The following is a 56,713-nucleotide window of genomic DNA, read 5'->3' as shown; positions in this document are numbered from 1 at the left end:
CATCAAGCCCCTGCGGCGATTGAGCAGCGGGGTCCGGGGCAGAGCCCCGCGTCCGCAACCCCGGTTCCGTCAATGACAGCCCCGCCGGCGATTGAGGCGCGGGGTCCGGGGCAGAGCCCCGCGACGCAGGAGGAAGCGCGGCGCACGCAGACTCCGTCAGCGCGCGGCAGCGAACCGCCAAACCCGCATCCGCCGCCGCCCACGCCGCCTCCACAAACCTCCGCCCCCTCACGACACGGTCACCCGTAAGCTCCGCCGCCCGCGCCAACGCCGCCGACGTACCGGCATACGCCCCCCGCTCCCGCGCCCGGAGGGCAGCCGCCTCCAACGCCCCCGCCACCCCCTCGTCCGGCCCGCTCACCGCCCGCGCCCGATGCCAGGCCCACCGATCCGGATCCGCGACCAACGCGTCCGCCAACTCCCGGTGCACATCGACCAGTTCGGCGTACGACGCGGCATGCAACACCGCACTGCGCATCAGCGGATGCCCGAATTCGAGGCGCCCGGCCGCACCCCGGACACGTATCAGACGGGCCCGCTCGGCCTCCTCCAACGGTTCGCGCCCGGCCACCCGCCCGATCACGTCGAGGTCGCCACCGCCCTCGGCCGCCGCCACCAGCAGCGCCCGCCGCGCCGCCCCCGACAGCCGGGCGGCCCGCACCGCGTACGCCTCCTCAAGGCGGCGCGGCAACGGCAGCGGCTCGTCGGAACCCGACGCCAAGTCATCGGTGTGCAGGGAGAGTTCGCGCAGCGCCAGCGGGTTGCCCGCGCACTCCGCCACCACGCGCGCCCGCAGCGCCCCGGGCAGCGTCGGCGCGTGCTCGGCCAGCAGCCGCCCCGCGCTCGCCTCGTCCAGCCCCGCGAGCCGCAGCGCGGGCAGCGCCGGTGGGTTGAACCCGTGCCCGTCACGCACCCCGAGCAGCAGCAGAATGCCCTCGGCAGCCAGCCGGTGCGCCGCGAAGAGCAGCGCCTGCGCGGAGGCGCGGTCGAGCCAGTGGGCGTCGTCCACCACGCACAACACCGGCCCATCGGCGGCGAGTTCGGCCAGCAGCGACAGCGTGGCGAGGCCGATGAACAGCGGCTCCCCCGCCGCCCGCGCCCCGAGCCCGAGCGCGCCGCGCAACGCGTCCGCCTGCGGCCCCGGCAGCGCGTCGATCCGGTCGAGCACGGGCCGCAGCAGCAGATGCAGCGAGGCGAACGGGATCTCGGCCTCCGTCTCGATCCCCGTCACCCGCACCACGTGCATGCCGTACGCGTCCCGCGCGCGCCCGGCGGCGTACCCGAGCAGCGCCGACTTGCCGATGCCCGCGTCGCCGCGCACCACGAGCACCCCGCTGCGGCCGTCGGCGGCGTCCGCGAGCAGCCCGTCGAGCCGTGCCCGTTCGGCGTCCCGCCCCTGAAGAACCGTGCCCACCCCACCGTCCATGCCGCAGATCCTAGGCACATGCCCGATACCGGCCGCGGGCCCGTCGCACGAGGCTCGGCGGCATGGAAACCACAACGGGCGGCGCCTCGGTCGTCCTCGACCACGTCACGCGCCGCCATCCGGGCGGCGACTGTCCCGTCACCGCGCTCGACGACGTGTCCGTCACCTTCGCGCACGGCACGTTCACCGCCGTCATGGGGCCCTCCGGGTCCGGCAAGACGACGCTGTTGCAGTGTGCGGCCGGGCTCGAACGGCCCACGTCCGGGCGGGTGTTGGTGGCAGGCCACGATCTGGCGCGGCTCAGCGAGCGCAAGCGGACGCTGCTGCGGCGCGACCGCGTCGGCTTCGTGTTCCAGTCGTTCAACCTGCTGCCTACGCTGACCGCCGCGCAGAACGTCGCCCTGCCGTTGCGGCTCGCGGGGCGCAGGCCCGATCCGGCGCTGATCCGCGAGGGGCTCGCGGCCGTGGGGCTGGCCGATCGGGCGCGGCATCGGCCGGTGCAGCTTTCGGGTGGGCAGCAGCAACGGGTCGCGTTGGCGCGGGCGTTGGTCACGCGGCCCGATGTGTTGTTCGCGGACGAGCCGACGGGGGCGCTTGACGCGGCGGCGGGGCGGGAGGTTCTTCGGTTGATCCGCACGCTGGTCGATCGGCATGCGCAGACGGTGGTGATGGTGACGCACGATCCGCTGGCCGCGTCCTGCGCGGATCGGGTGCTGTTTCTCGCGGATGGGCGGCTCCACGGGGAGCTCTCCGAGCCGTCGCCGGATGGGGTGATGGCGCGGATGGTGCGGTTGGAGGCGGCGTGTTGATTCGTGTGCCGGAGCCGGGGGTGACGTCGCGGGGCTCCGCCCCGGACCCCGCGCCTCAAGCGCCGGCGAGGCTGTCATTGACGGAACCGGGGTTGCGGACGCGGGGCTCCGCCCCGGACCCCGCGCCTCAAGCGCCGCAGGGGCTTGATTTATCGGCGCCGCTGCTTGGGTTGCCGGAGCCGCTTGAGTTGCTGGAGCCGCTGCTTGAGTTGCCGGAGCCGCTTGAGTTGCTGGAGCTGCTGCTTGAGTTGCCGGAGCCGCTGCTTGGGTTGACGGAGCGGTTTGGACTGCCGGAGGCGCTGGTCGGATTGGTGGGGGTGGGGGCATGTTGAGGCTTGCGGTTTGTACGTTGAGGGCGCGGTGGGGGTCCCTGGTGGGGTGCTTCGTTGCGTTGGGGCTCGGGACGTTCCTGATGGCGGCGACCGGGCAGGTGCTCGCCGCGACCGTTACCTCGCCGGAGCGTGGGCCGCAGCGGTACGCGGCCGCGCCGGTGGTCGTCGTGCCGGATGGCGAGCTCGTCGTGGAGGGGGCTCATGGCCGGGCCAGGGCGACGCTCGACGAGCCCCGGTCGGTGCCCCGTTCGCTCGTCGGGCGGTTGCCGGGGGCGGTCGTCGACCGGATCGTTCCGGCGCGGATCGACGGGGGTGGGCCGGTGGTGGGGCGGCCCTGGTCGGCGCATCGTGCGGCGCCGCAGGGGCTGACGGCGGGGCGGGCGCCCCGGGGTGCGGCTGAGGTTGCCGTGAGTGGGGAGCGGGAGCGGCTGGGGCGGCGGGTCACCGTCGTGACGGCGGAGGGACCGGCGACGTACACGATTGTTGGTGTTACCGGCGCGGGGCCCGAGTCCACCGTGTTCTTCGATGACCGTCGGGCTGGCCAACTGCGGCCGCGTATCGACGCGTTGGCGGTTTGGGAGGACCCCGGCGCAGTACGCGCCGCCGTGCGTGGCGCCGGTGTCCGCGTGCTCACCGGAGACGAACGGGCCGAACCCGACCCGGCGCGGGCCGCCGACGCGCGGGCCCGTAATGACGCCGCCACGGTCGTCGGCATCGCCGGTGGGTTCGCCGCGTTCGTCAGCGTCTTCGTGGTGTCGTCGACGTTCGCGTACGCCACCGCGCGGCGCCGCCGCGAGTTCGCGCTGCTGCGGACCGTGGGGGCGACCGGGCGGCAGCTGCGGCGCATGGTGCGGGCGGAGGCGTGGCTGCTGGCGGTCGTCGCGTCGGGGATCGGCGCGGTGCTCGGGCCGAGTGCCGCGCCCTGGCTGCTCGAACGGCTCGTCGCGCTCGACCTCGCGCCCGCCTGGACCGTGGTCGGCGACTCGGTCGTGCCCACGCTCGTCGCGTTCCCCGTCGGCGTGGCCGTCGCGCTCGCCGCGGCCGCCGCACCGGCGCTGCGGGCCGGGCGCACCGGGCCCGCGGAGGCGCTGCGCGAGGCGGCCGTGGAGTCCCGGGCGATGACGCCTGCCCGCTGGGTGCTCGGCCTCGGCTGCCTGGCCACGGCCCTGGTCTGCCTGGCGGTGAACGCGCTCACCGACCCGGCCTCCGCCACCCACGACAAGACGGCCATGCCCCTGGTGATGCTGCTGGTCGCCGCGGCCGCCCTGCTGGCCCCCGCCGTCGCCGCCCCGGTCACCCGCCTCCTCGCCGCGCCGCTGTCCCGGCTGCCCGGCGCCGCGGGCGAGGTCGCCGCGTCCGCCGCCCTCGCCTCGGCCCGGCAGACGGCACTGACGGCGGCGCCGGTCCTGGTCACGGTCGGCCTGACGGCGGCGCTGCTCGGCGGGGCGACGACCGGGGACGCGGCGGAGAAGGAGGTGCGGACGAAGCCCGTGCGCGCCGAGTACGTCGTCGTACCGGACGGCGGCGGCAACGGTGGCGACAAGGGCGGCGGTCTGGACCGTGAGTTGGTCGCGCGGCTGCGGGCGGTGCCCGGCGTGGACGTCGCGACCTCGACCCCGATGAGCCTCTACACCCTGGACGGCGGGTCGTCGCTGACCCGGCGCCCCGTGACGGCGGTCGACCCGAAACCCCTCCCCAGCACCTGTCAAGTTCCCATCACCTCAGGGTCGTTGAGCGAGTTGCGCGCCAACACCATTGTCGTGTCGCCCACTTGGGAGCACCGCCTCGGCGACACGGTCCGGTTGTGGCGCGCCGACGGGACCCGTACCGCGTTCAAGGTCGTCGGCCTGCTCGCAGCCGGGGCAGAGGCCGACGCGTACGTCACCCCGGCGAACGCCGGGCAGTCCCGCCCCGACCTCGCCTACGTGAAGCTGCGCCCCGGCACCCCGCCGGACACGGCACGCGCGGCGCTCGACCGGGCCGTCGAGGGGCACGGCGCCCGCGCGCTGAGCAAGGAGCGGTGGGGCGCGGAGCTGGGCGCCGGGGGGCGTTCGGCGAGCCGGACCGGGCTGTTCGCCGTACTCGCGATCATCCTCGCGTACACCGTGTTGTCCCTGGTCAATACGGTGCTGATGGCGTCGGAGGACCGGGCCCCCGAGCGCCGGGCCCTTGCCCTGCTGGGGGCGCGGCGCCGCCAGGTCACCGCGTTCGTGGCGGTCGAGGCGCTACTGGTGGTGGCGATCGGCACGCTGCTCGCGGCGGGCACCGCGGCGCTGAGCCTGGCGGGTCTTTGGTGGTCGGTACTGCGCCTGGTGGGCCCGCTGCCGCTCAGCGTCCCGTGGGCGGCGACGGCCGGGGCGAGCGCGGTGTGCGCGCTGCTCGCGGTGGTGGCGGCGACGCTCCCGGCGGCGCTGAGCCGCCGCCCGGGAACGTAGGCCTCATTTATGTCGCTTCTTGCCGTCCAGCTCGTCCCACCACTCGTCGGACTTCGCGTCGCCCGAGGGGTCGTCCCACCAGCGGTCCTCGGGGCCGCGCCGGTTGGCGACGATCGCGGCGAAGGGAGGGATGACCATGGCGACGACGCACATGGCGACCGCCGCCGGCACCGACCAGAGCCGCACAACGCCCCAGGCCAGGACGAACAGCCCGATACAGACGCCCATCATGGCGAAGTACAGGTGCTTCCGCCGTGCGTACATACCTTCAGCGTAAGCCCGCTCATGCCGAAGGACCGCACCCCGAACCCATGGCGTCCAACCCCGGGGGATGCGGCCCTTCAGCCGTTACGTGTGATCGCTCAGACAGCGATCGCGACCTCCGCGAGGCCGCCGGTCTGGGCGACGACCGTACGGTCGGCCTGCCCGCCGGGGACCAGGGCGCGCAGGGTCCACGTGCCCTCGGCCGCGTAGAAGCGGAACTGGCCCGTGGCCGAGGTGGGGACCTCGGCGGTGAACTCGCCGGTCGAGTCGAGGAGCCGGACGTAGCCGGTCACCGGCTCGCCGTCGCGGGTCACCTGGCCCTGGATGGTGGTCTCACCGGGCTTGATCGTCGAGGCGTCGGGGCCGCCGGCCTTCGCTCCGCACATGACTGACTCCTAAGGAAGAAGGAAGGGAAGAGGAAAGGGCGGTTACTTGTTGGCGCCGAGCTCGATCGGCACGCCGACGAGGGAGCCGTACTCGGTCCACGAGCCGTCGTAGTTCTTGACGTTCTCCTGGCCGAGCAGCTCGTGCAGCACGAACCAGGTGAGCGCGGAGCGCTCGCCGATGCGGCAGTACGCGATCGAGTCCTTCGCCAGGTCGACCTGCTCGTCGGCGTAGAGCGCCTTGAGCTCGTCGTCCGACTTGAACGTGCCGTCGTCGTTGGCGTTCTTCGACCACGGGATGTTGCGCGCGGACGGGACGTGGCCCGGACGCTGCGACTGCTCCTGCGGCAGGTGGGCCGGGGCGAGGAGCTTGCCGGAGAACTCGTCGGGGGAACGCACGTCGACGAGGTTCTTGCTGCCGATCGCGTTCACGACGTCGTCGCGGAAGGCGCGGATCGAGGTGTCCTGCGGCTTGGCCTTGTAGTCGGTGGCCGGGCGGCTGGGGACCTGCGAGCCGTCGACCAGGTCGCGGGAGTCGAGCTCCCACTTCTTGCGGCCGCCGTCGAGGAGCTTCACGTCCTGGTGGCCGTAGAGCTTGAAGTACCAGTAGGCGTAGGACGCGAACCAGTTGTTGTTGCCGCCGTAGAGCACGACGGTCGTGTCGTTGCCGATGCCCTTCGCCGACAGGAGCTTCTCGAAGCCCTCCTGGTCGATGAAGTCACGCCGGACCGGGTCCTGGAGGTCCTTGGTCCAGTCGATGCGGATGGCGTTCTTGATGTGGTTCTTGTCGTACGCGGACGTGTCCTCGTCGACCTCGACGATGGCCACGCTGTCGTTGTCGAGGTTGGCCTCGACCCAGTCGGCGTCTACCAGGACGTCGCTGCGGCTCATGCTGAATTCCTCCGGGGCAGTTGCGGCGGCATGCGAAAGACGGTGTGCGCGAGCGCACGGGGACCCCGAGTCGTGAGCGCCTCAAGGGGTCAGGGGGCAGCGGGAGTTGAGCCGTCCCGCTCAGGCGGCGCGACAGAGCATGGCGGCGACGCGGCACAGGTCTACTGCCCGCCGCTTCGTGAGGTCCGCCTGTCGCTTCATGGGTCCGATCGTAAGGACGTACCGGCGGCCGTGTCACCGACGTGTCGGATACTGAGACACGATCGTCCGGTACGTGGGATCGATCGCGGATCCGGACGCCGCCCGCCCCGCCGCCGCACCGCCGCGGGGCCCTCGACATCTACTCTGCGGACGCCGTCGTCTCGCAGTTCGGACCGCAGGGGAGACGCGGGGGAGACACGGGGGAGAAAGGTGCCCGCGCGGCCCGTGTCCGGCCTACCCGACCAGGTCGAGGTCCGAACCCTTCACCTTGATCTCGAAGCCCTGCGGCACCGCCCGCACCCGGTCCAGCTTGATGCCGGCCGGCAGGTCGTCGAGCGCCTGCTTGAAGTCGACGACACCGCGGAGCCGGTCCCCGGCCAGCCTGACCGCGGCCACGTCCGGGAGGCTGTCGGCGTGCGCCCTGACCTCGCCGCCGCTGACGTCGACGGTGCTGCGCACGGAGGGCCGCACGGTGCCGAGCGGGGTCTTGATGGCGAGGGTGACCTTGACCTTGTGGTCACCGGCGTACGAGAGACCGTCGATCCACGCGGTCACGCTCGGGGCGACCTGCACCGGGTCCTGCTTCTTCACGGCCTTGAGGAGTTCGGCGTAGTCGATGCGGGCGGTGCCGGTGGCGGAGGCGGCGGTGGCGGAGCTGTAGCTGTTGTCGAACTTCACGCCGTGCATCTCGGCCTTGAGGTCGGCGATGCGGATGGCCGCGCCGCTCTTGCCGGCGTCCTCGCTCTTCGCCTCGAAGTCCTGGATGCCGATCTCGACGTCGTCCAGGGTGCCGCCGGCGACCTGGGTCAGGAACGGGAAGCCGTTGATCGACACGTCAGGGGTCTGCCCGAGCCCCTCGCTCGTACGGATCTTGTCGGCGGCCTTGTCCTCGGCGAAGTGGACCGCGAGGCGGTCGGCCGCGACGAAGAGGCCGCCGATGACGACGACGAGTATCAGCAGTATTCGCAGTGCGCGCATGGCGGGGAGCGTACGTGGCCGGGGGCCGGGGCGGGCAATATCGTTCCGCCGCGACCTGGTTCCGGCCCCGGGGCTCCGCCCCGGACCCCGCTGCTCAATCGCCGCAGGGGCTTGAACTGTCCGCACTCGCCGCCACATCAAGCCCCGCCGGCGTTTGAGGCGCGGGGTCCGGGGCGGAGCCCCGGGGGGCGCAACCACGTTCCCGGCTAGCCCAGGACGCGGCCGAGGATCCAGACCGCCGGGGCCGCCGCGGCCAGCGGAAGCGCGACGCCCGCCGTCATGTGGACGAAGCGGGACGGGAAGTCGTAGGACGCGACCCGGTGACCGATCAGGGCGCAGGCGGCCGCCGCGAGGCCGAGCAGCGCGCCGGCCGAACCGAGACCGGTAACGGCGCCCGCGGCGACCCCCGCCCCGGCCCCCGCCAGCAGCGCCACAACCACCGACGCCACCGTCGGCAGCGGCAACGCGCGCGCCACGATCGCCACCGCCACGGCGACCCCGCCGACCGTCACCGCGTCGGCCTCGGCCGCGAGGTGACCGGCCGCCACGATCGCCAGCGCCGCGGAGGTGACCGTCGCCATCAGCCCGTACATCCGCTCGTCCGGCTCCGCGTGCGAGCGCAGCTGGAGGACGAGGGTGAGCAGCACCCAGACGCCGAGCGTGCCGAGGATCGCGGCCGGACCGTTGTCCCGGCCCGCCACGAGCAGCGCGACATCCGCGACGACACCGCCCAGGAACGCGAGCGCGATGCCTTGGCGCGCGGGCCACATCCCGTTGAGCCGGAACCAGCCCGCGGCCGTGACCGCCTGCAGCACCAGCAACGGGACGAGCAGTCCGTACGAGCCGATCGCGGCGCCCCCCGCGAGCAGCAGCCCGAGCACGGCCGTGAGCCCGGCGGGCTGCATCCCCGGCTCGATGATCGGCGACCGCTCCGGTAGATCAAGCCCCGCCGTCGGACGAGAGCCAGCGGGGTCCGGGGCAGAGCCCCGCGAGCTCGACCACTGCTGCTGCGGAACGGGCGCGGGCGCAGGCGCAGGCGCAGGCTGCGTCTGCTGCGCGTACGGGTCGTACGAGCCTTCGTACGACCCGTTCCCATACCCGTACTCGTACTGCGGATACTGCTGATTGCTGCTCATCGGGATGTCACCCTCCTGCGAACGGCGGGAGCACCTCGACCGTGCCGCCCTCGGCCAGCCGTACCGTCTCATGCCCACGCGTCCCGACCGGATCCCCGTCGACCAGGAACGAGGACCGCTGGAGCACCCGGACGAGCTCGCCGGAGTGCCGCGCACGGACCGCCTCCAACGCCACCGCCAGGGTCTCGGCGTCGTACGGCTCCTCCGCGACACCGGCGGCCGCCTTGGCCGCGGCCCAGTAACGGATCGTGCCCTGCGCCATCCCGGCTCCTTCCTACGGATCTACGGACCTACGGACCTACGGACCTACGCATCGACTGCGGTGTCCTATTGTGCGGCAAGCGCCGCCGCGGCCCACGCCCCGATCCGCTCGATCAGCTCGTCGCTCGCCGCGTGCTCGGCGTGCCCCATCCCCGGCTCCAGCCACAACTCCGCCGCCCCTTCCGATGCCGCGGCCAGCATCCGGGGGTGGTCGACCGGAAAGTACGGGTCCCGGTCGCCGTGCACGACGAGCAGCGGGGTCGGCGCCAGCAGCGGCACCGACTCGACCGGGGAGAGCGGCACCGGGTCCCAGTCGTACGGGTGGATCCGGGTGCGCAGCCCGAAGCGGCTCACGACGCGGCCCGCCGGCCGGGTCACCGCCCAGTGCACCCGCCGCATCGGCGCCGTCCCCCGGTAGAACCACCGCGCCGGAGCGCTCACCGCGACGACCGCGTCGGGGCGCGCTTCCGTGCGCCCTGTGTGCAACGCGGCCTGCCGCAGCACCACGGAACCGCCCATGGAGAAACCGACCGTCACCACGCGCGCGTGCCCGAGCTCCCGCGCCCACTCGACCGCCGCCGCGAGATCGAGCACTTCCTTGTCGCCGACCGTGGACCGCCCGCCGGACCGCCCGTGCCCCCGAAACGAGAACGTGATCACGGCCGCACGCTGCGCGAACACCCGCGCCGCGCGCCGCACATGGGGCCGCTCCAGATCGCCGGTGAAGCCGTGCGCGAGCACGATCGCCGGGGTGTCGGGGCCGCCTGGGCCGGGGTCGTGGGCCGCCTCGATGGCGACTCCGTCGCGTGTCCGGAGCATCACGCGCCGTCTCCGTTCGGTGATCGGCCACACAGAAGATCCACGCTCGTCACCTGCCGGACGCCGACTCATGTGGGCTATTCTGCTGGGTAGAGGACTCGGGCAATGCAGCCCCCGGGTCCTTTTGTGCTTTCTGGGGCGTTGTATACGACGCCACGAAAACGCAGGTAAAACCGCAGGTCAGGGACCCCAGGGCGCGGGGTTCGGGGCCGGTGGCAACCGTACGAAGCAGTGCCGCAAACGTCCTCGTAGGGACCCGAGGAGGAACCAGACGTTATGGGCGAGCGAACCGTGCACGACTGTATGACGACCCCCAGGGCAGGTGGGGACCGATGAGCTCTCTTCTGCTCCTCACCAATGCCCTTCAGCCGTCGACGGAGGTGCTTCCCGCTCTCGGCCTGCTCCTGCACAACGTGCGAGTGGCCCCCGCGGAGGGGCCCGCTCTCGTCGACACCCCCGGCGCCGATGTCATCCTCATCGACGGCCGCCGCGACCTCCCGCAGGTCCGCAGCCTCTGCCAGCTGCTCCGCTCCACCGGGCCCGGCTGCCCGCTGGTGCTCGTCGTGACGGAGGGCGGTCTCGCCGCCGTCACCGCCGACTGGGGCATCGACGACGTACTCCTGGACACGGCGGGCCCCGCCGAGGTCGAGGCACGCCTGCGGCTCGCGATGGGCAGGCAGCAGATCGTCACCGACGACTCCCCCATGGAGATCCGCAACGGGGACCTGTCGGTGGACGAGGCGACGTACAGCGCGAAGCTCAAGGGGCGGGTCCTCGACCTGACCTTCAAGGAGTTCGAGCTCCTGAAGTACCTGGCGCAGCACCCCGGCCGCGTGTTCACGCGCGCCCAGCTGCTCCAGGAGGTCTGGGGCTACGACTACTTCGGCGGCACCCGGACCGTGGACGTGCACGTGCGAAGGCTGCGCGCCAAGCTCGGGCCCGAGCACGAGTCGCTGATCGGCACGGTGCGCAACGTGGGCTACCGCTTCGTCACACCGGAGAAGCCGGAGAAGAAGGCGGAGAAGAACGCCGAGGCGCGGGCCGAGAAGCGGGCCGAGGCCGAGGCGGCGAGCAGGGCGGCCGACAAGGCGGACAAGGCGGACAAGGTTCCGGCCCCCGCCGAGGAAGTGGCGGAGCCCGCCCGCATGCGCCGTTAGCGGTGCGGCTCACGCCCTGCCCAGAGGGTGGTCCATCCGCGTAGACTCCGCGCGTGGCCAAGGTGACTCGGGACGATGTGGCGCGACTGGCGGGTACCTCGACCGCCGTCGTCTCCTACGTGATCAACAACGGACCCCGGCCGGTCGCCCCGGCCACGCGCGAGCGCGTACTCGCCGCGATCAAGGAGCTGGGGTACCGGCCGGACCGGGTCGCCCAGGCGATGGCCTCGCGGCGCACGGACCTCATAGGAATGATCGTCCCGGACGCACGGCAGCCGTTCTTCGCGGAGATGACGCACGCCGTGGAACAGGCGGCGTCCGAGCGCGGAAAGATGGTCCTGGTCGGCAACTCCGACTACGTGCCGGACCGTGAGGTCCACTACGTCCGCGCGTTTCTCGGCATGCGGGTGTCCGGGCTGATCCTCGTCTCGCACGGTTTCAACGACCTCGCGGCGAACGAGATCGAGGCCTGGGACGCCCGCGTCGTCCTCCTGCACGAGCGGCCCGAGGCGATCGACGACGTCGCGGTCGTCACCGACGACATCGGCGGCGCCCAGCTCGCCACCCGGCATCTCCTGGAGCACGGGCACGAGTACGTCGCCTGCGTGGGCGGCACCGCGGACACCCCGTCCGTCGGCGACCCGGTCTCCGACCACGTCGAGGGCTGGCGGCGCGCCATGAAGGAGGCCGGGCGGGAGACCGAGGGCCGGCTCTTCGAGGCGCCGTACAACCGCTACGACGCGTACAAGGTGGCGCTCGGGCTGCTTTCCGGGCCGGACCGGCCGCCCGCGATCTTCTGCTCCACGGACGACCAGGCCATCGGCGTGCTGCGGGCCGCGCGCGAGCTGCGCATCGACGTGCCGGGCGAGCTGGCGGTGGCCGGGTTCGACGACGTGAAGGAGGCGGGGCTCACCGATCCGCCGCTGACCACCGTCGCCGCCGACCGCCCCGCGATGGCGCGGGCCGCCGTGGACCTCGTACTGGACGACTCGCTGCGGGTGGCCGGGTCGCGGCGCGAGCGGTTGAAGCTGTTTCCTTCGCGGCTGGTGCTCCGGCAGTCCTGCGGCTGCGCGTAACGCCTTCCGCGCGCCTGCTCGCGTCGGGCTTTATTTCGGGCAAACGCGGTTCTGTCGGGACTCTCAGGGCGCGCTCAGGCAGCTCTCATGTACGCGCCACAGGCTTGGTGCCATGACCGACAGCTACCGCCGAAGCGGCGACGAACCCCAGCAGCCCTACCCGCCCCAGCCCCCGTACCTGCCGGGCGTCGTGCTCGCCGAGCAGACGCACCAGCAGCAGCCGTACGAGCAGCCTCAGGCGGAGGAGGGCCCGAAGCGGAAGAAGAAGCGGCTGCGCGGGCCGACCGGTCTCATCGCGGCGGTGGCGGTCGCGGCGGCGGCCGTCGGGGGCGGCACGGCGTACGCCTTCCAGGAGCTGACCGGTTCGGGCGGCGACGGCGTCTCCGCCAGTTCGACGAGTACGAATGTCGTGCCGAGCAGCAAGAAGGGCACCGTGTCCGGGGTCGCGGAGGCGGTCAGCCCCTCGATAGTCGAGGTCAACGCGGAGCTCGGGTCCGGTTCATCGACCGGCTCCGGCGTGATCATCACGAGTGACGGCGAGATCGTCACCAACAACCACGTCGTGTCCGGCGCCTCCTCGGTGAAGGTGTCGACGAGCGACGGCAAGACGTACACGGCGGACGTCGTCGGCACCGACGCGAAGAAGGACCTCGCGCTCATCAAGCTGAAGAACGCGTCCGGGCTGAAGGCCGCGACGCTCGGCGACTCCGAGGGCGTCAAGGTCGGCGACGACGTCGTCGCGATCGGCTCCCCCGAGGGCCTGACCGGGACCGTGACCAGCGGCATCGTCTCCGCGCTCCAGCGTGATGTCACCGTCTCCACGGACGAGGGGCAGCAGCAGCAACAGCAGGGCGGCAGCGGCAGCGGCGAGTGGCCGTTCGAGTTCGGCGGGCAGCAGTTCAACGGCGACACCGGCTCGTCCAAGACGACGTACAAGGCGATCCAGACCGACGCGTCCCTCAACCCCGGCAACTCCGGCGGCGCCCTCATCGACATGAACGGCAACATCATCGGCATCAACTCGGCGATGTACTCGTCCGGTTCGGGTTCGTCCACGTCCTCGTCGAGCAACGGCAGCGTGGGGCTCGGGTTCGCCATTCCGATCAATACGGTCAAGGCGGACCTGGACACGCTCCGTTCGGGCGGCTCCGACAGCTGACCGGGGCGTGATTGTGCCCACCCGGCGAGACGGTGCGAGGCTGAGAGGCACCGGCCCCGCCCGTACCCCCCGAACCGACAGGAAGCGCAGCCCATGAGCCCCGCCGAAGGCGAACGCGAACCGCAGTACCGGATCCTCATCGTCGACGACGAGCCCGCGGTGCTTGAGGCGCTTCAGCGTTCCCTCGCCTTCGAGGGGTACGCCACGGAGGTCGCCGTCGACGGCGCGGACGCCCTGGAGAAGGTCGCCTCGTACCGGCCCGACCTGGTCGTCCTCGACATCCAGATGCCGCGCATGGACGGCCTGACCGCCGCCCGCCGGATGCGGGCGACCGGCTCCACCACCCCGATCCTGATGCTCACCGCCCGCGACACCGTCGGCGACCGCGTCACAGGGCTCGACGCGGGCGCCGACGACTACCTGGTCAAGCCGTTCGAGCTGGACGAACTGTTCGCGCGGGTACGGGCGTTGCTGCGCCGCAGCTCGTACGCCGCCGCGGCGACCGGCGCCGACGTCGACGATTCCGACACCCTCGCCTTCGCCGACCTGCGGATGGACCTCACCACCCGCGAGGTCACCCGCGGCGGCCGCGCGGTCGAGCTGACCCGCACCGAGTACACGCTCCTGGAGATGTTCCTGGCCCACCCCCGGCAGGTCCTCACCCGCGAGCAGATCCTCAAGGCCGTCTGGGGCTTCGACTTCGAGCCGTCCTCCAACTCCCTCGACGTCTACGTGATGTACCTGCGCCGCAAGACCGAGGCCGGCGGCGAACCGCGCCTCGTGCACACCGTGCGGGGCGTGGGGTACGTGCTGCGGTCCGGAGGAGCGGCCGAGTGAACAAGCTCGTACGACGGCTGCGGACGCTGCCACTGAGGTCGCGGATCGCGCTCCTCGTCGCCGTGGCGGTCGCGGCGGCCGTCGCCGCGGTGGCGGTGACGTGCTGGTTCATCACGCGGGCGCAGCTGTACGACCAGCTGGACCACAACCTGTCCAACGAGGCGCACTCGCTGGGGCCGAGCCAGATCTCGTACATCCTGGACAACTGCAGCTCGTCGTCCGGCTCGAGCGCCAGGCGATTCCCCGGCCCGACGGTCCAGATCATCTCCACCGACGGTCAGGTGTGCACCTCGCCCGGTGACGAGGTGATCCCCGTCCAGGCCGACGATCTGTCCGTGGCCGCGGGCACCTTGGACACCGCGTCGCACACCACCGCGGACGACGGTGGCACCCAGATGCGCGTCGTGACGCTGCACGCCGTCGAGAAGAACAGCGGCGAGCAGTTCGCGGTCTCCGTGGCCAGCCCCACATCCGAGGTCACGGAGCCCCTCACCACCCTGGCCTGGGTGCTCCTCCTCGTGGGCGGCATCGGCGTCCTCGGCTCCACGGCCGCAGGACTGTGGATCGCCCGCACCGGACTGCGCCCCGTCGACGACCTCACCGAAGCCGTCGAGCACGTGGCCAGAACCGAGGACCTCACGGTCCGCATCCCGGTCGAGGGCGACGACGAGATCGCGCGGCTCTCGGAGTCGTTCAACCAGATGACGGCCTCGCTCGCCTCCTCCCGCGACCTTCAGCAGCAGCTCATCGCCGACGCGGGCCACGAGCTGCGTACGCCGCTGACCTCGATGCGTACCAACATCGATCTCCTCAACCGGATCGAGGAGACCGGCCGCACCATCCCGGCGGAGGACCGCAAGGCGCTGATGACGTCCCTGAAGGCGCAGATGACGGAGCTGGCCGCGCTCATCGGCGACCTTCAGGAGCTGTCGCGTACGGGACTGACCGGGGCGGAGGGGCCGCTGCGGGTCGTCTCGCTGCACGACACGGTGCGCAGCGCCATCGAACGCGCCCGGCTGCGCGGCCCCGAGCTGACCTTCGACGCCGAGCTGGCCCCCTGGTACGTACGGGCGGAGCCGGCCGCGCTTGAGCGGGCGGTGGTGAACCTGCTGGACAACGCCGTGAAGTTCAGCCCGGAGAAGGGGCGGATCGAGGTGCGCCTCATGCGCGGCACGCTCACCGTGCGGGACCACGGCCCCGGCATCCCGGACGAGGAACTCCCGTACGTCTTCGACCGGTTCTGGCGCTCCCCGACCGCGCGCGCCCTGCCGGGCTCGGGGCTCGGCCTGTCGATCGTGGCCCGTACGGTCGAGGCCAGCGGCGGCCATGTCGGCCTGTCGGCGGCGGACGGCGGCGGCACGCTCGCGACGCTGTCCCTGCCGGGCGCGCCGACGCCGCCGCCGGAGATCCCGTAACGGCACGGATTCGGCTCACTTGCCGACCGAGAGCCCGCCTCCCGACAGATCCACCCGGATCCCCTCCTTCTCCACCCGCACGTCCTGAAGGCGTACGTACCCCGAGTCGCCGGGCAGCTGCGGGACCCGGAAGGCGAGGGAGAGGCGGTCGGCGAGTTCGGGCCGGGTGAGGCGGGTGAGGCCGTCGAGCAGCGCCGGGTCGAGGCCGATCCTCTTGAGGATCTCGGGGTGGGCGAGCGCGATGTCGATCAGGTTCGTGCCCATCAACTGCTTGACGAAGCGCGGCGTTCCGGTCAGCTCGCGCAGCTTCGCGTCGCTGTTCAGCGCCTGTTGAACCGCGCTGTCCGGCACCCCGAGCCGCTTCACGACGGCGGGCACGGCGAGCAGCTGGCGCGCCTTGTCGACCTGCTGGGTGAGCTTGTCCACGGACTGGCGCGTGAGGTGCAGGCCCTCGGAGGCGCGGGTGCCGGGGCGGTAGGTGGCGAGGTCGCCGATGGCGAGGCTCATGTTGTCGATGTCCGTGGAGATCCCGGACGCGCCGAGCCGCTGGATGTTCGCGTCGGCCCGCACCTTCACGTCGTGCCCGGCGACGGGCAGGGTGCCGCGCGCGAGCACCTTGTTCTTGCCGTGTCCGGTGAACGTGACCTGGGAGGCGCCCAGTTCACGGTTCATGTCGGCGAAGCTGAGCAGCACCTGCCCGTTCATCTGGTCGGCGTAGGCGCCGCTGATGTCAGTGAGGCCCGAGCCCTTGATGCGTACGTTGTGGGCGGTCGCGGAGACCTTGGCGAGGGTGACGCGGTCGGCGGCGACGTCGGGGACCGTCACCTTCATCTCGCCGATGCGGCGGTCGGCGAGCTGCGTGAGGAACGGAAAGCCGCCGATCTCCACTTCGGGCGCCGCCGTCAGCTTCATCTGCTTCTTGAGCTGCTGCGCGGCCTTGTTCTCCGCGTAGAGCACCGCCCAGCGGTCGGCCATGGCGAGGAAACCGCACAGGACGACGACGGCGATGAGGCCCTTCAGCGCGAAGGAGACCCCGGCGAGCCGGCTGCGGCGCCTGCGCCGTCCCGCGCGCCGGTGGTCCGGCGGGGACCAGTGGTCGGGCCCGTCGTCGAACCGGCCGTGGTCCGGCGGAACCAAATCCTCCGCCCCGTCATCAAACCAATCGTCAAACGCCGTACGGTCGTTGGCTATGGGCTCGTCGTCCATGCGGTGGGGGGTACGCATCGGCCGATTCCATCACACAACCCCACGGGTTACACAAATAACCTTCACAAGTGTGGGGTGGCCCACGGTTCAACCGCGGTTCATCCGCGGTCCCACCGTAGGCCACCCCAATGCGAGCCGTGTTTCGCCTATTTGACGATCGTGATGCGGTCCGCCGCGGGCGGCTCGATCGGGTCCGCGGCCGAGGAGTTGGCGCTCAAGTAGTCGCTGAACGCCTTCAGATCATCGCTCCCGACCAGCGGATTCTTGCCCTCCCCCAGCGCCGCGAAGCCGTCTCCGCCGCCCGCGAGGAAGGAGTTGAGGGCGACCCGGTAGGTGGCGGACGGATCGATCGCGGCACCGTTCAGCCTGATCGAATCGGCGACGACCCGGTCCGCGCCCGCCTTGGTCATGTCGAGCGTGTACGTGAGCCCGGCCGAGGGCTGGAGGATCTTCGGCGACGCCGCGTTCGCCCCGCTCACCTGCTGCCGCAGCGCGCTCACGAGCTGCTCGCCGCTCAGGTCGACCAGGTTCACGGTGTTGCTGAACGGCTGCACGGCGAAGGCCTCCCCGTACGTCACGACCCCGTCGCCCTCGCTCCCGCTCGCCTTGAACACCAGGTCGGAGCGGACCCCGCCCGGATTCATCAGGGCCAGACTCGCCTTCGGGTCAAGGGACTTGGCGTGCGCGAGCTGCGCGTCCGCGATCAGATCGCCGAGCGGCGCCTCGGGAGTCGTGGCGCCCCGCCCGGGGACGTCACCGGAGATGAACCCGACGGACCGGTTCGCCACCGGCGCCGCCAGCTCGTTCCACCGCCCGATCAGCGCCGTCATGTCGGCGGCCTTCTCCTGCGTCCGCGAGACGACGTGGTTGGCCGCGGTGGGCGACTTCACCGACGTACGGACGATGTCCTTGGTGGCGCGGTCGTACGTCAGGGTCGTGTCCGTGTAGAGCTTCCCGTACGAGGACGCCGACGTGACCATGCGCGGCTTGCCCGCCGGGTCCGGGATGGTGCACGCGTACGCGTTGTGCGTGTGCCCGGTCACCAGCGCGTCGACCTTCGGCGTGATCCCCTTGGCGATGTCGACGATCGGCCCGGAAACCCCGCTGCCGCCGCCCGCCGCGTCACAGTCGTAGTTGTACGAGGCCGAAGCCGGGGCGCCCCCTTCATGGATCAGCGCGACGATCGACTTGACCCCCTGCTTGTCGAGGATCTTCGCGTACTTGTCGACCGTCTCGATCTCGTCGTGGAACTTCAGCCCCTTGACGCCGTCCGCGGACACGATGTCCGGCGTGCCTTCGAGCGTGACCCCGATGAACCCGACCTTCACCCCGTTCCGCTTCCACACCCAGTACGGGTCGAGGACCGGCTTCCCGGTCTTCTCGTCGGTCACATTCGCGGCGAGATACGGATAGTCGGCCCCTCCGAACTCCCGCCCCTCCCCGTAACACCCGTCCTTCGGATGACACCCACCGTTCTGCAGCCGCGCCAACTCCGCGGCCCCTTCGTCGAATTCATGGTTGCCGACCGAGGTCACATCCAGATCGAGCCCATTCATGGCCTCGACGGTCGGCTCGTCATGGAACAGCCCCGACAACAACGGGCTGGCCCCGACGAGATCCCCGGCAGCGGCCGTAATGCTGTACGGATGCCCCTGCCGCGCCTCGCGCAGCGACGTCGCCAAGTACTCGACCCCACCCGCGTCGACCTTCTTGGTCGTCCCGTCCGCCTGCACCTCACTGACCTGCCCGGACGACCCGGCCGGCGGCTCCAGATTCCCGTGGAAGTCATTGAAGGACAGCAACTGCACGTCCTGATACCGCCCACCTCCGGCCGCCCCCGCGGGCAACGCGGCCATCAACGCCCCGGCGGCCACGAGCGTGACCCCCGCGGCCACCACCCCCCGCAGCCGCCGCCCCGGTCTCTTCGTCTGCGCATGCATGAGTCCCCCTGGGGATTCCGTGCGGCCCGACACCGAATCACCGACTGCGACAGGCACCGTTCACCGCGAATGCGGGTGCAGCTTATGGTCAACGCGCGTAGCGTGACAGGGGGTTGAGCATCGCGAAGCCGCCACGGGCCAATCAAGCCCCTCCGGCGCTTGAGGAGCGGGGTCCGGGGCAGAGCCCCGCGACGTAGGAAGAAGCTCGGCGTAACCGTCACACCCCGGTCGTACCCTCGTACGCATGACCACCGACCCCGCCCCCACCAGCGACCCCACCGCCCCGGGCCGCCGGATCGACACCCTGCCCACCCTCACCCCCACCCAGTCGACCCAGGTCCTCGCCCTCCTCACCGAGGCCGCCCACACGGACGGCCAGCAAGCCGTGTCCGAGCAGGGCCGCCTGCAACTCCGCGGCGGCGAACGCGAAGGCATCCGCCACCTCCTCCTCAGCGTCGGCGACGAGCTCATCGGCTACGCGCAGCTTGAGGACACCGACCCGATCGAGGCCCCGGCCGCCGAACTGGTCGTCCACCCCGCGCACCGCGGCCACGGCCACGGCCGCGCCCTCGGCACCGCCCTGCTCGCCGCCTCCGGCAAGCGCCTGCGGGTGTGGGCGCACGGCGGCCACAGCGCGGCCCGCCACCTCGCCCAGGTCCTCGGCCTGACCCTGTTCCGCGAGCTGCGCCAGATGCGGCGCCCGCTGGCCGACCTGGACCTCGCGGAGCCGACGCTCCCCGATGGCGTCCGGATCCGTACGTTCGTCCCCGGTCAGGACGACGCCGCCTGGCTCGCCGTGAACGCGGCGGCGTTCGCCCACCACCCCGAGCAGGGCTCCCTCACCCAGCGCGACCTGGACGACCGCAAGGCCGAGCCGTGGTTCGACCCGGCCGGCTTCTTCCTGGCCTTCCGCGGCGACGAGCTGATCGGCTTCCACTGGACGAAGACGCACGCGCAGGAGCGGCTCGGCGAGGTCTACGTCGTCGGGGTGGCACCCGGCAACCAGGGCGGCGGCCTCGGCAAGGCCCTGACGGCGACGGGCCTGCGCCACCTCGCGGCGGCGGGCCTGCCGACCGCGATGCTCTACGTCGACGCCGACAACAAGGCGGCGGTGAGCGTGTACGAGCGCCTTGGTTTCACCACGTACGAGACGGACCTGATGTACCGCACGGAGTCCTGACCTGGCATTTCTCCGCGTCACCCGAACGAGAGGGGGCGGCGTCACTTGACGCCGCCCCCTCTCTTGCATCACCCTTTCACTACTTGATTAGTGAAAGGGGGTACGGCGTGGTGCAGGACCCAGCACCCGAACCGGTCATCGAATTCCGCATCGACCGCCACACCGGCGTCGCCACCTACCTCCAGATCGTCCACCAGACCGAGCACGCCCTGCGGCTCGGCCTGCTAGAGCCCGGGGACAAGCTGCCCACGGCCCGAGAGGTCGTCGAGGCGACGGCGATCAATCCGAACACCGTGCTGAAGGCCTACCGCGAGCTGGAGCGCTCCGGCCTCGTCGAGGCCCGCCGAGGGCTCGGCACCTTCGTCCGCGCCACGCTCGGCTCCGGCTCCGCCGACTCACCGCTGAGAGCGGAGCTCGACGACTGGGCGCACCGGGCGAAAGAGGCGGGGCTCGACCGCGAGGACGTGGCGGCCCTGTTCGGCAGCGCCCTCGAAGCGCACTTCAGCACCAGCACCGGCACGGGTGCCGGCACCAGACACAAGGGGACTTCATGAGTACGGCCAGTACGGCCATCGAGGCGCACGGCCTCGTCAAGCGCTACGGACGGCGCGCCGCCGCGGCCCTGGACGACTGCTCGTTCCGGCTGCCCGAGGGCCGGATCAGCGCGCTCGTCGGGCCCAACGGCGCGGGCAAGTCGACGCTGCTCACCATCGCGGCCGGCCTGTCCCGGGCCACCTCCGGCAGCGTCTCCGTGCTCGGCGCGGCCCCCGGCACGCACCGCGCGAAGGTCTCGTACCTCTCCCAGAGCAAGCCCCTGTACCCCCAGCTGTCCATCGCGGACACCCTGCGGATGGGCGCCGAGCTCAACCCGGAGCGCTGGGACGCCGCGTACGCGTCGAAGATCGTCGAGCAGGGCTCCCTCGACCCGAAGGCGAAGATCCGCTCGCTCTCCGGCGGCCAGCGCACCCGCGTCGCGCTCGCCCTCGCCCTCGGCAAGCGCCCCGAGCTGATGCTGCTCGACGAGCCGATGGCCGACCTCGACCCGCTGGCCCGGCACGAACTGATGGGCACGCTGATGGCGGACGCGGCGGAGCACGGCACGACGGTCCTGATGTCCTCGCACATCGTCACCGAGCTGGCCGACGCCTGCGACCACCTGCTGCTGCTCGGCGGCGGCCGGATCCGGCTCGGCGGCGGCATCGACGACCTGCTCGGCGCGCACAGCCTGGTCACCGGGCGCGGCGACCTCGCCCCGCACACCGTGATCGAGTCCCGCCCCTCCGGCCGCGGCCTCACCGCGCTGATCCGCCGCGACGGCCCCGTCGGCGAGGGCTGGCAGGTCCAGGAGCCCTCCCTCGAAGAGCTGCTCCTCGCCCATCTCCGCTCGCCCGACGCCCCACCCCTGCTGACGCCAGGCACCACGGCGGGCCCGAACCGGACGGCGGTGACCGCATGAGCACCCAGACGACCCCGACGCTCGACAAGCCCGCTGCCGTGCGCCGCACCAAGCCCGGCGCCGACGGCCTGGTCTGGACGGTCCTGCGACTGCACCGCGGCGCGATGTGGGTGTGGACCGGCTATGTGGCGATCAGCCTCGGCCTGCTCCTGTGGCTGTGGGGCCCCGGCTCGTCGGAGGCCCAGGCGGCGTTCGACAAGCTCGGCTACAGCGGGGCGCAGGACAACGCCTGGGAGGGACTCTCCGCCTTCCTCCCGTTCATCGGCACCACCTTCGACACCCTCTTCTACGACCCGCTGTCGCTGACCCGGATCGCCGCGTGCGTCATCGCCGTCTTCGCGGCCGGACCGCTGATCGCCCGCGAACTGGAGCAGGGCACCGCCCAGTTGGCGTGGACCCAGTCCGTCTCCCCCGCCCGCTGGCTGGCCGCGAAGCTCGCCGTGCCCGCACTGCTCATCACGGTCGGCACGACGCTCGTCGTCATCCTCTACCGCCTGGTGTGGGACGACCGGAACCATCTGCTCGTCGCCGGCATCGGCCCGCGCGACTTCAACTTCTCCATCGGCCCGGCGACGGTGGCGAACGCCCTGTTCGGCCTCGCCATCGGGGTGCTGGCCGCCCTGGTGCTGCGCCGCACGCTGTCGGCGGCGGTCGTCGCCGGGATCGTGACGTACCTGGCGGGCGCGTTCCGCGGCAACTCCTGGCCGCTCCAGGGCAGTTACCAGCAGCCCGAGATCCCCGTGCACAGCAAGGCGATCACATCGACGGGGGCGGAGATCCGCGACCCCGGCTGCATGACCCAGCACTGCCTCGACCAGCACGACATCACCGGCTTCACCCGCAGCTACCTGCCCTCGCCCGACTACTGGCCGCGCCAGCTCGCCGAGACCGGCGTGCTGCTCGCGCTCGGCGCACTGGCCGTCGTCGCCGCGTTCCTCGTGCTGCGCCGCTTCCAGCCGGAGCCGCCGGTCACCCCGCTCGCCAAGGAGACCGCCGCATGAGCGCCGCCACCACGCTCCCGCTGGGCCTGCCCCGGACGGTCCTGCGGCTGCACCGCGTCGCCGCCGGGCTGTGGATCGCCTTCGTCGTCGTGACGGGCACGCTGCTCCTGTGGCTGTGGGGTCCCGGCACGACCGGGCTCGACATCAGGGGGCACTGCGACCCGGCGGTGGCGAACGGCTGCACGGCGCGGGGCGCCACCGCGGACTCGTACCACTACCTCCTCAGCCTCTCCGACACGCTGATCACGCTGGTTCCGGTGGCGGCCGCGGTGTTCGCGGGCGGCCTGCTCATCGGCCGCGAACTGAGCAGGGGAACGGCCGAGTTGGCGTGGACGCAGTCCGTCTCCCCGGCCCGCTGGCTCGCGACGAAGCTGGCCGTGCCCGCGGCCTTCCTCGTCCTCGGCACGACCCTCCTCGTCCTGCTGCGCCGGCTCGTCGCCTCGGCGGCCCCCGGCCTCGCGGACAACCGCTGGCACCATTCGACGGCGACCTACGACGCCCTCGGCCCGACGGCCGTGGCGATACCGCTGCTCGGCCTGGCCATCGGCGCGGTGATCGCGCTCCTGACCCGCCGCACGCTGCCGGCGGCGGCCTACTCCCTGATCGCCACGACGGTCGTGATCGGCGTGCTCGAGGTGGTGCGCGACCGGCTGTGGCCCACGGTGACGGTGACCGGGGACGTCCGGGAGGGCTACCCGTACTTCGCGGGGTCCCTGACCTCCGAAGGCGCGCTGACCGGCGCCGGGGCGCGGGTCGCCGACCCGATGTGCGTCGACGACCGCGCGTGCCTCACGGAGCACAACATCACGGGCTTCTACCGCGAGGGGCATCCGCCCTCCCACTTCTGGCCCCTCCAACTCACGGAAACGCTCCTCACCCTCCTCCTCACGGCCGCGGCCACCGCCACCGCTTTCTACCTCCTGCGCAGGCGCGTCCGCTGACCGCCGGGGTGTGGGCGGGGCCAGCGGTCCCCCACGCCACGGGGCTCCGCCCCGGCACGGCCCCACCCCCGGAGGGCCCCCGCCCATATCCCGTACGTCATGTCTCCGTAACCGTCGATTCAGACGGACTTGCGACGCTCACGGAATGCAGCCCCCCGTTCCCGACCCCGTCGAACCCGCAGGCCGCGCCCGGCTCACGCTCGCGCCCGCGCGCTCCGACGCGGTCGGCGCGCCCAGGTCGGCGTCCAGGCGGAAGAATGGGGCCATGAGCCAGCCGAACGCCGCACAGGACCAGACGAAGACGACCGACACTGCTCCGGCCCCGGCCCCGGCCGCCCCCTCGGCCGCGCAGCCACAGCCGTCCGTGGGCTCGCTCGCCGCGCACCGGCCGCACCCCGTGGCCACCGGCGAGTACGACCTGGCCGCCGCGAAGCTCGCCGGAATCGTCGCCGACATCGACGCGGACCCCGACGACTACGAGGAGAGCTACGCGGCAGGACAGGACGACGCCGAGCTGCCCCAGGGCCGCTTCCTGGACCGCGAACGCAGCTGGCTCGCCTTCAACGAACGCGTCCTGGAACTCGCCGAGGACCCGAACACCCCGCTCCTGGAGCGCGCGAACTTCCTGGCCATCTTCGCCTCGAACCTCGACGAGTTCTTCATGGTCCGGGTGGCGGGCCTGAAGCGCCGCATCGCGACCGGCGTCGCCACCCGCTCCGCCTCAGGACTCCAGCCCCGCGAGGTCCTGGAGCTGATCTGGAACCGCTCCCGGGAACTCATGGCCCGGCACGCCGCCTGCTACCAGGACGAGGTCGCCCCGTCCCTCGCCGACGAGGGCATCCACGTCGTGCGCTGGAACGAGCTGACGGAGAAGGAGCAGGCCCGGCTCTACACGCTGTTCATGCAGCAGATCTTCCCGGTCCTCACCCCGCTCGCCGTCGACCCCGCGCACCCCTTCCCGTACATCTCGGGGCTCTCGCTCAACCTCGCGGTCGTCGTCTCGAACCCCGTCTCCGGGCACCGCCACTTCGCCCGCGTGAAGGTCCCGCCGCTGCTCTCCCGCTTCCTGGAGGCCTCGCCGCAGCGCTACGTCCCGATAGAGGACGTCATCGCCGCGCCCCGCCACCTGGGCGAGCTGTTCCCCGGCATGAAGGTCGAGGAGCACCACATGTTCCGGCTGACCCGGAACGAGGACCTGGAAGTGGAGGAGGACGACGCCGAGAATCTCCTCCAGGCCCTGGAGAAGGAGCTGATGCGGCGCCGCTTCGGGCCGCCCGTCCGCCTGGAGGTCGAGGAGACCATCGACTCGGAGATCCTCAGCCTCCTCGTACGGGAGTTGAAGATCAGCGAGTCCGAGGTGTACCCGCTGCCCGGCCCCCTGGACCTCACCGGCCTCTTCTCCATAGCGGGCATCGACCGCCCCGAGCTGAAGTACCCGAAGTTCGTCGCGGGCACCCACCGCGACCTGGCGGAGGTCGAATCGGCCTCGGCGCCCGACATCTTCGCGGCGCTGCGCGGCCACGACGTGCTGCTGCACCACCCGTACGACTCCTTCTCCACCTCCGTACAGGCCTTCCTGGAACAGGCCGCGTCCGATCCGGACGTGCTCGCCATCAAGCAGACCCTGTACCGGACCTCGGGCGACTCGCCCATCGTGGACGCGCTGATAGAGGCCGCCGAGGCCGGCAAGCAGGTGCTCGTCCTGGTCGAGATCAAGGCCCGCTTCGACGAGCAGGCGAACATCAAGTGGGCGCGCAAGCTGGAGGAGGCGGGCTGCCATGTCGTCTACGGCCTCGTCGGCCTGAAGACGCACTGCAAGCTGTCGCTCGTCGTACGGCAGGAGGGCGACCAGCTCGTCCGGTACTCGCACGTCGGCACCGGCAACTACCACCCCAAGACGGCCCGTCTGTATGAGGACTTGGGGCTGCTGACGGCTAATCAGGAGGTCGGGGCCGACCTCTCCGACCTCTTCAACCGGCTGTCCGGCTACTCGCGCCGCGAGACCTACCGCCGCCTGCTCGTCGCCCCCAAGTCCCTGCGTACGGGCCTGATCACGCGGATCGAGAAGGAGGTCCAGCACCACCGTGCGGGCCGCCCCGCCTACGTCCGTATCAAGGTCAACTCGATGGTCGACGAGGCCGTCATCGACGCCCTCTACCGGGCCTCGATGGCGGGCGTGCCGGTCGATGTGTGGGTGCGCGGGATCTGCGCGGTACGCCCCGGGGTCGCGGGCCTGTCCGAGAACATCCGGGTCAGGTCGGTGCTCGGCCGATTCCTGGAGCATTCGCGGGTGTTCGCCTTCGGCAACGGCGGCGAGCCCGAGGTCTGGATCGGCAGCGCCGACATGATGCACCGCAATCTCGACCGCCGGATCGAGGCCCTGGTCCGCGTCGAGGACCCGGCGCACCGCGCGGCGCTCAGCCGACTGCTCGAAACGGGGATGTCCGACTCCACCGCCTCCTGGCACCTGGGCCCGGACGGCGACTGGACCCGGCACGCGATCGACCCGAACGATCCGGCCGGCCGGCCCCTGCGCAACGTACAGGAGATGCTCATAGACGCCCGGAGGCGCCGGCGTGGCACAGCGACACCTTGAGTCCAGCGAAGTCGATGTCCTGGGGGGTTATCTGCGCTCCCAGGCCACCGAGTTCCTGCGTGCGTTGCGGCAGCACCGGGAGGGTGGGGCGGGCGGCGGCGACACGGCGGACGCGGCCCGTGCGCTTCGGCGTGCCGCGCGGCGGATCAGCGGCACGCTGCACACCTTCCGGCCGTTGCTCGACGCGGAGTGGTCGGACGGGTTGCGGCCCGAACTGGCTTGGTTGTCGGGGACGTTGGCCCGCGAACACGCGTACGCGTCCCGCCTGGACCGGTTGACCTCGGCCCTCCACACCCTGACCACGCCCCCCGCCCCCACGCCCCGGGGCTCCGCCCCGAACCCCGCTGGCTCTCGTCCGACGGCGGGGCTTGATATGCCCACCTCGGGCAATCCGCCGCCTGAAGCGACTCCCCACCCCGAACGGTCGGCCGCCACCGCCTTGGGCAGTCTGCCGCCCGGGGCGGCAGGGTGGGCAAGGCGGCCCCCGGTGCCGCGGGCCGAAACGACGGCCTCCGCCCCGGTACGGGAAACCCTCACCCTCGGCGCCGCCAAGGCATCCGCCCTGCTCGACCGCCAGCTCACCCTGGCAAGGACCCGCGCCCACAGCACCGCCCTCCAGGCCCTCGGCTCCGCCCGCTTCCACGCGGTAGCGGACAACGTCGCCGTGCTCGCCAGCGACGTCCCCGTCACCCCCACCGCCGGCGCCGAACTGGAGAAGCTCGCCGCGGAGGCCGAATCCCGCCTCACCGAGGCCGTCACCACCCTCCGCCACACCAGCCACCCGTACCACGCGGACACCGACGCCACCTGGCACCACGTGCGCCTGCTCCTGCGCCTGCACCGCTACGCGCGCGAAGTCCTGCCGGACGCCCCCATCGACGTACGACTCCTGGACGCGGCCGACGCCCTGAACGCCCACCGGGACGCCGCCGAGGCCGCCGCCGCCGCGGCCCACGCCGCCCGCACCCCCCGCATCGCGCCGACGACCGCGTACGCCCTCGGCGTGCTCCACGCCGACCAGCGCCACGAAGTCGCCGCCGCACGGCTCGCGTTCGAAACAGCATGGCAACGACAGACAGTGGGCACCCCATGACCGCACACGACGGCAACGGCACCCTCCTCGCGGCAGGCTGCGTCCTGTGGCGCCGCACCCCAACTCCCCAGCCGGGTCAGACACTTGAGATCTGCCTGGTCCACCGGCCCAAGTACGACGACTGGTCGCACCCCAAGGGCAAGCTCAAGCGCGGCGAGGACGCCCTGGCCGGCGCCCTGCGCGAAGTCCGCGAGGAAACCGGCCACGACTGCACCCCGGGCGCCGTACTCCCCACGGTCCGCTACCTCGCGAACGGCCGCCCGAAGAAGGTGAGTTACTGGGCGGCGGAGGCGACATCCGGCGCGTTCACGCCCAACCGCGAGGTCGACCGCGTCGTCTGGCTCCCGCCCACCGAGGCCCGCACCCGCCTCACCCAGCCCCGGGACCGCACCCTCGTCGACGCCCTGCTCGACGCCCTCCACACCACCTGACGACAACCTGACGACCACCTGACGGCCACCTGACGACCGCCCGACGACACCTGAAGACCACGTTCCGTAGCCGTACCGTCACCTAACCGGGCCGCCCGCTTAGGTTCACCCGGCGTTCACTCACGCCCATCGGCCGCTTCACCTGATCTGCCTAATTTCGGCCTTACACGGTGAGTCCCGGACCCCGGGAACGAGCCGAAGCTCGGTCGAGAACCGAGCCTGAGACCGAGACCGTCATCCGCAGATTTCGCACGCCGCCACGAAAGACAGCCAAGGCCGGCGGCTCCTGGAAGGAACATCCGAAGGTGAAGCTTCAGCGCAAGAACCGGCTCCGCGCCCTCTCCCTCGGCGCTCTCGCCGTCTCCGGCGCCCTGGCCCTCACGGCGTGCGGCTCCGACGACACCGGCGGCGGCGACGGCGGCACCAGCCCCGCCGCCAAGGCCGGAAACATCAAGTGCGACGACGCCAAGGGCCAGCTCCTCGGCATCGGCTCGTCCGCCCAGGCCAACGCCATAGACGCCTGGCGCCAGGCCTACGCGCAGGCCTGCCCCGACGTGCAGCTCAACTACAAGCCCGACGGCTCGGGCGCAGGCGTCACCGCCTTCAACCAGGGCCAGGTCGCCTTCGCCGGCTCCGACTCGGCGCTCAAGCCCGAAGAGGTCACCGCGTCGAAGAAGGTCTGCAAGGGCGGCCAGGGCATCGACCTGCCGATGGTCGGCGGCCCGATCGCCGTCGCGTTCAACGTGCAGGGCGTCGACAACCTGACGCTCGACGCCAAGACGCTGGCCCAGATCTTCGACTCGAAGATCACCAAGTGGAACGACCCGGCGATCAAGAAGCTGAACCCGGACGCCAAGCTGCCGTCCACCAAGATCCAGGCGTTCCACCGCTCCGACGAGTCCGGCACCACGGACAACTTCACCAAGTACCTGAAGGCCGCCGCCCCGAGCGACTGGAAGTACGAGGGCGGCAAGGCCTGGCAGGCCAAGGGCGGCCAGTCCGCGCAGGGCTCCTCCGGCCTCGCCCAGCAGGTGAAGCAGACCGACGGCGCCATCACGTACGTCGAGCTCTCCTACGCCAAGGACGGCGTGAAGACCGTCGACATCGACACCGGCGCCTCGAAGCCGGTCAAGGCCACCACGGAGAACGCCTCCAAGGCGATCGCCGACGCCAAGGTCGTGGGCACCGGCAAGGACCTCGCCCTGGACCTCAACTACAAGACCCAGGCCGAGGGCGCGTACCCGATCACCCTGGTCACGTACGAGATCGTCTGCGACAAGGGCAACAAGGCGGAGAGCCTCGCCGCCACCAAGTCCTTCCTGAAGTACACCGCGTCCGAGGACGGCCAGGCGGCCCTCTCGGACCTGGGCTACGCCCCGATCCCCGCCGAGATCAACAAGAAGGTCCGCGAGACCGTCGCGGGCATCAGCTGACCTGAGTCGTGCGGGCCGCTCCCCCGGGGCGGCCCGCACCGTCCGGTGCACCGCCGCCAGAAGTCCCCAACCTCCCTACGCAGTACGGGACTTCGCAGACCGGAGAAACCCATGGACATAACCACGCAATCACCGGCGCCCCCGCCACCACCGGCGCCCGAGGATCGCCCCTCACCCGCTCAGCGCAAGCGCGCCGCCCGCGGCGCCACCCGCCCCGGAGACCGGATCTTCCTCGGCCTCTCGCGCGGCTCGGGCATCCTGCTCCTTGTCATCATGGCCGCGATCGCGGTCTTCCTGACCTACCGCGCCTCGCTGGTCCTCTCGAAGAACGAGGGCAACTTCCTCACCACCTTCGAGTGGAACGCGACCGCGAGCCCGCCCGTCTTCGGCATCGCCGTCCTCGCCTTCGGCACGATCGTCACCTCGATCATCGCCATGCTGATCGCGGTCCCGATCGCCGTCGGCATCGCGCTCTTCCTGACGCACTACGCGCCGAAGAAGCTCAGCGGACCCATCGCCTACGTCATCGACCTGCTGGCCGCCGTGCCGTCCATCGTGTACGGCCTGTGGGGCGCGCTCTTCCTCGTGCCGCACATGACCGGCCTGTTCCACTGGCTCGACGACTACTTCGGCTGGACCGGCATCCTGGAGTACAAGGGCGGCGCCCCGCGCACCCTGCTCACCGTCGGCATCCTGCTGGCCATCATGATCCTGCCGATCATCACCAACGTCTCCCGCGAGGTCTTCCGACAGGCCCCGCAGATGCACCAGGAAGCGGCGCTCGCGCTCGGCGCGACCCGCTGGGAGGTCATCCGGATGTCGGTGATCCCGTTCGGCCGCTCCGGCGTGATCTCCGCCTCGATGCTCGGCCTCGGCCGCGCGCTCGGCGAGACGATGGCCGTCGCCACGGTCCTCTCCCCCGACTTCCTGATCCACACCAGCCTGCTCGACCCGGGCGGCGGCACCTTCGCGCAGAACATCGCCGCGAAGTTCTCCGAGGCCAACGACCAGGGCCGGGACGCCCTGATCGCCTCGGGTCTGGTCCTCTTCGTCATCACCCTGCTGGTGAACGGCGCGGCCCGGATGATCATCGCCCGCCGCAAGGAGTACTCGGGGGCCAACGCATGAGCAACGCAACCGCACCCACGCCCGCACCCGCGAAGCGCCCCGCCCCGTCCACGCTGAGCGCCGCGCGCCTGCCCCGCTGGGCCCCCTGGGCCACCGCGGTCGGCTCGATCGCCGTGGGCTGCGCCATCGGCCTCGGCGCCGGACTCGACAGCCGCATCCAGTGGGGCCTGATCGCCGCCCTGGTGTACGTCCTCGCCTCGTACGCCCTCGCCGCCAAGGTCGAGGGCCGCCGCCAGGCCAAGGACCGGCTCGCGACCAGCGTCGTCTGGGTCTCCTTCATCGTCGCCGTGGTCCCGCTCGCCTCCCTCGTCTACGAGACGATCGCGCGCGGCATCAAGGTCCTCGACCCGTACTTCCTGACCCACTCGATGGGCTTCGTCACCGCGTACCAGCCGGGCGGCGGCATCTACCACGCCATCCTCGGCACCCTCGAACAGGTCGGCATCGCCACCGTGATCTCGGTGCCGATCGGTCTGCTCACGGCGATCTACCTGGTCGAGTACGGGCGCGGCAAGCTCGCGAAGGCGGTCACGTTCTTCGTGGACGTCATGACGGGCATCCCGTCCATCGTCGCGGGCCTGTTCATCCTGTCCTTCTGGATCCTGATCCTCGGCTTCGGCTTCTCCGGCTTCGCGGGCTCGATGGCCCTGGCGATCCTGATGATCCCGGTCGTGGTCCGCTCCACCGAGGAGATGCTCAAGCTCGTCCCGAACGAGCTGCGCGAGGCCTCCCTCGCCCTCGGCGTCCCGAAGTGGCGCACGATCCTCAAGGTCGTCCTGCCGACGTCGATCGGCGGCATCACGACCGGCGTCATGCTGGCCGTCGCCCGCATCGCGGGAGAGACCGCCCCGGTCCTCCTCCTGGTCTTCGGCAACCCGCTGATCAACGGCAACCCCTTCGAAGGCCCGCAGGCCTCGCTGCCGCTGTACATCTACCAGCAGTACGCGAGCAGCGGCGGCAGCCAGGCGGCGTACGACCGCGCCTGGGCGGCGGCCCTGGTCCTCATCGCCTTCATCATGATCCTCAACCTCGCGGCCCGCGGCGTAGCCCGCTGGAAGGCCCCGAAGGCCGGTCGCTGACGCGGCCCCCACCAACTCAGCGACCGATCCGAACTTCGGAAGTGAAGTACTAGTCATGGCCAAGCGAATCGACGTAAGCGGACTCACCGCCTACTACAGCGCCCACAAGGCGATCGAAGACATCTCGATGACCGTCGAGCCGCGCTCGGTGACGGCCTTCATCGGCCCCTCCGGCTGCGGCAAGTCGACCTTCCTGCGCACCCTCAACCGGATGCACGAGGTCACCCCCGGCGGCCGCGTCGAGGGCAAGGTGCTCCTGGACGACGAGGACCTGTACGGCTCCCACGTCGACCCGGTCGCCGTGCGCCGCACGGTCGGCATGGTCTTCCAGCGCCCCAACCCCTTCCCCACGATGTCGATCTTCGACAACGTGGCGGCGGGCCTGAAGCTCAACGGCAGCTACAAGAAGTCGGAACTCGCCGACATCGTCGAGAAGTCGCTCAAGGGCGCCAACCTCTGGAACGAGGTCAAGGACCGCCTGAACAAGCCCGGCTCCGGCCTCTCCGGCGGCCAGCAGCAGCGCCTGTGCATCGCCCGCGCCATCGCGGTCGAGCCCCAGGTCCTCCTCATGGACGAGCCCTGCTCCGCCCTCGACCCGATCTCCACCCTCGCCATCGAGGACCTGATCGGCGAGCTGAAGGAGCGCTTCACGATCGTCATCGTGACGCACAACATGCAGCAGGCGGCGCGCGTCTCGGACCGCACCGCGTTCTTCAACCTCGCGGCGGTCGGCCAGCCCGGCAAGCTCGTCGAGATCGACGAGACGGAGCGCATCTTCTCCAACCCGTCCGTCCAGGCCACGGAGGACTACATCTCCGGCCGCTTCGGCTAGACCGGCCGACTCCCCCGACGCCCCGTGGTGCTGCATGGCGGTGCCACCACGGGGACAAGGAAAAGGCCCGCCCCCGAGGGGGCGGGCCTTTTCATGTGCTGGAGCGCCGGGTGGGCATCTTGGGGGCGCGGGGAACTGCGCAACCCCAGCCACGGCCAGCCGAAACCCGGCGCCTACCCAAACGCCAGGTACACGACCCCGTACGCAGCGGCAGCGACAATCGCCGCGGCCGGCATCGTAATGAACCACCCCAGGATGATGTTCTTGGCGACCCCCCACCGCACGGCGTTGACCCGCTTCGTGGCGCCCACACCCATGATCGCCGACGTGATGACATGCGTCGTCGAGATCGGCGCGTGGAACAGGAACGCCGACCCGAACATGATCGACGCACCGGTCGTCTCGGCGGCGAAGCCCTGCGGCGGATCCAGCTCAATGATCTTGCGCCCGAGGGTCCGCATGATCCGCCACCCACCGGCGTACGTACCGAGCGACAGCATCACGGCACACACGATCTTGACCCACACCGGGATCGGGTCCTCGAAGGACTCGTGGCCGCCGATGACGAGCGCCATGACCACGATGCCCATGGTCTTCTGCGCGTCCTGCAGACCGTGCCCGAGCGCCATCCCGGCCGCCGAGACGGTCTGCGCGATACGGAAGCCGCGCTTGGCCTTGTGCGGGTTGGCGCGCCGGAAGAGCCACATGATGACGGTCATCACCAGGTAACCGACGACGAGGCCGATCACCGGGGACGTGAACATCGGGATGACGATCTTCTCCCACACCCCGGACCAGTAGACGGTGGTGCCACCGGCGAGGGCGGCACCGACCATTCCACCGAACAGGGCATGCGAGGACGAGGAGGGGAGCCCGAAGTACCAGGTGATGAGGTTCCACACGATGGCACCGGCGAGGGCGGCGAACAGAATGCCCATGCCCTTGTCGCCGACGGGGGTCGCGATGATGCCCTCACTGACCGTCTTGGCGACCCCGCTGCCGAGGAAGGCACCGGCGAGGTTCATGACGGCGGCCATGGCGAGCGCCGCACGGGGCGTCAGGGCCCGCGTGGAAACGGAGGTGGCGATGGCGTTCGCGGAGTCGTGGAAACCGTTCGTGTACGTGAATCCAAGCGCGACGCCGATCGTCACGATCAGGGAAAAGGTGTCCATGAGCCGGCCTCAGGACTCCTTCACGGCGATGGTCTCCACCGTGTTGGCCACGTGCTCGAAGGCGTCGGCCGCCTCTTCCAGCACATCGACGATCTGCTTCAGCTTCAGCACCTCGATGGCGTCGTACTTGCCGTTGAAGAGCTGCGCGAGCAGCTTGCGGTGGATCTGGTCGGCCTGGTTCTCCAGCCGGTTGACCTCGATCCAGTACTCGGTGAGGTTGTCCATCGTCCGCAGATTGGGCATGGCCTCGGCGGTCAGCTCGGCCGCCCGCGACAGCACCTCGATCTGCTGCTCGACGCCCTTCGGCAGCTCCTCGACCTGGTAAAGGACCACCAGGTCGACGGCCTCCTCCATGAAGTCCATGATGTCGTCGAGCGACGAGGCGAGGTTGTAGATGTCCTCGCGGTCGAACGGCGTGATGAACGAGGAGTTGAGCTGGTGGAAGATCGCGTGGGTTGCGTCGTCACCGGCGTGTTCGGCTGCCCGCATCCGCTCCGCGATCTCGGCCCGGGCGGAGGAATCCGCGCCGAGCAGTTCCATCAGGAGCTTCGAGCCCGTGACGATGTTGTCCGCGGACGCGGCGAACATGTCGTAGAAGCTCGTCTCCCTGGGGGTCAGACGAAAGCGCACGTGGGGTCCTCGGGGTGCTTTGGATTCGGTCACGCCGATGCTAGGCGCATCATCCGGCCACGGCTAACCGGCGTTCCAACAGTGTCGCCCATCGGGCACAGTGATCAGCACTGGCCCCGGCCGAGTCCGGACGAACCGGCACAGGCCCAGGGAAATCCGGTATCATATACCCACAGGGGGTATAGAAGACCACGGGAGGACGGACGCGATGACGACTGACGCGACGCAGACCGATCAGCCGGCTGTGCCGGAAAAGGCCGAGATCGTGACCGACCACGACCGCGGCATCCACGGGTACCACCATCAGAAGGACGAACACCTCAAGCGGCTGCGCCGGATCGAGGGTCAGATCCGCGGCCTGCAGCGGATGGTGGAAGAGGACGTCTACTGCATCGACATACTCACGCAGGTGTCGGCCTCCACGAAGGGACTTCAGTCCTTCGCGCTGCAACTCCTGGAGGAGCACCTGCGGCACTGCGTCGCCGACGCCGCGCTCAAGGGCGGGGACGAGATCGACGAGAAGGTCGAGGAGGCCACGAAGGCGATCGCGCGCATGCTGCGTACGTGAGTCATGAGGCCCTACGCAAAGGTGGGGGCACCGGTTCGTCCGGCGCCCCCACCTTTCGTTCTTTCGTTCTTTCGTTCCAGTCCCTCAGTCCCGGTCGCCCTCCGGCCCGCCGGGCAGGGCCTCGGCGACCCGCAGCACCTCGTCGATCCGGTCCACGCTGAGCCGCCGCCCCTCGGAGACGGCGGACGCCGCGATGATCAACTCACCGCACAGCTCGATCTCGGCGAGGGCGACGTGGTCCTGAACCGCCGTACCACTCACGGGAGCCACGTTCATCACCTCTTCCTGCCGCGTGACCAACAGCCGATGGCCGACTTCCTAGAGTAGGGACCGGCTTACGCCCCGCGCATGGCACGGAAGAACCATTTCCGGCCCCCGAGGGGCCTACGGCAGGAGGGCGTCACGGGCGGGTCGGGCCCTACATTCCGGGGTCGGCGACCTTCCCCGCGAAGATGTCCCGCTTGGCCGGAAGTCGCACCTTCACGGGCTTGCCGAACTCCCGGTACAGGGTGGTCGACGCCACGGCGACGTCCTTCTTCGGCCGCCCGTTGGCGAAGCTGAACCGGTGGGTGACCTTGCGGATCAGGCCCTCGTCGTCGAGGTACACGTCGAACGGCACCCGGTCCTTCTTGCGGAACCCTTTCGCCGCCGCCGCGAACGCCCCTTTGTGCACCGCCGACGCGGCCTTCGACGCGGCGGCCAGGTCCACGTCCCCGTGGTAGTGCCGGGTGCGTACGCCGGCGATTGCGCTCTCGCCCCGCTCCGTCACGTTCCGCGCCCCGCGCAGCAGTTCCGCCGCCGCGAGCGGGTCGGTGGCGCCGCCGGTGACCAGATTCCCGTCCGTCAACGTCGTGGTGTCGACGCGCACCCACTTGTCGGCGGGCACGCCCGCACCCCGGTTCTTCATGTAGAGGGCGCCGGGCGCGAGCAGTTCGGTGATCGGCCGGTGCTCCTCTGCGCCCGCCGCGTCCTGCGGAAGCCGCACCCGCAGCTCGCCGAGGCCCTTGCGGTAGTCGTAGCCGCCGTCGCCGTGGATGGTGACGCGGGTGCCGCCGCTGGCCATCTCCATCGACGTACGCGCCCGCGAACTGCCCTCGCGGACAAGGCGGTCGGCCGCCTGGCGCACGGTCTGCGTCGGATCCGCGTTCCGGCCCCCGGCCTCGGCGCCGCCTGCGCAGCCGCCGACGCCCGCCACCACCGAGGCCGCCGCGACGACCGCCACCGCCGTCCGCGCCTGGGGCGCCGCCGCCCTGGCCGCCGAACTCCCGTGCTGCTGCCCCACCATCGCTGGTCCGACCCCCATGCCCGTCCTTGCGTCTGCGACCCCCTGTCGTCGGGGTTAACGACGAGTAGGGTCGGCCGTCACGCGAACGGGGGGTTGCAACTGCTGGCGATGAACGACGGATGGGTGCGCGTAACCGTGCGGGAGTGAGCGCGTGGGCCTGCCGTGATGCGTCCTGTACTCGGGTGGCGCGGTTGTCGTTTCCATTGCGCGGTACGCCCTTTGCATCGGCTGTGCCGGTGTCGCGCTCATCTCCCACCCGCCCGCCCCCTCCGGGGACCAGCACCCGGCCAGGGTGGGATGGGGGCTGCTGTAGTGGGGGGCGCAGTGATGGGGAACGAGAGTTCTTGCGTGTGGTGACCGGGGATTCGGGCGGCGGGGGTGAACGGATGGGCAGGTTGCGGGAGTTGGCAGCGCCGTTCGTGGTGCCGCCCGCGACGGGGGTGGCGGTCCGGGACCGGCTCAAGCACCTGACCGTGCAGGACGTCGTGGTACTGCGGCAGCTCGGCGACCACCTCGGCGCCCTGGCCGGGCGGGACCTGCGGGCCCGGTGCGCGGCCGGCCTGGAGCACGGCGCGACGGGCTGGGCGCGGCGCAAGCGGACGGTGACGGCGGCCTCGTCCTCGCGGTGGGCCGGTGCCATCACCAAGACGTCGCACGCTCAGTGGGCGCTGGCGCGGCGCGGACAGCTCGCGCACCCGCGGTCCCTGGAGGCGGGGATCGCGATGCTGGAGTACCGGCTCGCCCAGCCTCTCGGGGCTCGGGGCGCGAAGGGCAGGCCGGGCGGGTACGGCTCGCGTCGCGAGTGGTTCGCCAAGTCCCGACGCCTTCAGATCCTCAAGTCCCGCCTGGAACAGGCCCGAAGTCCCGCCTGGAACAGGCCCGCGCTGAGTGGCGGGCGGGGCAGGTGGCCGTGGTACGCGGCGGCAAGAAGTTGCTCAACACCCGCCACCACCTGACCGAGGCGGGCCTGGACGAGGCGGCCTGGCGGGAGCGCTGGCGGGCGGAACGCCGATTCCTCCAGGCGGACGGGGAGTCGGGCAAGAGGTTCGGCAACGAGACCATCCGTGTCAGCCCCGATGGCGAGGTCTCGATCAGACTCCCGGCCCCGCTCGCGCATTTGGCGAACGCCCCGCACGGCCGCTACGTACTCACCGCCCGGGTGGCGTTCGCGCACCGGGGCGAGCAGTGGCGCGACCGGGTGGTGGCGCACCGGGCGGTCGCCTACCGCATCCACGAGGACACCGGGCGGGGCCGTTGGTATCTGACCGCCACCTGGACCAGTCCCGCCCCCGTCGTGCTGCCCTTGGAGGCGGTCCGCTCCCGGGGCCTGGCCGGGGTGGACATGAACGCCGACCTTCCCCAAGCTCTCCGACAGGCTCCGAGCAGGGGAGACCCCATTGCGGCCTGGCGCCTGGACGTCCACGGCAACCCGGTCGGCGCCCCGCGCCGCTTCGGCTACGACCTCACCGGCTCGGCCGCACACCGCGACGCCCAGGTCCGCCACGCCCTGATCCGCCTGCTGCACTGGGCCCACGACCATGGCCTGGCGATCGCGGTCGAGGACCTCGACTTCACCGACTCGAAGAGCCGGGAGAAACACGGCCGCCACAAGCGCTTCCGGCAGCTGATCTCCGGCATGCCCACCGGCAGGCTCCGCGCCCGCCTCGCATCGATGGCGGCCACGCTCGGGGTGCCGCTGGTCGCGGTCGATCCGGCCTACACCTCCAAATGGGGCGCCCAGCACTGGCAGAACCCCCTCACCACCCACAAACGCAAGACCACACGACATGAGGCCGCGGCCGTGGCCATCGGCAGACGCGCCCTGGGGCATCCGATCCGGCGACGGACGGCACCGCCCCCTGCTCACCAGAGCGATGAGCAGGGGCATCGGACCGTCCAGGCCCCACCGGACACCCCAGGACGCGAGAGAAACCGCCCCCGGATCCCGGGACCCCGCACCGGATGCGGGCCACCCGACCCCAGCAGGAACGCGGCAGACCAGGACACCCAACACCGTTCGGGACGTCCGGCCGAGCGCGAGCACGAGCCCAGGACATGGCACCAGGACTCACTCCCGCTCAGTCATTAGAAACGGTTTACGTCGGGTCGCTACGGTGAGCCGCGTGGCACAACAGCAGCACTCGCACACGACCACCGTGGTGGAACAGGGACGTTTCTGCCTGGCCCGCTGCAGCTGCGGCTGGCGGGGACCGGCCAGAAGGGCGCGCAGCAAGGCCCGTTCGGACGCGGAGGACCACCTCGGCACGGTCGGCTGAGGCCGGCTCGGGTCGTGCGGCGGAACCCACCGCCCCCGTACGACGTCTCGTACCTCGGGAAGCGACAGGTCACCGGGGACAGGTGGCCGAGGGAGATGTGGCGGTATGGAACGGCGTACGTTCATCACGGCTTCGGCCGTGGCACTCACGGCGGGCGCGGTGAGCGCCTGCTCCGCGAGCGACGGGTCGGCCTCCTCGCCGTCGTCCGCCGCCACTTCGGACACGATCGGCTCCCGCAGCGCGAGCGCGTCCAGCACCGTGCGCGCCGCGGCCAACCTCGACGCGCTCGCCAAGGACCTCGACGGCTCCCTCGTACGCCCCGGTGAGTCGTCCTGGGCGGCGGCCCGCCAGCTCTACAACACCCGCTTCGACGCGCTGAAGCCGAGCGCCGTCGCGTACGTCGCGGGCAGCGACGACATCCGTACGGCCCTCGCGTACGCCCGCGCGCACAAGGTGCCGCTGTCGATACGCAACGGTGGCCACTCGTACGCGGGTTGGTCATCCGGCGACGGCCACCTGATCCTCGACGTCTCCCGCATGAAGTCGATCCGCGCCTCGGGGTCCGAGGCGGTCGTCGGCGCGGGCGCGAAACTCATCGACGTCTACCGGACGCTGGCGGACAAGGGCGTCACGATCCCGGCGGGCTCCTGTCCCACGGTCGGCATCTCGGGCCTCACGCTCGGCGGCGGCCACGGCGTCGTCTCACGGGCGTACGGCCTCACCTGCGACAGCCTGACGCAGGCGACGCTGATCACGGCCGACGGCAAGGAACTCACCGCGAACGCCGACTCGGAGAAGGACCTCTTCTGGGCGCTACGAGGCGCGGGCAACGGCCAGTTCGGCGTGGTGACGGAGCTCCGCTTCAAGACCCACCCGGCGCCGCAGGCGGTGTCGGCGTACATCTCCTGGCCGTGGTCGAAGGCGGCGACGGTCCTCAAGGCCTGGCAGAAGTGGGGCCCCGACCAGCCCGACGAGATCTGGTCGTCCCTCCACATCGCGGGCGCGCCCGGCGGCAACCCGACGATCTCCCTCGCGGCGTTCTCCCTCGGCACGTACGGCGAACTCCAGAACGCCGTCGACCGCCTCGCCGACGGCCCCGGCGGTCCAGGACCCGCCACCTCGGTCTCCCTCAAGCGCCGCTCGTACGAGGAGTCGATGGAGGTGTACGCGGGCTGCTCGGCGTTCGCGGACGACGCCCAGTGCCATCTGCCCGGCGCCACGCCCGGCCGCGACTCGACGGGCGCGCTGCAGCGCGAGACGTACGCGGCGGCCTCCGACTTCTTCGACCACGACCTCTCGGACGCGGGCGTGCGCACGCTCCTGAAGCAGTTGGAGGGCATGACGTCCGGCGCGGGTTCCGTGGCCCTCACGGCGCTCGGCGGCGCGATCAACCGGGTCGCGCCGACGTCGACCGCGTTCGTGCACCGGCGGTCGCGGATGCTCGCGCAGTACATCGTGTCGTGGCGGGCGGGGGCCTCCGGCGGTGCGGCGCGTGAGTGGTTGGCGTCGACCCACGCGTCGATGCGGCCGTACGCCTCCGGCGCGGCGTACCAGAACTACACGGATCCGACGTTGAAGGACTGGAAGCAGGCGTACTACGGCGCTGCCGCTTCCCGCCTGACAAAGGTGAAACGCAAGTACGACCCCTCGGCCTTCTTCACCTTCCCCCAATCCCTGTAACCGGCACTTCCCCCCACCCCTTGGGGCTCCGCCCCAAACCCCGCTGCTCAAACGCCGCAGAGGCTCAAAAGATCGGGGCCCCGCCCCAAACCCCGCCGCTCAAACGCCGGCGGGGCTGGAAAAGATCGGGGCTCCGCCCCGTACCCCGCTGCTCAAACGCCGCAGGGGCTTGAATGGCCCACCGAGCCGCCTTGGCCTCCGCCCCGCCCATCTCCCCCTCCGGGGGCGTCGGCCCGACGGGGTGCCGCAACCACCTCGGGCGATCCGCCGCCCCCACGCCTCCCCACCCCTGGCGGCAGGCCGCCACCGCCTTGAGCAATCCGCCGCCAACCACGCCTCCCCACCCATTGCGGTGGGCCGCCACCGCCTTGGGCAATCTGCCGCCTTGGGCGGCAGGGTGGGCAAGGCGGCCCCCGGTGCCGCGGAATGGAAACGGTGGCCCCGGCCACGGTTGTCGTGCAACGGGAACGGTGGCGCCCCCGGGGAAGGGGTTCGGCCGAAACGAACCCCCCGGCCCCCCCGCGGAGCGCTACGCCGCCAAGTCCCGCTCCTCCGCCGACTCCGCCGAATCGCGGGAGTCGGGGAGTTCGACGGCGGCCGCCACCGCCTTCGGCGCCCACACGAGCCGCGAAACCCACCCGCTCGACGCCCGCCCGACGGCCCGCGTCAACGGAGTCAACAGCGCCGAGGCCAACGGCGAGAGCAGCAGCGCGACGGCCGTACCGAGCGCGAACCCACCCACCACGTCCGTCGGATAGTGCACGCCCATGAAGACCCGGCAGAACCCTTCGAGCACGGCAAGCCCTATGGCGGCGAGCCCGAGCTTCCGGTTGGCGATGAAGAGACCCGCCCCGATGGCCATCGCGAGCGTGGCGTGATCGCTGACGAAGGAGAAGTCCGTCTTCCCGTCGACCAGGACGTTCAGGTCATGGTCGACGAAGGGCCGCGGCCGTTCCACGAAGGACCGGATCGGCACGTTCACCAGCACCGCGACACCCGCCGCGAGCGGCGCCCACACCACGGCCGCCACCGAGGACGCCGCCTCGTCGAGCGTCCCGCGCCTGCGCGCACCCCACCAGCACCACACCACGACGAGCACGAGGCCGAGCAGAATCCCGTACTCCCCGACGAACTCCATGGTCCGGTCGAACCAGCGCGGAGCGTCATCGGCGAGGCCGTTGATGTCGTAGAGCAGCGTGACGTCGGGGTTGGATCCGGATGTCGCGGGCGCGTCGAGTGCCACGAGTCCAGCCATAGTTCAGCGGCCCCTTCGTCTTCAGCCACCCCCGTGGTTGTTTTCGGTTCAGGTAGAGGAACGCACGGCCTCGCCTTCTACGTTCCGCAATCCACCGAACGATCACCCAGACGTTATCGAAGAGAAACACAAACCCGCAGCTCAGGACCGTGCGTCGCCCATCGAGTTCCAGCCAAGGTGCGCCACCGAGGTGTGCGCTCAGACCTCCGGCGAGGCGGTCGGCAGCGCCTTCGCGCCGTCCTCCGTGACCCGCGTCGCGCCGAAGTAGTCGGGAGTGTCGATCGGGTCGAAACGGATCACCGCCCCGGGCCGCGGCGCGTCGATCATGTAGCCGCCGCCCACGTAAATGCCCACGTGACGGATGGCCCGACTGTTCTGCAGGTCGTCCGAGAAGAACACCAGGTCCCCCGGCAGCAACTCGTCCCGCTTCGGATGCGGCCCGGCGTTGTACTGATCGTTGGCCACCCGCGGCAGCTCGACCCCCACCGTCTCGTACGCCGCCTTGGTAAGCCCCGAGCAATCAAATCGGCCATCTTGGTCCGCCGTGCCGTTGCCGCCCCACAGATAAGGAGTGCCGAGCTTCTTCTGCGCGTACGTGATCGCGGCCGCCGCCTGCTGCGAGGGCTGCACCCGCCCCACCGGCCTGGCGAAGGACTTCTCCAGGGTCGTGATGACCTTCACGTAGTTCTGCGTCTCGCGGTACGGCGGCACGCCCCCGTACTTGATGACGGCGTACGAGCCCGCGTTGTAGGCGGCGAGCATGTTCTTCGTCTTGTCGCCGGGCGCGTCCTTCACGTACGAGGCGAGCTTGCAGTCGTACGAAGCCGCCGACGGGATCGCGTCGTTGGGGTCCCAGATGTCCCGGTCCCCGTCCTTGTCGCCGTCCACCCCGTGCGCCGCCCAGGTGCCCTCGATGAACTGCGCGATCCCGTACGCCTTCGCCGGCGACGACGCCTTCGGATTGAACCCGCTCTCCTGATAGAGCTGCGCGGCCAGCAGCGCCGGGTTGATCGCGGGACACAGATTGCCCCACTTCTGCACGAGCGACTGGTACGCGGCGGGCACCGCGCCCTTCGCGAGCCCCACGGCCCCCTGCCCGACCCCACTGCTCAGGCTCCCCGCCGCCATATATGTCCCAAAGACGAGCAACGCCACGAACCCGGTCCCCCCGGCGACGGCCGAACCCGCGAGCATCCACGCCTTACGCACCGTCAACCGCCCTTCGCCACGGGGGAGTCCGGGCCGGGCAGACGGCCGGACACACGAGCGCTCAGTTTACGGGCGGCCCCGCACCCCCGTCGGCGACTGCGCCGAACTATCCGCGACCAGCCTTCATTGCCCGGCGTGACCAGGCATGATACACAGAGTGACGATACGTTCCCGCGCTTGATGGAACCGCCCCTGCCGGCGGCTCCCCACGCATGGGACCGTAGGAACTCGGCCAACGAATGGCGCCAAGTGTGCAGGCACGAGAGCCAATCTGGGCAAGAATGGGTCTGACCTCTGCGCTGCGTCAGGGGCGACAGAACTACCCACATGGGGCGGTGAGTTACACATGCTGCTGGCAGCCGAAAAGGGCGACATCACGACCATCATCGGCGGGATCGCCCCGGACTGGGGCCCGTTCGGGACCTTGGGCAACGAGGCACGCGTGATGATCGAGGTAGTGATGGCCGTGGCCATTCTGCTCTGCCTCGGCATCGCGATCTGGGGCGCCGCGAAGCAACGGATCGGGGCGACCGCCCTGCGCGACACCTTCAGCGCCGAACAGGGCAAGGGCCTGATCATCGCGGGCCTCACCGGGGTCTTCATCATCGGCTCACTGGGCACGCTCTTCACCATCGTGTACGGCATGGCCGTCTAGCGCCCGGCTGAGGTTGCGCTCCCTGATGTCGAGTCACCACACCGCGCCCGCGCGGAAACCAGCCCGGCTACCGTCGTATGCGGTTGATCGGCGAAAGGTTGAGGGGGCGTGCGCGCAATGAGTCCGGACGGTCGAGAGGACGACGACCTCTACGGTGGCGCCGGGCAGACCCGGACGCGGCTCCCGGAGGGTTCCTCCGACGTGTACGGAGGTGCCCGCAGACCGGGACGTTCGCCGTCCCGGTCGCTGGTGACCGTGGTCGGCGTGATCGTGCTCCTCATCGCGGCGATCGCGTTCGCCAACCGCGACGAGGGCGCCTCCGGCGGGAGCGGGTCCTCCGGGGCGAAGGCGGCGGCATCACCTACGGCGCCGACCGGGACGAAGCCGGTGGCTTCGGGGTTCGCGCACGATGAGCAGGGGGCGCAGTCCGCTGCCGCGAATTATGCGGTGCAGCTGGTGTCGGCCGACATCCTCAAGCGGGACGAGCGTCCCGGCATCGTCAAGCGGGTCTTCGTCGCCGACAGGGTCGGCCCCCTTGAGGACCAGCTTGACCAGGCGTACTCGAAGGACTTCCTGGACAAGATCGGCCTCGACGAGAACGGCGACGCGCCGCGCGGCCAGACCTACGTGTCCCGGACCGCCCCGGTGGGCACCAAGACGTCCGGCTACTCCGACAGCGGCGTGACCGCCGAAGTCTGGTGCACCGGCGCTTTCGGCATGGCCGGAGAGGGCTCCACGAACCCGGTGACCAACGACTGGTTCACCATGACGCTCAAGCTGCGCTGGGTGGACGGTGACTGGAAGGTCGACTCCTTCTCCCAGAAGGACGGCCCGACGCCGGTCAACGGTGACAACAAGGTCTCCACGGCCGACGAAATCACCAAGGCCGTCAAGGAGTTCGGAGGCTTCACCTATGCCCGGTAGCCGCCTCGCCCTCAAACTCACAGGCACCTTCGTCGCCGTACAGTCCGCGGTCGTCCTGTTGTCGGCCCGCGCGGTGGCCGACCCCGAGGAGAACTGCAACCTCATCGTGGGGCCCGCCAAGCGGCTCTGCGAGCGCGGCAACAGCAACGCGGACTCCACCGGCGGAGGTGGCGGCGGCGGCACGTCGGACGTGTCCAACCCCCTCGACCCCCTCTCCAGCCTCGCCAAGGGCTGCGCCGAGGCGGCGTCATGGACGGTGGACCAGCTCAGCGAAGCCGTGCAGAAGACGGCGAACGTCGACTTCACCAACCCCAAGTTCCTGCAGCAGTACGCCGTGGTGTTCGCCGCGTCGACCATCCTCACGCTGCTGCTGTGGCTGCTCGCCGTGGCCAAGCGGGCCGTGCGCGGCGTACCGCTGATGACGGCGGTCACGGAAGCCGTGGGGTTCCTGTGGCTGACCGTGCTCGCGTCGGCGTTCACCCCGCTGATCCTCTACACCGTGGTCTCCGCGGCGGACGGAGTCAGCGACGTACTGGCGAAAGCCACCGGGAACCAGACCGACGCGTTCTTCGGGACGTTCTCCGAGGCGCTGAAGAAGGGTGAGGGGATCGGCGGCGGTCCCATCATGCTGATCGTCGTCTCGCTGGTGTCGATCGTCGCGGCCGGCGTGCTGTACCTGGAGCTGTATCTGCGCGCCGTGCTGCTGTACGTGGGCGCGCTGCTCGGGGTCGTCGTGTACTCCGGGCTCGTCGACAAGAACCTGTGGGGCCATGTCCGCCGCTGGGTCGGGATCATGGTCGCGGTCATCCTCGTGAAGCCGGTCATCGTGATCGTGCTGGGGCTCGCGGGTGCGCTGTCCAGCAGCGACGAGGGGCCTGACTCGCTCGCGGCCGTGGTCTCGGGCCTCGCGATCGTGCTGCTCGCCATCTTCGCGAGCGGCATGATCTACCGCTTCGTGCCCGGCTTCGGCGACGAGATGGCCAACGTACGGAAGAACCGACTGATGCAGGGGGCCGAGGGCAAGGCCGCCGCGGTGATCAGCTCGCCCGCCGCGCTCGTCTCGCAGGGCATCAAGACCCACAGCGCCCGCCAGGACAGCGGGGGTTCCGGCAACAACGGCGGCGGCGCTTCCCCGGCCCGCCCCGCGAACCCCGCGTCCGGCGGTGTGGCCGCGCACGGCACGCGGCAGGGCGCGGCAGGGGGAGGCGGCGGAACTGTCCCCTCCGCCGCACCCCCGCCCCGTACGAGCCCCTCGAAGTCCCCGCACGCGAGCGGAAACCGCGGGAGCAGTGGGGGCGGCAACAGCGGTAACACCGGCAAGAACGGCAACTGGCAAGGAGGTGCAGGGCGTTGACGACCCAGTCCCACGTGTCCCCTCCGGTCACGCCCCGCCGTACATATCTGATCGGCCGCGCGCGGCCGAACGCGATCGTCGGCAAGAACCGGGAATCCGGCGAGATCGCCGTGATCGTCGCGGGCGCGTTCCTCGGCATGATGTGCGGACTGCTCGTCCCCGTCCTCTCGATGCGGATCGTGCTGCTCACGGGCTTCCCGATGATCGCGCTGGCCGCGGTCTACGTCCCGTACAAGAACCGCACGTTCTACAAGTGGTTCGAAATCAACCGCAGTTACAAGCGGTCCCTGAAGCGCGGCACCGCCTACCGCTCGCACACCATGGAGGCCGGCACCCGCCTCGACGGGCGCGAGGTCGAGATCGGCCCGCCGCCCGGCATCGGCCGGCTGACGTGGCTGGCGGCGCCGTTCGGCCCGGACGAGATCGCCGTGCTGCTGCACGCGGACCGGCGCACGGTCACCGCCGCGATCGAGATCGAGGGCCCGGGTGTCGGGCTGCGCGACTCGGAGGACCAGGAGGCGCTGGTCGACCGGTTCGGGACGCTGCTCAAGCACGTCGCCAACGGGGACGGCTTCGTGACGCGGCTTCAGATGCTCGCCCGCACCCTCCCCGCCGACCCCGACGCGCACGCCAAGGACGTCGCCGTACGCGGCGACGACCGTTCGCTGGGCTGGCTGCAGAAGTCGTACGACCAGTTGCAGTCGATGGTGTCGACGAGCAGCGAGCAGCACCGCGCGTACCTCGTGGCCTGCATGCACTACACGCGCGACCTGGCCGCGGAGGCCAACGCGATGGCCCGCGCCACCCGCCCCAAGGGCGGCAAGAAGATCGACCGGGACGCCGGGCTCGCCGTCGTCATGGCGCGCGAACTGACCGACATCTGCTCGCGGTTGCAGGAGGCCGACATCCGGGTGCGCCAGCCGCTCGGCCAGGGCCGCCTCGCGTCCCTCATCCACTCCATGTACGACCCGGACCACCCCATCGACCACATCCAGGCGATGTCGAAGCGGAACGCCTGGCCGGCCGAGCTCGACGCCATGGAGCCGACGTACCTCCAGGCCAAGACCCGCGAGTCGGCGACCCGCGCGCCCTGGTGCCACGCCACGGCGTGGGTGAAGGAGTGGCCGATGACGCCGGTGGGCGTCAACTTCCTGGCACCGCTCCTCGTCCACACCCCGGATGTGATCCGTACGGTCGCCGTGACGATGGACCTCGAACCGACCGAGATCGCCATCGAGCGGATGCTGACGGAGAAGACCAACGACGAGGCGGAGGCCAGCCGCCAGGCGAAGATGAACCGGACCATCGACCCCCGCGACATCGCCGCCCACGGCCGCCTCGACCAGCGCGGCGAAGACCTGGCGAGCGGGGCGGCGGGAGTCAATCTGGTCGGCTACATCACGGTCTCCTCCCGCAATCCGGACGCGCTCGCCCGCGACAAGCGCACCATCCGCGCCTCGGCCGGAAAGTCGTATCTCAAGCTGGAGTGGTGCGACCGCGAGCACCACCGCGCGTTCGTGAACACCCTGCCGTTCGCCACCGGCATCCGACGGTAAAGGGGAAAGAACGCTGATGCGGGATCCGCTGTCGCTCCTCACGGACGCCTTCACCTCCTTCCTCTTCGGGAAGGTGGAGACCACCCGCCTGCCCGTGCGTACGTCGACGGGCCAGGCCCAAGCCGTCTATCTGCCGACCGCGGCCCCCGGCCTCGGCGACTCCGGCGTGATCATCGGCCGCGAGGTGTACTCCGGCAAGGGCTACATCTACGACCCCTTCCAGCTCTACGGACAGCAGCTCCCGGCCCCCCACTGGCTGGTCCTCGGCGAGTCGGGAAACGGCAAGTCGGCGCTCGAGAAGACCTACGTCCTGCGGCAGTTGCGCTTCAAGGACCGACAGGTCGTCGTCCTCGACGCGCAGGGCGAGGACGGCGTCGGCGAGTGGAACCTCATCGCGGAAGAGCTGGGCATAACTCCCATCCGGCTCGACCCGACGGCCGCCCTCGACATGGGCATCCGCCTCAACCCTCTCGACCCGGCGATCACCTCGACGGGCCAGCTCGCCCTGCTCCGCACGATCATCGAGGTCGCGCTTGGCCACGGGCTCGACGAGCGCTCGGGCTTCGCCCTGAAGGTCGCGCACGCGTACGTGAACGAGACGATCGTCGAGCGCCAGCCGGTCCTCACCGACATCGTCGAGCAACTCCGCCACCCCGAACCGGAGTCGGCGGAAGCGATGAACGTGGCACTTGAGGACGTACGCGCCTGGGGCCTCGACGTCGCCCTCGTCATCGACCGGCTCGTCGACGGCGACCTGCGCGGCATGTTCGACGGCCCGACGACGGTCGGCATCGACCTCGACGCGCCGCTGATCGTCTTCGACCTGTCCCACATCGACCGGAACTCGATCGCGATGCCGATCCTGATGGCGATCGTCGGCGTGTGGCTGGAACACACCTGGATCCGCCCCGACCGGAAGAAGCGCATCTTCCTGGTCGAGGAGGCCTGGCACATCATCAACAGCCCGTTCGTGGCCCAACTCTTCCAGCGCCTGCTGAAGTTCGGTCGACGGCTCGGCCTGTCCTTCGTGGCGGTCGTCCACCACCTGTCGGACGTGGTCGACGGCGCGGCGGCGAAGGAAGCGGCGGCAATCCTGAAGATGGCCTCCACGAGAACCATCTACGCCCAGAAGGCGGACGAAGCACGAGCGACCGGCCGGGTCCTCGGCCTCCCCCGCTGGGCCGTCGAGATCATCCCCACCCTCTCCCCCGGCATCGCCGTCTGGGACGTCAACGGCAACGTCCAGGTGGTCAAACACCTGGTCACCGAGACCGAACGCCCCTTGGTCTTCACGGACCGCGCGATGACGGAATCGTCCTCGCCCGACTCCGAGCAGTTCATGGACGACGCGTTGCACGCGGCGGAGGTCGAGGCCGAGGAGCGGGCGGCCGCGTTCGTGGAGCAGCGGTTGGGCGGCTCCGAGTCCACGGTGGCGTGAACGGTGGCATGAGAACGGTGGCATGACTGGAATGCGGGACGAGCGGGGGCGCCGAGTGGACCGGGGTTACAGGGGCAATCGGGGCTATCGGGACGACGACCGGAGGGGCGGCGTGCCCGACGGGCTGCTCGTCGGGGTCCTCGCGTTTCTGCTCGGCATGACGATCCTGGTGTGGACGGCGACGGGGCTCGCCGGCCTCTTCGCGAAGGGCGCGTGGCCGACGGCCGTCACCTTCGCGAACACGCCGCTGGCGCTGCGGTCGCTGATCACCCGCCCCCACGACATCCCGGGCGCCTGGCCGGCCACCCCGGCCGACGAACTCTCCGGCTACGGCCTCTTCTGGGGCCTCCTCATCGGCCAGCTGATGGTGCTGGTGGTCCTCGCGGTGTTCGTGGCCGGAACGTTCGCCCGCTGGCGCGCGCTCCGCGCCCGCCGCCGCGAGTCCGGGAAGCCGGAGCCGTCTTCACGGGCTGCTCAATCGCCGCAGGGGCTTGATCTGCCCACCCCAATGGCGACCAATCAAGCGGAAGCCCCACCATTTCAAGCCCCGCCGGCGATTGAGGCGCGGGGCCCGGGGCAGAGCCCCGCATTTCAAGCCTCGCCGGCGATTGAGGCGCGGGGTCCGGGGCAGAGCCCCGAGGCCGCAACCACGCCACCCGCACCGCTCGCGGCGGAAGCCCCGCCATTTCAAGCCCCGCCGGCGATTGAGGCGCGGGGCCCGGGGCAGAGCCCCGAGGCCGCAACCACGTCGCCCGCAACAGCCCCCGTCCCCGCCCCCCGGGGCCCCGTACACCTCGGCCCCCCGGCCGACCGCCACCCCCTCGCCGTCCAAGCCATCCAGGACGCCGAAGGCCCCGCCCTCGTCATCACGTCGTCCCCCGACGTATGGGCCGAAACAAAGGACGCCCGCTCCAAACTCGGCCCCGTCCTCCTCTACGACCCCACCCACCTCTGCGACACCCCCGCCCGCATGCACTGGAACCCGGCAACCGGCTGCGCCGACAAGCAAACCGCCGCGTCCCGCGCCACCGCCCTCCTCGCCCCCATAAGGCCCATCGCCAAACTGGACTCGGCCCTCGCCGAAACCGCCGAAACCCTCCTCCGCAGCTACCTGCACGCCGCGGCCGTAGACGGCAAACCGTTCCGCCACGTCCACCGCTGGTCGCAGGGCACCCAGGTCCAGGACGCCGTACGCATCCTCCGTACGAACCCGAAGGCCACCGCCGGCACCGCGGGCGAACTCGAGGCGGCGCTCACCTCGCACCCCGAACGCCGCGACATGGCGCAGGAATTGACGGCCCGCGCGCTGTCCTCCCTCTTCTCGGTACACATCCGTGAGGCCTGTACGCCGAACCGAACAGATGCACTCACTCTGGATTCCTTCGTGAACGAAGGGGGCACGCTCTATGTGGTGGGTGAACCCATCGAGGACCCCAAGGGGAGCCCCGGCGCGATGCCGCTCCTCACGGCCCTCGCCTCGAGCGTGGTCGAGCACGGCCGCCGCGTGGCCGAAAGGTCACCTGCCGGCCGGCTCGACCCACCAATGACGCTCGTCCTGGACGACGTCGCGGCGGTCGCTCCGCTTCCCCAGCTACCGGAGCTGCTGTCCACCGGAGCGGACCGGGGCCTGGTGACCCTGGCCCTGCTCCGGTCCAGGGAACAGGGCCGCACCCGCTGGCCGGACGCCGAACTCCCCCTGTCCTGACCTCCGTACAGCTTCAGGCACTACGGCCGTACAGCCTCAAAAACGTCCGCACCCCGCTCTCCACCCGCCGGTCGATCTCCTCCCCGTCCATCGGCACGACCCCGAAGAACGTGTCCACGGTGACGGACCCCGGCACCAACAGCCCGAAGTACCGCGCGGCCTCCGCCGATCCCGCCTCGTCCACGGCCAGCGCCCCCTGCTTCCCGAGCTCCGCGAACCGCACCCGCAGCGCCTCCATGACCGCGCGCGGCCCGATCCGCTGCCACTCCTCGATGACGCCCGCGGGCAGATGCGGGCCCTCCGCGATGATCTGCCGTACGAGGAGCATGTGCGGGGAGTGCTCGCCGCGCCGTCCCATCCACTCACGCGCGAGAGCCCGCACGTCCTCCTCCACGTCCGTCACCTTGCCCAAGTGCCTGTCAATGATGGCCACTTGAACGTCCGTGACGGCGGCGGCGCTGTCGAGCAGCACCTCGCGGAAGAGGTTCTCCTTGCCGCCGAAGTGGTTGTAGAGCGTGCGCGTCGAGACCCCGGCCTCGGCCGCGATCTCGTCGATCCCGGCGCGCGTGTACCCCTCGCGCCCGAAGACCGTGCGCGCCCCGCGCAACAGCGCCCGCCGCTTCTCGACCGTGCCCTTGCGCGGGGCGCGCCCCGGCTCCGGCTCCTGCCCCTGTGTCATACCGATACCGCTCCGTCCTACGCCGACCTCGCTCAGCCTAGGCACAGAGACCTAGGTACAACGACGGTTGTACTTCTTACAACCACGGTTGTACTTTACCGGCATGGCAACCGAACCCCAGGCTTCGGCGGCCCGCGAAGTCGGCGGCAGCCGCTCCACGTTCACCCTCCTCGTCGTCCTCCTCGGGATGCTCACGCTCCCGATGGCCATGTCCGGCACCACGGTCGCGCTCCCCCGCATCGGCGCCGACCTCGGCGCCTCCGGCGCCGCGCTCCAGTGGGTCGTGGTCGGCTACTTCCTCGCCGCGTCCTCGTTCATGCTGGTCGCGGGCTCGCTCGGCGACCTCTACGGCCGCCGCCGGATCCTCACGGCGGGCGCCGCCCTCTACACGGCCGGCACCCTCGCATCGGCCCTCGCGCACAGCATCCTGTTCCTCGACGCGGCCCGGATCCTCTCCGGCATCGGCGCGGCGGGCGTGATGGCGAGCGGCGGCTCCCTGCTCGCGGCCACCTTCACGGGCCCGGCCCGCACCCGCGTCTTCGCCTCGCTCGGCACCACGGCGGGCGTCGGCCTGGCCTTCGGCCCGACGTTCTCCGGCTGGCTGGTGGACGCGGTCGGCTGGCGCGCCACCTTCCTGTCGTACGTCGTCGTGGGCGCGGTCATCGTCGTCGGCACCCGCCTGATGCCGGAGTCCCGCGCGGACACCCGGCCCAGCGTCGACAAGGCGGGCGCGGCCACCTTCATCGCCGGCCTGGCCCTCGGCCTGTACGCGATCACGCAGGGCTCGAAGTCCGGCTGGGCGGCGCCGCGGACCCTGCTCCCGGCGGCGCTGTCCATCGCCCTCCTCATCACCTTCGTACGCGTAGAACGCCGCCTCGTCCGTACCGGCGACGGCCGACCGATCCTCGACCTGCGCCTCGCCCGCAACCCGGCGTTCCTCGGCTGGGCGGTCGCCTCCTTCGGCCTCGGCGCGGGCACGACCGGCGTCCTCACCTTCCTCCCCACCTACCTCCAGGGCGCGAACGGCACGACGGCCCGCGCCGCCGGCCTGACGCTCCTGCTGATGACGGCGCCGATCCTGGCCCTTCCCCCACTCGGCGCCCGCCTCGTCAACCGGGGCATACCCGCCCGCCACCTCGTCGTCCTCTCCCTGCTCCTGCTCGCGGCGGGCAACGCGTGGCTGACGACGCTGCACCCCGGCATCGACGCCCTCGCCCTCGCGGGCCCACTCCTCACCATCGGCGCGGGCCAGGGCCTGTCGATCGGCATCATCGACGCCCAGGCGATGTCGATGGTCACCCCGTCCGAGGTCGGCATGGCCTCCGGCTTCCTCAACACGGTCCGCGGCGGCACGGGCGCGGTGATGCTGACCGTCTTCGGCGCGGTGCTGCTGGCGGCGGTCGAGTCCCGAGTGGGCTCGCCGGACCTGGCGGCCCGTGTGACCTCGGGCTCCGGCGGCCACGCCCCGGAGTTCACGGAGGCGTGGCGGGTGACGCTGTGGACGGTAGCGGCGCTGATGACGGCGCTGGCCCTCACGGTGAACCGGCTGTTGACGCCCACTGTGGGCAGGCGCTCCACCCACACCGACCCCACCCACTCCACCCCCGCTGTGGGCAGGCGTTCCGCCCACACCGACCCCACCCACTCCACCCCCGCTGTGGGCAGGCGTTCCGCACGGCGGAACGGGTGGGCACAGCCCCCGGCGCAGCGCAACGAGAACACCACGCACACCAAGTCAACCCACTAAGAACGGAGAACCGCACCCATGACCACCACCCACACCACGCCCACCCGCCCCCTCCGCGTAGCGATCGTCGTCGGATCCACCCGCGACGGCCGCCTCGCCCCCACGGTGAGCACCTGGTTCACGGCCCACGCCAAGGCCCACACCCCCGACACCCACTTCGACGTCATCGACCTGACCGACCTGGACCTCCCCGAGACCCACCCGTCCTGGGGCCACGAACCGACCCCGGCCCAGGCCGAGTTGGCGTCCCGCGTGGACGCCGCCGACGCCTACGTCGTCGTCACCCCCGAGTACAACCACAGCTTCCCGGCCCACCTGAAGCACTTCATCGACCTGCACCGCGACGAGTGGAAGGCCAAGCCCGTCGGCTTCGTCTCGTACGGCGGCGTGGGCGGCGGCCTGCGCGCGGTGGAACAACTCCGCCTGGTCTTCGCCGAGTTGCACTGCGCCACGATCCGCGACGGCGTCAGCTTCCACGGCGCCCACGACGGCCTCTTCGCCGAGGACGGCCCCGCCCACGACGAACAGGGCGCGGCCGGCGCCGCCAAGGTGATGCTCGACCAACTCGCCTGGTGGGCCCACGCCCTCCGCACGGCCCGAGCGACCCACCCGTACGCCTGACAGCCAACCCCACCCGTACGCCTGACAGCCAACCCCACCCGCCCCTATCGGCCAACCCCACCCGTGGCGGCCAACCCCACCCGCCCCTATCGGTCGGCCCCACCCGCCTTGGGCAATCTGCCGCCTTGGGCGGCAGGGTGGGCAAGGCGGCCCCCGGTGCAGGCCGCACGAACCACAGGCGCCACCCCCGCCACAGGCCCGCCCCACCCCGGCCTCCGCAAAGAAACCCGCCCTAAGGTCCCGTAGTACCCCGGTACGACACCACCCCCGAAACCCGCATCCCCCGGTCCGACGCCCCCGAGGCCCCGCCCACGGCACCGTACTCACATGACGATCCGAGCCCACGGCCTCACAAAACGCTACGGCGGCAAGAGCGCGAAGACCGGAAAGACCGTCGTCGACGACCTCACCTTCACGGTCGAGCCCGGCACGGTCACCGGCTTCCTCGGCCCGAACGGCGCCGGCAAGTCCACGACCATGCGCATGCTCCTCGGCCTGGACACCCCCACCTCCGGCCGCGCCACCATCGGCGGCCGCGCCTACGCCACCCACCCCGCGCCCCTCACCGAGGTCGGCGCCCTCCTGGAGGCGAAGGCCGTGCACCCCGGCCGCACCGCCTTCCACCACCTCACCGCACTCGCCCTCACCCACGGCATCCCCCGCTCCCGCGTCGAAACCGTCCTCGACCTCGCGGGCCTCACCGACGTCGCCGACAAACGCGTCAAGGGCTTCTCCCTCGGCATGGGCCAACGCCTCGGCATCGCCGCGGCGCTCCTCGGCGACCCGGCCACGATCATCCTCGACGAGCCGGTCAACGGCCTCGACCCCGAGGGCGTCCTATGGATCCGCACCCTCCTCAAGTCCCTTGCCGCACAAGGCCGTACGGTCCTCGTCTCCTCCCACCTCATGTCCGAAATGGCGCTCACCGCCGACCACCTGGTCGTGATCGGCCGCGGCCGCCTCCTCGCGGACACGACCGTCACCGATCTCGTACGCGAATCAGGCGCGGCCTACGTGAAGGTCACCACCCCCGAGGCGACCCACCTGCGCACCCTCCTGGCCGCCGCCGACAGCGCCGCTGCCGACAGCCCCGTCACCGACATCACCCTCACCGACATCGCCGTCACCGACGGCGAGACCCCCGAGACCCTCCACGTACGAGGACTCGAAGCCCCCGACATCGGCCGCCTCGCCGCGGCCAACGGCCTCCCGCTCTTCGAACTCACCCCGCAGACCGCGTCGTTGGAGCAGGCCTTCATGGACCTCACCCACGACACCGTCGAATACCAGGCGACCACGAAACCCGCAGGAGCAGCAGCATGACCACGGCCCAGCCCTACGCGCTGACCCCCACCCGCGTCCTGCACTCCGAATGGCACAAGCTCCGTACCCTGCGCAGCACTTGGTGGACGCTCGGCCTCTCCGTGACCCTGGTCGTAGGCGTCGGCCTGATGATGGGCTCGACGTACGACGGCGACGACGCGAACATCGACACGATCGTCTTCACCCTCTTCGGCACCCAGCTCTCCCAGATCTGCGTCGCCGTCCTCGGCATCCTGATCGCCGCGAGCGAGTACTCGACGGGCCTGGTCCGCGCCACCATGACGGCCGTCCCGCGCCGCCTGCCGGTCCTGTGGTCCAAAGCCGCCGTCTTCACGGCCCTCGCCTTCACGGTCACCTTCGCCACGAACCTCGTCACGTTCCTGGCCGCCCAGATCTGGCTCTCCGACTCCGACAAGGCGCTGTCCCTCACCGACTCCGGCGTCCTCGGCGCCCTCGCGGGCAACGCGGCGGGCATCACCCTGCTCAGCCTCATCGCCCTCGGCCTGGGCGCGCTCTGCCGCTCCGTACCGGCCGCGATCGGCGCGTTCGTGGGCGTCGTGATGATCCTGCCCGAGGTTCTCCAGATGATCAGCAACGACGTCGTACAGAGCGCCGTGAAGTTCTTCCCGTCGAAGTCCGCGGAGTCCCTCGGCTCGATCATCCCCGTGGCCGACCACAACACCCCCGGCACCGGCCTCCTCTCCCTGATCGTGTGGGTAGCCGCCGTCCTCACCGCAGCCGGTCTGCTTCTCAAGCGCCGCGACGTATGACCAGGATGTCCCGGTGACCCCGCCCTCGCCCTCGCCCGCACCCCTCTCCGGGCTCCTGCAACGCACCGCCCAGCGGGTGCGCGCCTACGACCGGCGCCACCCGCTGCCCTGGGACCTCACCCTCACGGGCATCTGCGTCGCCTCGGCCGTCATCGACTACGCGGGCGACGGCTGGAAGAACATCGCCCACAACACCGACGTCCCCGGCTGGCTCGTCCTCACCCTGAGCCTGGCCCTGACGATCCCGCTGCTGTGGCGCCGCAGCCACCCCCTGGCGGCGCTCACGGTCATGGTGGCGGCGGGCACGGTCAACAGCGCTACGGGCGCCGTCCTCCAGGCCGCCCTGCTCCAGCTCTTCGTCGTCTTCAACGTGGCGCTGCGCTCCCGCATCCGCACCCTGCTCCTGGCCTGCGCGCTCACCATGATCCCGGTCGCGGTCGCCGTCGTCCGCTTCCCGAAGGGCAGCTGGGACCAGCAGGTCGTCCCGCAGTTCTGGGCGCTGGCCCTGGTCGCCGCCTTCGGCCTCGCCATCCGCAGCCGCCAGGACTACACGAACTCCCTCGTCGAACGCGCCCGCCAACTCGAAGTCGAACGCGACCAGCAGGCCCAACTCGCCACCGCCGCCGAACGCACCCGCATCGCCCGCGAGATGCACGACATCATCGGCCACAACCTCTCCGTCATCACAGGCCTCGCCGACGGCGGCTCCTACGCGGCCGCCCGCAACCCGGAACGCGCGGGCCAGGCCCTCACCGCCATCGCCACCACCAGCCGCCAGGCCCTCACCGAACTCCGCCGCCTCCTCGACGTACTCGGCGAGGAATCCCCCACGGCCCCCTCCCCCGACCTGACCCCCGCCCCGTCCCTAGCCGACCTCAACTCCCTCCTCGAAGGCGTACGTTCCGCAGGTCTCCCCGTCCGTACGACCATCGAGGGCCACCCGGCGCCACTGCCCCCGGGCCTGGAACTCACGGTGTACCGCGTCATCCAGGAAGCCCTCACCAACACCCTCAAACACGGCGGCCCCTCGGCAACCGCCGAGCTGCACCTCGCGTACGCCCCCGAAGCCCTGACCGTCACGGTCACGGACACGGACCACGGCACCGCGTCCGCCCCGGACGGAACCGACCGAACCGGCCGAACCGGCCGAACCGGCCGCGGCCTGACCGGCATGCGCGAGCGAACGGCCCTCTACCAGGGCACACTTGAGGCCGGCCCACGACCGGCCGGCGGCTGGCGGGTGTGCCTCCGCATCCCGATCCCGGAAGGCCCCACTCCGTGACGAGCGTCCTCATCGTCGACGACCAGCCCATGCAGCGCTTCGGCTTCCGCATGCTCCTGGAGAGCCAGGACGACCTGGCGGTGGCGGGCGAGGCGGCCGATGGCACGGAGGCGGTACGCATGGTCTCCGAATTCCGCCCGGACGTCGCTCTGATGGACATCCGCATGCCCGGCCTCGACGGCATCGAGGCCACCCGCCGCATCGTCGAGGCCGGCGACCACACCAAGGTCCTGATCCTCACGACCTTCGACCTCGACGAGTACGCCTACGCGGGCCTGCGCGCGGGAGCCTCCGGTTTCCTGGTCAAGGACGCCCAGCCGGAGGAACTCCTCGCCGGCATCAGGGCCGTGGCCTCCGGCGACGCGGTGGTCGCCCCGAGCCTCACCCGCCGCCTCCTCGACACCTACGCCGACAGACTCCCCGCCCCCGGCGAACCGACGGACCCCACCCAGGACCCCCGCCTCGCACACCTCACGGAACGCGAACGAGAGATCCTCACGGCCATCGGCCACGGCTGGACGAACACGGAGATCGCACAGCGCTTCCACCTCGCGGAGTCGACGGTGAAGACCCACGTGGGCCGCATCCTGGCGAAGACGGAAGCGCGGGACCGGGTGCAGGCGGTCATCCTGGCGTACGACACCCGTCTGGTGAAGCCGTCATAAACGCAGAAAAGCCCCGTGCCATTC

At 71.0% G+C, this 56,713-nt stretch carries 52 protein-coding genes and 1 pseudogene (1 of these 53 cut by a window edge); 35 read left to right on the top strand and 18 right to left on the bottom strand.

The features are described from left to right. Nucleotides 1-1,426, bottom strand: the start of a protein-coding gene (locus tag RBJ65_RS00260; protein ID WP_306321483.1) for a LuxR family transcriptional regulator. 1,595 nt of this gene lie to the left of the window's left edge; 1,426 of the gene's 3,021 nt are visible here — the first part of the coding sequence; it begins with the start codon at nt 1,424-1,426; the stop codon falls past the left edge of the window. 62 nt (nt 1,427-1,488) lie between these two features. Between RBJ65_RS00260 and RBJ65_RS00255 the strand changes: the two genes are divergently transcribed. Both RBJ65_RS00255 and RBJ65_RS00250 read left to right on the top strand, forming a co-directional pair. Further along, nucleotides 1,489-2,235 carry an ABC transporter ATP-binding protein gene (locus RBJ65_RS00255; protein ID WP_306321484.1) on the top strand — a complete coding sequence of 249 codons (747 nt, stop codon included), beginning with the start codon at nt 1,489-1,491 and terminating at the stop codon, nt 2,233-2,235. Nucleotides 2,236-2,608: 373 nt separating this feature from the next. After that, nucleotides 2,609-5,002 (top strand): ABC transporter permease, encoded by a 2,394-nt coding sequence (locus tag RBJ65_RS00250; RefSeq protein ID WP_306332104.1) that lies wholly within the window; start codon nt 2,609-2,611, stop codon nt 5,000-5,002. Between the two features lie 3 nt (nt 5,003-5,005). Here RBJ65_RS00250 and RBJ65_RS00245 read toward each other — a convergent pair whose 3' ends face one another. From RBJ65_RS00245 to RBJ65_RS00215, 8 genes are all read right to left on the bottom strand, one after another. Beyond that, nucleotides 5,006-5,266 carry a DUF3099 domain-containing protein gene (locus RBJ65_RS00245; protein WP_306321486.1) on the bottom strand — a complete coding sequence of 87 codons (261 nt, stop codon included), beginning with the start codon at nt 5,264-5,266 and terminating at the stop codon, nt 5,006-5,008. Nucleotides 5,267-5,364: 98 nt separating this feature from the next. Continuing rightward, on the bottom strand, nt 5,365-5,652 hold the full coding sequence (locus tag RBJ65_RS00240; RefSeq protein ID WP_306321487.1) for a DUF1416 domain-containing protein: 288 nt from the start codon (nt 5,650-5,652) through the stop codon (nt 5,365-5,367). A gap of 42 nt (nt 5,653-5,694) precedes the next feature. Further along, nucleotides 5,695-6,540 carry a sulfurtransferase gene (locus RBJ65_RS00235; protein WP_306321488.1) on the bottom strand — a complete coding sequence of 282 codons (846 nt, stop codon included), beginning with the start codon at nt 6,538-6,540 and terminating at the stop codon, nt 5,695-5,697. Nucleotides 6,541-6,660: 120 nt separating this feature from the next. Next, nucleotides 6,661-6,741, bottom strand: coding sequence for a putative leader peptide (locus RBJ65_RS42045; RefSeq protein WP_352133573.1), 81 nt, complete (start codon nt 6,739-6,741; stop codon nt 6,661-6,663). A 234-nt stretch (nt 6,742-6,975) separates the two neighbouring features. Next, complete coding sequence (locus RBJ65_RS00230) at nt 6,976-7,719, bottom strand: DUF2993 domain-containing protein (protein WP_306321489.1); 744 nt, start codon at nt 7,717-7,719, stop codon at nt 6,976-6,978. Nucleotides 7,720-7,925: 206 nt separating this feature from the next. Continuing rightward, nucleotides 7,926-8,927, bottom strand: a complete 1,002-nt coding sequence (locus RBJ65_RS00225) for a hypothetical protein (protein ID WP_306321490.1) — start codon at nt 8,925-8,927, stop codon at nt 7,926-7,928. After that, complete coding sequence (locus RBJ65_RS00220) at nt 8,863-9,117, bottom strand: MoaD/ThiS family protein (protein ID WP_306321491.1); 255 nt, start codon at nt 9,115-9,117, stop codon at nt 8,863-8,865. Before RBJ65_RS00220 ends, RBJ65_RS00225 begins: the two co-directional genes overlap by 65 nt. Nucleotides 9,118-9,182: 65 nt before the next feature. After that, a complete protein-coding gene (locus tag RBJ65_RS00215; protein ID WP_372341372.1) occupies nt 9,183-10,007 on the bottom strand; it encodes an alpha/beta hydrolase in 825 nt (274 codons plus the stop codon). Nucleotides 10,008-10,267: 260 nt separating this feature from the next. Here RBJ65_RS00215 and RBJ65_RS00210 point away from each other — a divergent pair, with 260 nt between their 5' ends. The 5 genes from RBJ65_RS00210 to RBJ65_RS00190 all read left to right on the top strand — a co-directional run bounded on the left by RBJ65_RS00210 (nt 10,268) and on the right by RBJ65_RS00190 (nt 15,579). Beyond that, nucleotides 10,268-11,092, top strand: a complete 825-nt coding sequence (locus RBJ65_RS00210; protein ID WP_306321493.1) for a response regulator transcription factor — start codon at nt 10,268-10,270, stop codon at nt 11,090-11,092. 53 nt (nt 11,093-11,145) lie between these two features. Further along, nucleotides 11,146-12,168: a LacI family DNA-binding transcriptional regulator gene (locus tag RBJ65_RS00205; protein ID WP_306321494.1), complete on the top strand. Its 1,023-nt coding sequence runs from the start codon at nt 11,146-11,148 to the stop codon at nt 12,166-12,168. A 112-nt stretch (nt 12,169-12,280) separates the two neighbouring features. Then, nucleotides 12,281-13,327 carry a S1C family serine protease gene (locus RBJ65_RS00200; protein WP_306321495.1) on the top strand — a complete coding sequence of 349 codons (1,047 nt, stop codon included), beginning with the start codon at nt 12,281-12,283 and terminating at the stop codon, nt 13,325-13,327. Nucleotides 13,328-13,420: 93 nt separating this feature from the next. Then, a complete protein-coding gene (locus RBJ65_RS00195; RefSeq protein WP_306321496.1) occupies nt 13,421-14,164 on the top strand; it encodes a response regulator transcription factor in 744 nt (247 codons plus the stop codon). Continuing rightward, nucleotides 14,161-15,579, top strand: coding sequence for a HAMP domain-containing sensor histidine kinase (locus RBJ65_RS00190; protein ID WP_306321497.1), 1,419 nt, complete (start codon nt 14,161-14,163; stop codon nt 15,577-15,579). Before RBJ65_RS00195 ends, RBJ65_RS00190 begins: the two co-directional genes overlap by 4 nt. 15 nt (nt 15,580-15,594) lie before the next feature. Here RBJ65_RS00190 and RBJ65_RS00185 read toward each other — a convergent pair whose 3' ends face one another. Both RBJ65_RS00185 and RBJ65_RS00180 read right to left on the bottom strand, forming a co-directional pair. After that, on the bottom strand, nt 15,595-16,803 hold the full coding sequence (locus RBJ65_RS00185; protein WP_306321498.1) for a DUF2993 domain-containing protein: 1,209 nt from the start codon (nt 16,801-16,803) through the stop codon (nt 15,595-15,597). A 128-nt stretch (nt 16,804-16,931) separates the two neighbouring features. Then, nucleotides 16,932-18,725: a bifunctional UDP-sugar hydrolase/5'-nucleotidase gene (locus RBJ65_RS00180; protein ID WP_306321499.1), complete on the bottom strand. Its 1,794-nt coding sequence runs from the start codon at nt 18,723-18,725 to the stop codon at nt 16,932-16,934. A gap of 244 nt (nt 18,726-18,969) precedes the next feature. Here RBJ65_RS00180 and mshD point away from each other — a divergent pair, with 244 nt between their 5' ends. From mshD to pstB, 12 genes are all read left to right on the top strand, one after another. After that, nucleotides 18,970-19,905 carry a mycothiol synthase gene (gene mshD, locus RBJ65_RS00175; protein WP_306321500.1) on the top strand — a complete coding sequence of 312 codons (936 nt, stop codon included), beginning with the start codon at nt 18,970-18,972 and terminating at the stop codon, nt 19,903-19,905. A gap of 107 nt (nt 19,906-20,012) precedes the next feature. Beyond that, entirely contained in the window at nt 20,013-20,459 is a 447-nt protein-coding gene (locus RBJ65_RS00170; RefSeq protein ID WP_306321501.1) for a GntR family transcriptional regulator, read from the top strand. Next, nucleotides 20,456-21,361: an ABC transporter ATP-binding protein gene (locus tag RBJ65_RS00165; protein ID WP_306321502.1), complete on the top strand. Its 906-nt coding sequence runs from the start codon at nt 20,456-20,458 to the stop codon at nt 21,359-21,361. Before RBJ65_RS00170 ends, RBJ65_RS00165 begins: the two co-directional genes overlap by 4 nt. Beyond that, nucleotides 21,358-22,362: an ABC transporter permease subunit gene (locus tag RBJ65_RS00160; RefSeq protein WP_306321503.1), complete on the top strand. Its 1,005-nt coding sequence runs from the start codon at nt 21,358-21,360 to the stop codon at nt 22,360-22,362. Before RBJ65_RS00165 ends, RBJ65_RS00160 begins: the two co-directional genes overlap by 4 nt. After that, nucleotides 22,359-23,303, top strand: coding sequence for a hypothetical protein (locus tag RBJ65_RS00155; protein ID WP_306321504.1), 945 nt, complete (start codon nt 22,359-22,361; stop codon nt 23,301-23,303). Before RBJ65_RS00160 ends, RBJ65_RS00155 begins: the two co-directional genes overlap by 4 nt. 145 nt (nt 23,304-23,448) lie before the next feature. Next, complete coding sequence (locus RBJ65_RS00150) at nt 23,449-25,899, top strand: RNA degradosome polyphosphate kinase (RefSeq protein ID WP_372341373.1); 2,451 nt, start codon at nt 23,449-23,451, stop codon at nt 25,897-25,899. After that, entirely contained in the window at nt 25,880-26,992 is a 1,113-nt protein-coding gene (locus RBJ65_RS00145; RefSeq protein WP_306321506.1) for a CHAD domain-containing protein, read from the top strand. The genes RBJ65_RS00150 and RBJ65_RS00145 overlap by 20 nt, the downstream gene beginning before the upstream one ends. Beyond that, nucleotides 26,989-27,423, top strand: coding sequence for an NUDIX hydrolase (locus RBJ65_RS00140; protein WP_306321507.1), 435 nt, complete (start codon nt 26,989-26,991; stop codon nt 27,421-27,423). Before RBJ65_RS00145 ends, RBJ65_RS00140 begins: the two co-directional genes overlap by 4 nt. 305 nt (nt 27,424-27,728) lie before the next feature. Continuing rightward, nucleotides 27,729-28,856, top strand: coding sequence for a phosphate ABC transporter substrate-binding protein PstS (gene pstS, locus RBJ65_RS00135; RefSeq protein ID WP_306321508.1), 1,128 nt, complete (start codon nt 27,729-27,731; stop codon nt 28,854-28,856). A 111-nt stretch (nt 28,857-28,967) separates the two neighbouring features. After that, the gene (gene pstC, locus RBJ65_RS00130; RefSeq protein ID WP_306321509.1) at nt 28,968-29,984 is read left to right on the top strand and encodes a phosphate ABC transporter permease subunit PstC; all 1,017 of its coding nucleotides are present in this window, start codon (nt 28,968-28,970) and stop codon (nt 29,982-29,984) included. Then, nucleotides 29,981-31,063, top strand: a complete 1,083-nt coding sequence (gene pstA, locus RBJ65_RS00125; protein WP_306321510.1) for a phosphate ABC transporter permease PstA — start codon at nt 29,981-29,983, stop codon at nt 31,061-31,063. Before pstC ends, pstA begins: the two co-directional genes overlap by 4 nt. A 55-nt stretch (nt 31,064-31,118) precedes the next feature. Then, nucleotides 31,119-31,895 carry a phosphate ABC transporter ATP-binding protein PstB gene (gene pstB / locus RBJ65_RS00120; protein WP_306321511.1) on the top strand — a complete coding sequence of 259 codons (777 nt, stop codon included), beginning with the start codon at nt 31,119-31,121 and terminating at the stop codon, nt 31,893-31,895. A 173-nt stretch (nt 31,896-32,068) separates the two neighbouring features. On the opposite strand, the gene RBJ65_RS00115 is transcribed toward pstB, so the two are convergent. Next, nucleotides 32,069-33,067 carry an inorganic phosphate transporter gene (locus tag RBJ65_RS00115; protein ID WP_306321512.1) on the bottom strand — a complete coding sequence of 333 codons (999 nt, stop codon included), beginning with the start codon at nt 33,065-33,067 and terminating at the stop codon, nt 32,069-32,071. A 9-nt stretch (nt 33,068-33,076) separates the two neighbouring features. Further along, nucleotides 33,077-33,697 (bottom strand): DUF47 domain-containing protein, encoded by a 621-nt coding sequence (locus tag RBJ65_RS00110; RefSeq protein WP_306321513.1) that lies wholly within the window; start codon nt 33,695-33,697, stop codon nt 33,077-33,079. Between the two features lie 208 nt (nt 33,698-33,905). On the opposite strand from RBJ65_RS00110, the gene RBJ65_RS00105 reads away from it, so the two are divergent. Beyond that, nucleotides 33,906-34,265, top strand: coding sequence for a metal-sensitive transcriptional regulator (locus RBJ65_RS00105; RefSeq protein WP_306321514.1), 360 nt, complete (start codon nt 33,906-33,908; stop codon nt 34,263-34,265). An 84-nt stretch (nt 34,266-34,349) separates the two neighbouring features. On the opposite strand, the gene RBJ65_RS00100 is transcribed toward RBJ65_RS00105, so the two are convergent. Then, the gene (locus RBJ65_RS00100) at nt 34,350-34,541 is read right to left on the bottom strand and encodes a hypothetical protein (protein ID WP_306321515.1); all 192 of its coding nucleotides are present in this window, start codon (nt 34,539-34,541) and stop codon (nt 34,350-34,352) included. A 142-nt stretch (nt 34,542-34,683) separates the two neighbouring features. Beyond that, nucleotides 34,684-35,550, bottom strand: coding sequence for a hypothetical protein (locus RBJ65_RS00095; RefSeq protein ID WP_372341374.1), 867 nt, complete (start codon nt 35,548-35,550; stop codon nt 34,684-34,686). Between the two features lie 386 nt (nt 35,551-35,936). On the opposite strand from RBJ65_RS00095, the pseudogene RBJ65_RS00090 reads away from it, so the two are divergent. The 3 genes and pseudogenes from RBJ65_RS00090 to RBJ65_RS00080 all read left to right on the top strand — a co-directional run bounded on the left by RBJ65_RS00090 (nt 35,937) and on the right by RBJ65_RS00080 (nt 39,506). Continuing rightward, a pseudogene (locus RBJ65_RS00090) lies at nt 35,937-37,639 on the top strand (IS200/IS605 family accessory protein TnpB-related protein). A 34-nt stretch (nt 37,640-37,673) separates the two neighbouring features. Next, entirely contained in the window at nt 37,674-37,826 is a 153-nt protein-coding gene (locus RBJ65_RS00085) for a hypothetical protein (RefSeq protein ID WP_306321539.1), read from the top strand. A 105-nt stretch (nt 37,827-37,931) separates the two neighbouring features. Next, nucleotides 37,932-39,506 carry an FAD-binding oxidoreductase gene (locus RBJ65_RS00080; RefSeq protein WP_306321517.1) on the top strand — a complete coding sequence of 525 codons (1,575 nt, stop codon included), beginning with the start codon at nt 37,932-37,934 and terminating at the stop codon, nt 39,504-39,506. A 529-nt stretch (nt 39,507-40,035) separates the two neighbouring features. On the opposite strand, the gene RBJ65_RS00075 is transcribed toward RBJ65_RS00080, so the two are convergent. Both RBJ65_RS00075 and RBJ65_RS00070 read right to left on the bottom strand, forming a co-directional pair. Further along, the gene (locus tag RBJ65_RS00075) at nt 40,036-40,761 is read right to left on the bottom strand and encodes a phosphatase PAP2 family protein (RefSeq protein WP_306321518.1); all 726 of its coding nucleotides are present in this window, start codon (nt 40,759-40,761) and stop codon (nt 40,036-40,038) included. Between the two features lie 198 nt (nt 40,762-40,959). Further along, on the bottom strand, nt 40,960-41,970 hold the full coding sequence (locus RBJ65_RS00070) for a bifunctional lytic transglycosylase/C40 family peptidase (RefSeq protein ID WP_306321519.1): 1,011 nt from the start codon (nt 41,968-41,970) through the stop codon (nt 40,960-40,962). A 346-nt stretch (nt 41,971-42,316) separates the two neighbouring features. Here RBJ65_RS00070 and RBJ65_RS00065 point away from each other — a divergent pair, with 346 nt between their 5' ends. The 6 genes from RBJ65_RS00065 (at nt 42,317) to RBJ65_RS00040 (ending at nt 49,602) form a co-directional block, all read left to right on the top strand. Next, nucleotides 42,317-42,625: a hypothetical protein gene (locus tag RBJ65_RS00065; protein WP_188337772.1), complete on the top strand. Its 309-nt coding sequence runs from the start codon at nt 42,317-42,319 to the stop codon at nt 42,623-42,625. 117 nt (nt 42,626-42,742) lie between these two features. Continuing rightward, a complete protein-coding gene (locus tag RBJ65_RS00060) occupies nt 42,743-43,549 on the top strand; it encodes a hypothetical protein (RefSeq protein WP_306321537.1) in 807 nt (268 codons plus the stop codon). Then, complete coding sequence (locus RBJ65_RS00055) at nt 43,539-44,903, top strand: hypothetical protein (RefSeq protein WP_306321520.1); 1,365 nt, start codon at nt 43,539-43,541, stop codon at nt 44,901-44,903. The genes RBJ65_RS00060 and RBJ65_RS00055 overlap by 11 nt, the downstream gene beginning before the upstream one ends. Beyond that, nucleotides 44,900-46,459 carry an SCO6880 family protein gene (locus tag RBJ65_RS00050; protein WP_306321521.1) on the top strand — a complete coding sequence of 520 codons (1,560 nt, stop codon included), beginning with the start codon at nt 44,900-44,902 and terminating at the stop codon, nt 46,457-46,459. Before RBJ65_RS00055 ends, RBJ65_RS00050 begins: the two co-directional genes overlap by 4 nt. A 16-nt stretch (nt 46,460-46,475) precedes the next feature. After that, entirely contained in the window at nt 46,476-47,897 is a 1,422-nt protein-coding gene (locus RBJ65_RS00045; protein WP_306321522.1) for an ATP-binding protein, read from the top strand. Nucleotides 47,898-47,928: 31 nt separating this feature from the next. Further along, nucleotides 47,929-49,602, top strand: coding sequence for a TraM recognition domain-containing protein (locus tag RBJ65_RS00040; RefSeq protein WP_306321538.1), 1,674 nt, complete (start codon nt 47,929-47,931; stop codon nt 49,600-49,602). A gap of 13 nt (nt 49,603-49,615) precedes the next feature. Here the strand turns inward: RBJ65_RS00040 and RBJ65_RS00035 are convergent, their stop codons facing one another. Further along, entirely contained in the window at nt 49,616-50,281 is a 666-nt protein-coding gene (locus RBJ65_RS00035) for a TetR/AcrR family transcriptional regulator (protein WP_306321523.1), read from the bottom strand. Nucleotides 50,282-50,384: 103 nt separating this feature from the next. Here RBJ65_RS00035 and RBJ65_RS00030 point away from each other — a divergent pair, with 103 nt between their 5' ends. From RBJ65_RS00030 to RBJ65_RS00005, 6 genes are all read left to right on the top strand, one after another. Further along, on the top strand, nt 50,385-52,028 hold the full coding sequence (locus RBJ65_RS00030; protein WP_306321524.1) for an MFS transporter: 1,644 nt from the start codon (nt 50,385-50,387) through the stop codon (nt 52,026-52,028). Nucleotides 52,029-52,046: 18 nt separating this feature from the next. Then, on the top strand, nt 52,047-52,649 hold the full coding sequence (locus tag RBJ65_RS00025) for an NADPH-dependent FMN reductase (RefSeq protein ID WP_306321525.1): 603 nt from the start codon (nt 52,047-52,049) through the stop codon (nt 52,647-52,649). A gap of 327 nt (nt 52,650-52,976) precedes the next feature. Next, the gene (locus tag RBJ65_RS00020; protein ID WP_306321526.1) at nt 52,977-53,972 is read left to right on the top strand and encodes an ATP-binding cassette domain-containing protein; all 996 of its coding nucleotides are present in this window, start codon (nt 52,977-52,979) and stop codon (nt 53,970-53,972) included. Continuing rightward, nucleotides 53,969-54,742, top strand: coding sequence for an ABC transporter permease (locus RBJ65_RS00015; RefSeq protein WP_306321527.1), 774 nt, complete (start codon nt 53,969-53,971; stop codon nt 54,740-54,742). Before RBJ65_RS00020 ends, RBJ65_RS00015 begins: the two co-directional genes overlap by 4 nt. A 13-nt stretch (nt 54,743-54,755) precedes the next feature. Continuing rightward, entirely contained in the window at nt 54,756-56,024 is a 1,269-nt protein-coding gene (locus RBJ65_RS00010) for a sensor histidine kinase (protein ID WP_306321528.1), read from the top strand. Continuing rightward, nucleotides 56,021-56,689, top strand: coding sequence for a response regulator transcription factor (locus RBJ65_RS00005; RefSeq protein WP_306321529.1), 669 nt, complete (start codon nt 56,021-56,023; stop codon nt 56,687-56,689). Before RBJ65_RS00010 ends, RBJ65_RS00005 begins: the two co-directional genes overlap by 4 nt. Nucleotides 56,690-56,713 lie beyond the last annotated feature (24 nt).

Origin of the sequence: Streptomyces sp. KL109B, assembly GCF_030766935.1 — a bacterium.
In the GTDB taxonomy this organism is placed as follows: Bacteria; Actinomycetota; Actinomycetes; order Streptomycetales; family Streptomycetaceae; genus Streptomyces.
Note: the sequence above shows the minus strand (reverse complement) of the source record. Positions and strands in the feature narration are given on the sequence as shown.

Bases quoted from the DNA above. Each gene is read 5' to 3' on its own strand.
- RBJ65_RS00025 (WP_306321525.1), top strand. From the start codon at position 52,047: ATGACCACCACCCACACCACGCCCACCCGCCCCCTCCGCGTAGCGATC.
- RBJ65_RS00045 (WP_306321522.1), top strand. From the start codon at position 46,476: ATGCGGGATCCGCTGTCGCTCCTCACGGACGCCTTCACCTCCTTCCTC.
- RBJ65_RS00115 (WP_306321512.1), bottom strand. From the start codon at position 33,067: ATGGACACCTTTTCCCTGATCGTGACGATCGGCGTCGCGCTTGGATTC.
- RBJ65_RS00015 (WP_306321527.1), top strand. From the start codon at position 53,969: ATGACCACGGCCCAGCCCTACGCGCTGACCCCCACCCGCGTCCTGCAC.
- RBJ65_RS00245 (WP_306321486.1), bottom strand. From the start codon at position 5,266: ATGTACGCACGGCGGAAGCACCTGTACTTCGCCATGATGGGCGTCTGT.
- RBJ65_RS42045 (WP_352133573.1), bottom strand. From the start codon at position 6,741: ATGAAGCGACAGGCGGACCTCACGAAGCGGCGGGCAGTAGACCTGTGC.
- mshD (WP_306321500.1), top strand. From the start codon at position 18,970: ATGACCACCGACCCCGCCCCCACCAGCGACCCCACCGCCCCGGGCCGC.
- RBJ65_RS00140 (WP_306321507.1), top strand. From the start codon at position 26,989: ATGACCGCACACGACGGCAACGGCACCCTCCTCGCGGCAGGCTGCGTC.
- RBJ65_RS00240 (WP_306321487.1), bottom strand. From the start codon at position 5,652: ATGTGCGGAGCGAAGGCCGGCGGCCCCGACGCCTCGACGATCAAGCCC.
- RBJ65_RS00220 (WP_306321491.1), bottom strand. From the start codon at position 9,117: ATGGCGCAGGGCACGATCCGTTACTGGGCCGCGGCCAAGGCGGCCGCC.
- RBJ65_RS00235 (WP_306321488.1), bottom strand. From the start codon at position 6,540: ATGAGCCGCAGCGACGTCCTGGTAGACGCCGACTGGGTCGAGGCCAAC.
- RBJ65_RS00105 (WP_306321514.1), top strand. From the start codon at position 33,906: ATGACGACTGACGCGACGCAGACCGATCAGCCGGCTGTGCCGGAAAAG.
- RBJ65_RS00210 (WP_306321493.1), top strand. From the start codon at position 10,268: ATGAGCTCTCTTCTGCTCCTCACCAATGCCCTTCAGCCGTCGACGGAG.
- RBJ65_RS00095 (WP_372341374.1), bottom strand. From the start codon at position 35,550: ATGGTGGGGCAGCAGCACGGGAGTTCGGCGGCCAGGGCGGCGGCGCCC.
- RBJ65_RS00185 (WP_306321498.1), bottom strand. From the start codon at position 16,803: ATGCGTACCCCCCACCGCATGGACGACGAGCCCATAGCCAACGACCGT.
- RBJ65_RS00060 (WP_306321537.1), top strand. From the start codon at position 42,743: ATGAGTCCGGACGGTCGAGAGGACGACGACCTCTACGGTGGCGCCGGG.
- RBJ65_RS00030 (WP_306321524.1), top strand. From the start codon at position 50,385: ATGGCAACCGAACCCCAGGCTTCGGCGGCCCGCGAAGTCGGCGGCAGC.
- RBJ65_RS00150 (WP_372341373.1), top strand. From the start codon at position 23,449: ATGCAGCCCCCCGTTCCCGACCCCGTCGAACCCGCAGGCCGCGCCCGG.
- RBJ65_RS00180 (WP_306321499.1), bottom strand. From the start codon at position 18,725: ATGCATGCGCAGACGAAGAGACCGGGGCGGCGGCTGCGGGGGGTGGTG.
- RBJ65_RS00255 (WP_306321484.1), top strand. From the start codon at position 1,489: ATGGAAACCACAACGGGCGGCGCCTCGGTCGTCCTCGACCACGTCACG.
- RBJ65_RS00195 (WP_306321496.1), top strand. From the start codon at position 13,421: ATGAGCCCCGCCGAAGGCGAACGCGAACCGCAGTACCGGATCCTCATC.
- RBJ65_RS00075 (WP_306321518.1), bottom strand. From the start codon at position 40,761: ATGGCTGGACTCGTGGCACTCGACGCGCCCGCGACATCCGGATCCAAC.
- pstC (WP_306321509.1), top strand. From the start codon at position 28,968: ATGGACATAACCACGCAATCACCGGCGCCCCCGCCACCACCGGCGCCC.
- RBJ65_RS00020 (WP_306321526.1), top strand. From the start codon at position 52,977: ATGACGATCCGAGCCCACGGCCTCACAAAACGCTACGGCGGCAAGAGC.
- RBJ65_RS00155 (WP_306321504.1), top strand. From the start codon at position 22,359: ATGAGCGCCGCCACCACGCTCCCGCTGGGCCTGCCCCGGACGGTCCTG.
- RBJ65_RS00100 (WP_306321515.1), bottom strand. From the start codon at position 34,541: ATGAACGTGGCTCCCGTGAGTGGTACGGCGGTTCAGGACCACGTCGCC.
- RBJ65_RS00065 (WP_188337772.1), top strand. From the start codon at position 42,317: ATGCTGCTGGCAGCCGAAAAGGGCGACATCACGACCATCATCGGCGGG.
- RBJ65_RS00080 (WP_306321517.1), top strand. From the start codon at position 37,932: ATGGAACGGCGTACGTTCATCACGGCTTCGGCCGTGGCACTCACGGCG.
- RBJ65_RS00040 (WP_306321538.1), top strand. From the start codon at position 47,929: ATGCGGGACGAGCGGGGGCGCCGAGTGGACCGGGGTTACAGGGGCAAT.
- RBJ65_RS00215 (WP_372341372.1), bottom strand. From the start codon at position 10,007: ATGAGTCGGCGTCCGGCAGGTGACGAGCGTGGATCTTCTGTGTGGCCG.
- pstA (WP_306321510.1), top strand. From the start codon at position 29,981: ATGAGCAACGCAACCGCACCCACGCCCGCACCCGCGAAGCGCCCCGCC.
- RBJ65_RS00055 (WP_306321520.1), top strand. From the start codon at position 43,539: ATGCCCGGTAGCCGCCTCGCCCTCAAACTCACAGGCACCTTCGTCGCC.
- RBJ65_RS00200 (WP_306321495.1), top strand. From the start codon at position 12,281: ATGACCGACAGCTACCGCCGAAGCGGCGACGAACCCCAGCAGCCCTAC.
- RBJ65_RS00225 (WP_306321490.1), bottom strand. From the start codon at position 8,927: ATGAGACGGTACGGCTGGCCGAGGGCGGCACGGTCGAGGTGCTCCCGC.
- RBJ65_RS00165 (WP_306321502.1), top strand. From the start codon at position 20,456: ATGAGTACGGCCAGTACGGCCATCGAGGCGCACGGCCTCGTCAAGCGC.
- RBJ65_RS00035 (WP_306321523.1), bottom strand. From the start codon at position 50,281: ATGACACAGGGGCAGGAGCCGGAGCCGGGGCGCGCCCCGCGCAAGGGC.
- pstB (WP_306321511.1), top strand. From the start codon at position 31,119: ATGGCCAAGCGAATCGACGTAAGCGGACTCACCGCCTACTACAGCGCC.
- RBJ65_RS00230 (WP_306321489.1), bottom strand. From the start codon at position 7,719: ATGCGCGCACTGCGAATACTGCTGATACTCGTCGTCGTCATCGGCGGC.
- RBJ65_RS00160 (WP_306321503.1), top strand. From the start codon at position 21,358: ATGAGCACCCAGACGACCCCGACGCTCGACAAGCCCGCTGCCGTGCGC.